Consider the following 57671-nt stretch of genomic DNA (forward strand, 5'->3'; position numbering starts at 1 on the left):
CCTTCTAATTCATATTTCAATCGCATTCCCAAAACGCCCATTTCTTTTCGTATCCAGGCTTCGTGTTGCGGTTTGGTAAAATCGTAAGCAGTAAGAATAGCATGTGCCACCATCTTTTTTCTAAGTCGGTAACCAATTCCCCAAACGTCTTCAATCTTAGTCCACTTTAGTGCTTTAATGCGCTTTTCTTCGGTGTCCATTACATAAACACCTTGCGTTCGTTCTTGGTATTTCTTCGCAATTTTATTAGCCACTTTCGATAGTGCTTTGGTAGGAGCAAACCCCACACAAACCGGAATTCCAACCCACTTTTGCACCCTTCGTTTCATTTGCAATCCATAATCGTGGAAATCATTGATTGGCATCCCATCAAAATTCAAGAAAGCCTCATCAATGCTATACACTTCTAGATTGGGGGTGTACCCTTCTAGAATTTTCATCACCCGATTGCTTAAATCGCCATACAAGGCATAATTAGAAGAAAAAACATGCACCTTTTTATCTCGCAACTCTTGACGCACTTGAAATTCAGGTGCTCCCATTGCAAAACCCAATGCTTTGGCTTCGTAACTTCTGGATATAATGCAGCCATCGTTATTAGATAAAATAACGATAGGCTCCCCGTTAAGATGGGGTTGAAAAACGCGTTCGCACGAAGCATAAAAATTGTTACAATCTACTAAAGCATACATTTTGTAAAATTACAGAATACGATTTTAGATAGGCAAATAACACTTGTTAATTTTGGAAACTGTTGATAAATAAAAAACCACCAAAATTACTTTTGATGGTTTCTGTTATTTTAAAAGAATATAACCTAATGAAGACTTTTGTGCGACCTTTGTGGCTTTTGTGTTACAATAATAAGTTCTTTCACAAAGAAACTCTAAGAAGCACGAAGTTTCACTAAGAAATAAACCTTTTAAAAAGGATTTGTTTAATTTTGACTTAATAAAAAACCACCAAAATTTCTTTTGATTGTTTCTGATATTTTAAAAGAATATAACCTATGAAGACTTTTGTGTAACCTTTGTGGCTTTTGTGTTACAATAATAAGTTCTTTCACAAAGAAACTCTAAGAAGCACGAAGTTTCACTAAGAAATAAACCTTTTAAAAAGGATTTGTTTAATTTTGACTTAATAAAAAACCACCAAAATTTCTTTTGATTGTTTCTGATATTTTAAAAGAATATAACCTATGAAGACTTTTGTGTAACCTTTGTGGCTTTTGTGTTACAATAATAAGTTCTTTCACAAAGAAATTGTAAGAAGCACTTAGTTTCACGAAGAAAAAACTACCATTATGCAAGAACTATAAAAAGGGAATAAATACTAAAAGTACTTTTTTATTATTTTTATTATTTCTGATTTTGTAATGGAACTTTCTTCCGATTTATCATAAATAAGCATTAAATTTATTTCAACCCCATCTTCTTTTTCGTCAATTAAATAGGTGATAATTCTAAAGCCACCACTTTTTCCGGAATTTTTATCAGAACTACCCAGCCTTATTTTATAGGTATTTTCAGTTATTAAAACGCCACTTTTAGGATTCTCTAAAAGTATTTTTTTTAACTCTAATAGTTCACTATTTAAAGACGGAAATTTTTTAGAAAATCGTTTATAACGAGTATCAAAAATAGGGAGTGTTACAATTCTATTTTCCATCTAATAAATCATCTAAAGTTTTACGCTTTGAGTTGCTTTTATTTGCAATAGTTAATTGTTTAAAAGACAAGTCTAAATCTTGTAAAACTTTTGAGGCAGTATTTTTTTTGGAAGATGTTTTGGGAGTACTAACTACATTAGGAATAATTTCAACAAATGAAAAAGTCTTTAGCATTTCTAAAACTGTTTTTGCTTGCTTGCTATTGTCTTTTAATTTTATAGTTATCATGATTTCCACTATTTTGAAACACAAATATACAAAAATCGTATTAAAAAGGAATTGTTTGATTTTGACTTAATAAAAAACCACCAAAATTACTTTTGATGGTTTCTGTTATTTTAAAAGAATATAACCTATGAAGACTTTTGTGTAACCTTTGTGGCTTTTGTGTTAAATAATAAGTTCTTTCACAAAGAAATAAATGCCTACAATTTACTGCAAAATAATTTTCTTGGTATTCAATAAATTATTAGAAGCATCATAAATTTTCACGAAGTACACCCCAGTGCCACTCCAAGTATTTAAAGGCACCACATATTGTTGCGTGTTCATAGCGCCACTAAAAACTTCTTGCCCAAGGGTATTTACAATTTTAATTTGATAACCCGTAACATTGGCTAAATTACCACAATCAATCGTGATGTGATCGTTAGCAGGATTAGGGTAAATGGTAACGGTGTTGTTATACGTTACAGGATTAAAACTTAAAATACCCGTATTAATAACAAGAGATTGGCAAGTAGAATCTGCTAAATAAAGGGAAGTGATTTCTTCTTGGGTTAGTGCGCGGTTCCAGATGCCGATGTCGTCAAGTTTTCCAAGCATATTGTAATTATCCGCAAAAACAGATGTTCCTTTTTGTTTTCCAAATAATATATTATCAGTATTAATTGGAATAATAGAAGAATAATTATAAATAATATCAAGATTACCATTTATATATATTTTAATAACACTACCATCGTAAGTTCCTACTATATTATTCCATGTATTATATGAAATAATAGAGTTAGAAAAAAAAATACTATAAGGAGGATTTACACTCAAAGGAGAACCCGTTACTTGAAAATAATATTTTTGATTTGCATGATTTAGTCCAAGTGCAATACCACCTGAATTTATATCTCTTCCTTTGGTAACATAATTAGTTGCTACACAAGAATTGCAATAAATTCCTGTTTGATTTATCCAAACTGAAAATGTAAATCCATTTGAAAAATTTTGTGTTGTATTATTTAAAACCGTTATTGGACTGTTTGAACCATCCCAGTTATAAGCAGAGTTTGAATTTAAAAATCTATCTGAAGACAATTGGGTTGTTCCAGATACATTTCCATTATTTCCATTACCACTTGTGTCAGTAGCATTTCCATTAAAAGGCCAATAGCCAACTAATCCATTAGTAGGCACATAAGAAGGTATTTGCGAAAAAATACTTGTAAAAACAAGTAACGTTAAAATTGTAGTAATTTTTTTCATTGTTGTAATTGTTAGATTAGTTTTAATATCGATGGTTTTGATTTACATAAATTAGAAGCGATAAGAATATTTGAAATTACAGAAATTCTTCTTTCTGCACTATCACCATCCTTTTTATCATAAAAGTTTTTTGCAACTACATATTCTATAGTATTACTTTCCAATCCTGATTCACCCATTTTATGTTTTTGCGCATTTCCTTTTGGTAAAGTCTGTTCTTCAGCAACAAATAATAATTGCAACACAAGTTCAAAGATATTAATGCAGAAAAAAGTATCGCCTGGCATAACTCTTTTTTCTGTATTTATTGCAACATTTTTTGAGTTCTTATAAATGGGATGAATAACAAAACTATCAAACTGCTTTCTTTTTCTTTGAAGCGGAATTCTAATTGAATTTTGACCTTTATTACTGTTGTGTTCTAGGAATTCTATAAGTTGTTTAGTGTACTTATTTAGTTGTATATTTTTCATAATTTTAAATCACCTTTTATTCTTGTAAATTTCTAAAACAATTAAAATACCTTACATTAAATCGTTGGAAACTATATTTTCCAATAATATAAAAACTATAAACACCTATAAAACAACTGTTTATTAAAACGCAAAAAACGCCCTAAAGGCGTTTCTAATATTATTAATTATCTTATGAATGAAATTCTTACTCTATTTTTAGTAGGTTTGGGAGTATTTTTAAATCTTTTATGCGTTTGTCCTCACTATTTTTCCGCTCTACAATCAATTCCTTTTCGTCTATTCCAGTGATTTTTGAAACTTTTGCAAGTAAACGCGATACGGTTTGTTCTCTTCTTTTTACGGTTGCCGAAATGGTTTCGGGTTGGTTACTATTTTCAAATAATTGGTTAAGATTGTTTAGGGATACAAATTGGTTATTTTGCTCTAATAGAAAAAGTAATAATCTTTTCTCCTGATCATCAAAAATAGTAATAGGTTTGCTCTTATATAAAAACAATTCTTTTTTTAGATTGTAAAGAATACCATGAAATGGTTTAAATTTAGAAGTTATCTTTTTATGAAAATATAATACAATAAATAAAACGACAATAACTATACACAATAGTGTATAAGTGATTTTATAATCGGCAGTCAAAGGGACTATAAAGCAATATGTTCCCAATGGTTTGCCCTTAGTTAAATTAATAGGGAAAACAGTAAAATATTGAGTTTTATTTAATTCATTTTGTATCACACAAATAATGTTATTTCCTTCAAAATAATTAGAAATAATTCTTGGACAAAAATTCAATTCTGATTTTTTTATATTGTTTTTGTTTAAAAAAATTTCATAATAAGCATCTGTCATGAAAAATAAATTATCTTGATTATTATTATTAACCAATTTATTTTCTGCACATTTCAAATTTGAGTCTCCACTTATTCGTCCTTTAAAAGTCCATTTCATAGTTGGTAAATGAAGTTTCCATACGGTACTATCTAATTGTTTTCCACATTGAGTTTTGTTTTCATCTTTTGTGTTTCCACCAAATACATATAAGTCCTTATTGATTAAATAACTAAAAGCACTTTCTCTAGTTTCCATTGGTACTTCACTAAAAGTTCTTACTTCTATCCATTCTCGGGTTTGAAAATCATATTTGGTTAAAATATTTTTAAAAGTAAAGAGCCCATAACCACCATAAAAGTAAATTTCCTTATTGTACACAAACCGTACTGCACGATACTGGTTTCTGTGTAAAAACGAGTTGTCAATTCGTACAATGGAGTCGTTTCTATATTCTAAAACCGGTCCACATCCTTCATGAACCAAGTAGGTTTTGGTATCAATATTAAAAAACTTATACTCTTGCAGTTTAGCAGGATATTCGGTGTGTTTAAATGCAATTCTTTTCATTGCATTGCCTTTGTAAACTAGCGAGTCGTTAATAATAAGTACGGGTTGTTTGGTTTTAGCTTCTCTAAACAATAGAAACTCTCCGTTAAATTCTAGTTTTTGTGCTTTAGTGGTAAAAGGTGTTAAGCAAAAAAAGAGTAGTGAAAGAAGTAGGTTACGCATAATAAATTAAGAATGTAGGTAAATAGGGTGCTCTAAAAATAGTAAGAATAAGTTAATTAGTTCTCAAATATCTAAATTAAACGCAACACATTATACAAAAAATACACGAAATTGTATTTTCTGCTATTATTTGGCATCCTTTATTTTTATTGTTTTTTCCTGCAAGGTCTTTTTTGACCTTGTAGGTTTGAAATTTTATTAAATCCTACCTACAAGGTTCTTGAAACCTTGCAGGATAATTCATCTAAAACAAAAAACCACCAAAATTACTTTTGATGGTTTCTGTTATTTTAAAAGAATATAACCTTTGAGGGCTTTTGTGTAACCTTTGTGGCTTTTGTGTTACAATAATAAGTTCTTTCACAAAGAAACTCTAAGAAGCACGAAGTTTCACAAAGAAAACTTTTATTATTTTAAATAAATTCTACTTGATTTAATTCTTTTCCAAACGCCTGTAATTTACTTTCAATTTTTTCAATAGTTCTTTTGGAAGGCTTTCTTCGGCCTGTAACATAATGACTTAATTGTCCTTGATTTACACCTGTTAAACGTTCCATTCCTGCTAAAGATAAAATAGCGCCATAGTAGGATAAAAAAGAAGCAACATCATATTGAAACTCAAATTCACAGTCAGTAAATTTCTTGTTGTTTTCTGAGTAATAGACTTTCATTTCTTCATAAGAATTTAAAAAATCCTCTTTGGCTTCTTGCACTGTTTTTCCATCTCCTATAATTCCAAAGGGAACAGAAGTAGAACCTATAAAGGCTCCATAACTCCCATCACTTCCTCTTTCAATAATTACTTTTACTTTCATTTTTTACTTTTTTAATCCAGAATCTCTTAATATACTTTGTAAAGTTCCAAATTTCACTTCTTCACTTTTGTGATGACTTGTTTGATATTCTTTATCCGTTATTGGGCTATACTATATAGGATGTTTTTTTCCATCTCTAATATACATGCATCCCATTTTTTTCAGTTTCCGTTCTAATTCTGAATATTTCATGCGTTATTCTTTTATTCTAAATTCCTATTTGTCAAAATAGAAATTACATCAAAAATCAATTCGACTAATACCACTCAAAGATATTGATATTAATATCAATTACAAATTAATTTTTATAAAAATTTATCATTTATTCTTTCACCCTAAAATTGGGGGAAGTTAAAATAATAGAAAAAACCACCAAAATTACTTTTGATGGTTTCTGTTATTTTAAAAGAATATAACTTATGAAGACTTTTGTGCGACTTTTGTGGCTTTTGTGTTAAATAATAAGTTCTTTCACAAAGAAACTCAAAGTAGCTCGAAGTTTCCATAAAGAAAACTTCTATTATTTCAACAAATTAGTAACTAAAGAAGGATACAATCCGATAAGTACATTCAATAAAATCGAAACTACACCAACAGCATAATATACAAATGGAGTTGCTTGTTTTTCTTCTGTTGGCTCTTTAGTGTACATAGCCAAAATCAATTTGAAGTAATATCCAACACTGATAATGGAATTGATAACTCCAGCAATAACCACTACTAGATATCCCGCTTGAATGGTTTGGGTAAACAACATGAATTTAGCAAAGAATCCAGAGAAAATAGGAATTCCCGCCATAGACAATAATGCTCCTGTTAAAATCGCTGCCATTAATGGGTTGGTTTTTCCTAAGCCATTGAAATTGACAATGTCTTCGTTGTCTTTGTTTTTGGTAACCGTTATGATTACTGCAAATGCTGCAATTCCTGCCAAGGCATAAGCTGTAGTATAATACAATAAGTTGGTTGACGAATTTGACACCGTCAATAATGACATCAACATAAATCCTGCATGCGAAATTCCAGAGAAGGCCAACATACGTTTTACATTATTTTGACGCAATGCCATAATATTTCCAATAGTCATAGAAGCAATAGAAATGATTACTATTATTAATTGGAACGCGGTTAAAATATCTTGATTGTCAAATGATAAATTCAAGTTCAAAACAGTTACTAATTTGTATAAAGTGGCAACAGCAACAACTTTAACTAAAGTACTCATGGTTGCAGTAACCAACGATGGTGAACCTTCGTAAACGTCTGGTGCCCAAAAGTGAAATGGAACGGCAGCAATTTTAAACAACATTCCAACCACTACTAAAACTACTCCAATAGGAAACCAAGAAGGTAGTTCAGCAGAAAGTGAAGCACTAGATATTTCTGTTATATCAAAACTTCCCATTGCTCCATAAATTAAGCAAATTCCAAATAAAATAAATCCTGAAGCAAAAGAACCCATTAGGAAATATTTCATACCGGCTTCGTTGCTTTTTATATCCAAACGGCTACTTCCAGCAAGAATATACAATGCGATAGAAAGTGTTTCAATTCCTAAAAAGAACATTGCTAGATTGCTAAAAGAAACCATTGCTACAGCTCCCGCCAAAAGAAAGATCTTGATAGCAATATAGTCGGAGATTTTAGTTGGATGGTCTTTATATACATCGTGCCCCATAGCAACAATGAATACGGTTAGCAAAATGAAAAGCGACACAAACGCGGAAGAAAATTTATCTACAACAATCATATTGCTGTATTTTCCATCCAATGCAGATCCGAAAGAATAAAGATTTAAAGTAGTTCCTAATACTGCTAATAATCCTAAAATTACTACCGGAACAATTGCTTTTCTTAAATTAAAGATTTCAGCTATAAGACAAAAAACGCCTAAACCTGATATTGCTATTAGTGTATTCATTTGGATTAGTTAAATCTATTAATTTGAGTTAGAATTTCTTGGATACTTGGGTTTACCAAATCTACAATTGGTTTTGGATACAATCCGTAGAACAATAAAAAGGCAATTAGTATAACAAAAACGATGGTTTCGTTAACAGTAACATCAGCAAAAACTTTGGTATTGGTTTCTCCAAGCATTACATTTTGGAACATTTTCAACATATAATAAGCTCCTAAAATAATGGTGGTTCCTCCAAGAACAGCAAACCAAATATTTACTTGAGATAAACTATACAAAACAGTAAATTCTCCAATGAAGTTAAAGGTTCCAGGCAAAGCAACGGAAGCCAAAACTAAAATCATAAACATCGATGTGAATTTTGGTGCTTGCGAACGAATTCCACCTAATTCGTCAATTTTATTGGTTTTAAATCTTCTGAAAATTATTTCGGCAGCAAAGAACAAACCAACGATTACAAATCCGTGGGCAATCATTTGCGAAACGGCTCCGCTGATACCATCGGCAGTTAAAGTATAACAACCAGCAGCAATTAATCCAACGTGAGCTAGTGAAGAATAGGCTAATAATTTTTTTAGATCTTTTTGACGCAATGCTACAATAGATCCATAGATAACACCCGCAATACTCAACCCAATTAAAGTTGGCATGTAGGTTTTAGCCGCTAATGGAGCAATAGGAATTTGCCAACGGATAACGCTGTACAATCCCATTTTTAGCATAATACCAGATAAAAGCATGGTGCCAACAGTTGGTGCTTTTTGGTACACTTTTGCTTGCCATGTATGGAAAGGGATAATCGGAATTTTAATAGCATACGCTAAAAAGAACGCGAAGAATATCCAGAATTGTTCGGTTGTAGATAAATTCAATTTCGTTAAGTCGGATAGCATGAAACTACCGGCTTTAGTATATAAATAAGCAAAAGCAATGAGCATGAATAAAGACCCAGCAAGTGTGTAAATAAAGAATTTCACTACTGCTTTTTTGCGTTCTTCGGTATCGCCATTACCCCAAACCAATGCAATAAAATAAATCGGAATTAAAGACAATTCCCAGAAAATGTAATATAATAAACCATCCGCTGCAAGGAAAGTTCCCGTCATTGCAAATGCCATAAACAATACCAAGGCATAGAAGTTTTTAGATTTATTAAAGTTATTTCCAAACGATGAGAAAATAATAATTGGAGTTAATGAAACGGTTAACAATACCATAGCTAGAGCCAAACCATCTGCTTTTAAAGCAAAAGACACATTTGGTTGTAAAATCCAAGGATTATTAAGACTGATATCTACACCACCAAGAAAGTGATTTACTAATACGGTTGTACAACCTAATGCCAATAAACTAAAGAACAAAGCCACTTTAGAAGCGATTTTATCTCCAGAAAGGAAGGTTGCTAAAGCACCAATTAAAAGGACAATTAATATAAGGGATACGTTCATTTTCTTTAAATTATTGTGCTAAAAATAAATAACTAACTATTGCTAATACTCCAATTACAAAAGCAAATAGGTATAAGCCAATACTTCCGGTTTGTAATTTTCTACCTTGATTACTTAGTCCGTTTGCTACGGTTCCAAATCCGTAAACTACATTTCCAAGAGCAGGCTCTAGAGTAGTTCTAAAGAAATTAGAAAGAGAGTTTATCGGTTTGATAATTACAGCAGTGTAAATTTCATCTACATAATATTTATTGTAAATAGTTTTAGAGACACCTACAATTTCAGAATCTTGTTTTGGTACAAATCCTTGTTTGATGTATTTAGCATACGCCCAAACAATACCAACGATTGCTCCTGCTAATGCAATTCCCATTAGCATATATTCTTGACTTCCAAGAGCGTGTTCTTCGTGTTTTCCTGCTAAAATTGGTTCTAAGAAATGGTTCAACCAATTGCTTCCAGGTAAGTTGATTAAACCACCAACGGTTGCTAATGCTGCTAAGATGATTAAAGGCAAAGTAATTAAACTCGGACTTTCGTGTAAATGGTGTTTTTGTTCTTCGGTTCCTCTAAAATCTCTAAAGAAAGTCAAATACATTAATCTAAACATATAGAAAGCCGTCATGATGGACGCAATAGAACCAATAATCCATAAAGTTTTATTGTGTTCAAAAGCTACCATTAAAATTTCATCTTTAGACCAGAAACCTGCGAAAGGAAAAATACCTGCAATAGCTAAAGTAGAGATTAACATTGTTGCAAATGTGATTGGCATGTATTTTCTTAAACCACCCATTTTGCGCATATCTTGTTCGCCATGCAAAGCGTGAATAACCGATCCAGAGCCTAAGAACAAACAAGCTTTAAAGAAAGCATGTGTGATTACGTGGAAAACGGCAACATTATAAGCACCCATTCCTAAGGCTAAAAACATTAATCCCAATTGGGAAACGGTAGAATAGGCCAAAACCTTTTTTATGTCATTTTGTAATAATCCGATAGAAGCGGCTACTAAAGCAGTAATGGCTCCAACAATTGCAATGATATTTTGAACTTCGGGAGTTAAATCAAATAAGAAGTTCATTCTAGTAATCATAAAGATACCAGCCGTTACCATGGTTGCAGCGTGAATTAATGCCGAAACAGGAGTTGGACCCGCCATTGCGTCTGGCAACCAAGTGTAAAGTGGTAATTGAGCCGATTTTCCAGTTGCTCCAATGAACAAACATAAAGCGGCAACACCTAATAATGCAGTGTTAGCAGTTCCAACAGAGATTGCTAGTTTCATTTCCACAAAATTCAAAGTGGTAAACATGTTTGCTAAAATAAATATCCCAATCAAGAAACCTAAATCTCCAATTCGGTTCATAATGAACGCTTTCTTAGCGGCATCATTGTACTCTTGGTTTTTATGCCAAAATCCGATAAGCAAGTAAGAACAAAGTCCAACGCCTTCCCATCCGATAAACATAACAAGTAAGTTACTTCCAACCACTAAAGTAATCATGAAGAAGATGAACAAATTTAAATACGCAAAAAACTTGTGCATATTTTCATCTTCGTGCATGTAGCTGATAGAATATAAGTGGATTAAAGAACCAATTCCGGTTACAAAAAGCAACCACAATAAAGACAATTGGTCTAATAAAATTCCGAAATCTACTTTCAGTTTTCCTATTTGAATCCAATCAAATAATCTAACTTCAATTGGTTTTCCAGTAGAATTTAATTGAAGGAAGAAATACACACTCATTCCAAAAGATACTGCAACAGCAATAGTTCCGATGGCACCAGAAATGCTTTTTCCTGCTTTCTTTCCGAAGAAAACATTAAATAAGAACCCAACGAATGGGGCTAGTAGTAAGAGTAAAACTAAATTATTCTCCATTAGGGATTATCCTTTTAAGTTTTTTAAATTTGAGATATCAACCGAACCAATATTTCGGAAAACCGAAACTAGTAATGCCAATCCAACGGCAACTTCGGCAGCAGCAACAGCCATCGAGAAGAATACAAAAACTTCTCCTTTAGGATCTTGCCAGTAGGTTGCAAATGCTACAAACAACAAGTTCACGGCATTCAACATAATTTCTATGGACATAAAAACGATGATGGCATTTCGTCTGTACAATACTCCGAAGATTCCGATACAAAATAGTAAAACGGAAAGGAAAATGTAATTTTCTATACCTATTTGATTTAAAATATTCTCCATATTATTTACCTGTTTTTTCTTTTTTAGACAATAAAACCGCACCAATCATAGCCACTAAAAGCAAAACCGAAGCAAATTCAAACGGAACCATAAAGCCATCTTTATCATCCAATAAAACGGTTCCTAATTTTTTAATCGAATGAAAATCTTCTCCAGTTGTAGGATATTCCCCTACAAATGGTTTCGTATACATGAAAATCAATACTAAAGCAGAACTCAAAAGAACGAAAACAGTTATTGCGCCAAACCTTGTAATTCTTGGTTTATGCACCTCGTCTTCGTTGTTCAAATTCATCAACATAATCGTAAATAGAAAGAGTACCATAATGGCTCCAGCATAGACAATTACATGAACTACTGCTAAAAATTGCGCATTAAATAACAAATAATGACCTGCAATGGTAAAGAAACATACTACAAGATAAATTGCACTATGAATAGGATTTCTACTGTAAATTGTCAAAAAAGCAGTTGACAAAGTTATTGCAGATAAAAAGTAAAATATAATAAGTACTGTAGACATAATTAATTTAGTTTTTTAGAATTTGCCAAAGCCATTTCCAACGGCATCACTAATTTATCTTTTCCAAAAATGAAATCTTCTCTATCGTAATTTGCTGGAACTAATTCTTTAGAAATTGTCAAATAAACCGCATCTTTCGGACATGCTTCTTCACACAATCCACAGAAAATACAACGCAACATATTGATTTCATAGATTTCAGCATATTTTTCTTCGCGGTACAAATGTTCTTCACCCGGTTGGCGTTCGGCAGCTTTCATCGTAATCGCTTCTGCAGGACAAGAAAGCGCGCACAACCCACAAGCAGTACAGTTTTCACGACCTTGCTCATCGCGTTTCAACATGTGTTGCCCGCGATACACCGGACTAAATTCCCGTATTTGTTCAGGATATTGAATCGTTGCTTTTTTTCTAAAAAAGTGTTTAATGGTAATCCATAAACCTTTTACAATGGCTATCAGGTACATTCTTTCCAAAAACGTCATTTCCTTATTGGAAACCTGTTTTTTCTTACCCGATAACGAAATACTTTGTATCTCCATTTTTATAGCTATTATTATTTTTTAGAAGCCATTCCTGCTATTTGTTGCAAGGTTTTTCGTTTCAAACCATTTTTGTAATTTTATAAAAAGAGCTTCCGTTGGTCGCTTTTTTATAAAAACAAAAATTGGTTTTCCACTTCAAAACGCTTTCCACTTCTATCAGGGCTAAGCTTATCTGTAATCTTTATTTTTTAAAACCTATTTTCGTTCGTTCTATTTTGTTCTCTTGTTTGTCAATCAATTCATCCAAATAACTAAAAACCAATTCAATGTTTTTATCTTGGTTTGTCAATTTTTTTTAATCATTTCAACTTCCAAAGCTAAATTGAGAGTTCCAGTCAAGAAATTTCTCATCTCTACAAATATCTCAACAATCTTAATACTCATTTGTGTCGCTCTTTCACTTTTCAACACATTTGATAATTGCAAAACTCCGTGTTCTGAAAAGCATAGGGTAATTTTCTTGTTCCTCCCCAACTTGATGTCGCAAATTGCGACTTCAAAATTTCAAATTCATCTTCATTTAATTGGAACATAAAATGTTCAGGAAATTTAGAAAAATTTCTTTTAACTTGTTCGTTTACTCTTTTTGTTTCAACTTCAAAAAGCTCTGCTAAATCTTTATCCAACATTACTTTTTGACTTCTAATTAGATATATCTTATTAGAAATAACCTCATTTGGAATAATTGTTAATTTTCTATCCATCTTTCTGATTATCAATGGTATCGCAATTTTCGATACCTTTAGTTATTGATTATATAAAAACGCATAAAGCACAATATTTCAAATATATACAAAGTATATTTCCTTATTTTTATCTAAAACCCAAAATAAGCAAAAATCTCTCCTCTTAAAAGGACAATTCCTGTAATCATAATATTGACAATGGAAAGCGGAATTAATATTTTCCAACCTAAATTCATCAATTGATCGTATCTAAATCTTGGAATAGTCCATCTGATCCACATAAAGAAGAAGATGAAAAAGCAAAGTTTTGCAAACAACGCTCCCATTCCTATTACATTTCCAAGATTTACGCCCCAGTTTTCTACTACCCAACTCATTCCTGGATAATTATATCCTCCAAAGAATAAAACGGAAATAATAGTTGCCGAAATAAACATATTAGCATATTCTGCAAATAAATAAAATCCCATTTTCATAGAAGAATACTCGGTGTGATAACCTCCAATTAATTCCGATTCACATTCTGCTAAATCGAAAGGAGTTCTATTTGTTTCTGCAAAAGCACAAATTAAAAAGATTAAAAATGATAACGGTTGGTAGAAAACATTCCAATGTAAACCGTGTTGTTGTAGTGAAATTTCTTTTAAGCTCAAGGTCCCTGTCATCATCAATAAAGCAATCATGGATAAACCCATGGCAACTTCATAAGAAACCATTTGCGATGCTGCACGAACTGCTCCCATCAAAGAGAACTTATTATTGGATGCCCATCCGCCAATCATGATTCCGTAAACCCCAATGGATACAACCCCAAAAATGTATAACAGCGAAACATCTAAATCGGTAGCTTGAAGATAAACGGTGCGTCCGAAAATTTCTAGTTTGTCTCCCCATGGAATAACGGCACTGGTCATTAAAGCCGTACTCATTGCAATTGCCGGACCAACAAAAAATAGAAATTTATTTTTAGTATTTGGTTCAAATTCTTCTTTTGCAAATAATTTCATTCCATCGGCAAGTGGTTGTAATAATCCACCCCAACCAGCACGATTTGGTCCAACTCTATCTTGAAGATAGGCTGCAACTTTTCGTTCTGCCCAAGTAGAATACATTGCCATTACCATGGTAAATGCAAAGATCACAAGGATAAATACACTTTTTTCTATAATAAATCCACTATCCATTTTTCTTTGTATCTATTAAATTGCCGTCAATTTTTTCGTTATAATCAATTTCAGACATACTGATTTTTTTACGATCGATATCTCTACCTTGTAGAATTCCCTTTTCGGTTTCGATAACAACTTTATCTAATTTTCCGAAATATTTATTTTGATTGATAACCGAATCTTTCTCGAATTTTCTTGGTCCTTCAATGATCCAATCGGCAACGTCTTTTTTGTCAAAACGACAAGTGTTGCAAATGAAATCTTCTACTTCATGGTACTCATCTTTTCTTGCAGTTACTCTTTGAATTTCGTCTCCAAACATCCAAAGGGTTGTTTTTCCGCAACATCCTGGAGTAGTACATTCTCTGTGTGCATTGAACGGTTTGTTGAACCAAACTCTCGATTTGAAACGGAAAGTTTTATCGGTTAACGCTCCAACTGGACAAACGTCAATCATGTTTCCTGAAAATTCATTGTCGATTGCAGCAGAAACACAAGTAGAAATTTGCGAATGATCACCACGATTTAAAACTCCGTGAACTCTACCATCGGTTAATTGATCTGCAACTTCCACACAACGTTGGCATACAATGCAACGGTTCATGTGTAATTGAATGTGTGGACCAATATTTTCTGGTTCGAAGGTTCTTTTTTCTTCTATGAAACGAGTTTCCGATTTTCCGTGTTCGAAACTTAGGTTTTGTAAATCACATTCTCCCGCTTGATCGCAAACTGGGCAATCTAAAGGGTGATTAATCAAAAGGAATTCGGTTACTGCTTTACGCGCTTCGGTTACTCTTTCAGAAGATTTGCTGGCAATTTCCATTCCGTCTTGACAACCTGTAATACAAGAGGCTACCAACTTTGGCATAGGTCTTGGATCGGCTTCACTTCCTTTTGTAACGTCCACTAAACAGCAACGGCATTTTCCGCCAGTTCCTTTTAGTTTAGAATAATAACACATGGCTGGCGGAACAGATTCTCCACCAATCATACGAGCCGCTTGCAGGATGGTTGTTCCAGCTTCTACTTCAATTTCTTGACCGTCTATGGTTACTTTCATTTACCAATATTTAACTCCTACGGAGTATTTTTGTTCTTTTATTTACTTTTTTATTCTTTCTTTTTTATTTAGCTAATCCGCTTGCAATGTTTGGCGAAGCTGGATTTACGCTTAATTTAAAATATTTTGGATGAACTATCAAATCCATATCTTCCATAGGTATTGCACCTAATAAACATTGATCACCTAAAACCATGGCACCCACAAAACAAATTCTGTTTTCAAATGCTACTTTTATTGGTCCAACATAAGGAACTAATGATGATGTTCCGTCTGCAAGTGTGACTTCTCTTTTTTGTAATTCAGTTAATTCCAATTGGTTTGCGACATGTTGTGGAATGCACAAATAGGTTGCTCCAGTATTTACTAAACTTGTTACTTCAATTGGCTTAATAGTATTTAAAACTGGATTAGATAGCGTGATAGTTGAATATACTAGTCCCATTTTTATTTTTATTAATGTTTACAAATATTCCTAAAATTTTTATCTTTTAGCCCCGATTGTAGTGGAAATCCTTTGCTTTTTTTCTTTAAAAAAGCAAAGATTGCAACGAAAAGCGGGAAAATGGATTGCAAAAATGCCCAAGCCATTCGCTTCAAATTATTTTTAAACTTCTTGCTTTGTTATTAAATGCTTTACTTTTTCGAAAGGCTCATTTACAAAGTGATCTCTATTTTTTATTTTTTCTGGAAAACGAATGTGATATTCAAATTCCTCTCTAAAATGGCGAATTGCCGCAGCAACTGGCCAGGAAGCCGCATCGCCTAATGGGCAGATGGTGTTTCCTTCAATTTTAGATTGGATGCTCCATAACAAATCGATATCTTCTTCGCGACCTTGACCGTTTTCGATTCTCCACAATACTTTTTCTAACCAGCCGGTTCCTTCACGACATGGAGTGCATTGACCGCAAGATTCGTGGTGGTAAAAACGAGAGAAATTCCAAGTGTTGCGAACAATACAGGCTCGATCGTCGTAAACTATGAATCCACCAGAACCTAACATGGAACCTGTTGCGAATCCACCATCGGAAAGGCTTTCGTAAGACATTAATCTATCTTCTCCAGCAGCGGTTTTGTAAATTAAATTGGCTGGTAAAATTGGCACCGAACTTCCTCCAGGAACTAAAGCCTTTAAGGGTCTGTCGGTTTGCATTCCACCACAATATTCGTCGGAATTCATGAATTCGTATACGGATAAACCTAATTCGATTTCGAATACGCCTTGGTTTTTGATATTTCCAGAAGCCGAAATTAATTTGGTTCCCGTAGAACGTCCAATTCCAATTCCTGCATAATCCGCTCCTGAATTGTTTACAATCCAAGGCACTGCAGCAATAGTTTCTACGTTATTTACTACGGTTGGATTTTGCCAAAGTCCTTTAACAGCAGGAAAGGGTGGTTTCAAACGAGGATTTCCACGTTTTCCTTCTAAGCTTTCTAACAATGCAGTTTCTTCTCCGCAGATGTATGCTCCAGCACCAATTTGAACATAAAGTTCTAAATCGTAGCCAGAACCTAATATATTTTTACCCAACCAACCTGCTGCTTTTGCTTCGGCGATAGCTCTTTCTAAAATTTTGTAAATCCACATGTATTCACCACGAATATAGATGTAGGATAAGTTGGCGCCCAAAGCGTAACTTGAGGTAATCATTCCTTCTATTAATAGGTGTGGAATGTACTCCATTAAGTAACGATCTTTAAAAGTACCTGGTTCGGATTCGTCCGCATTACAAACTAAATGACGTGGGTTTCCCGATTTTTTGTCGATAAAACTCCATTTCATTCCTGCTGGAAATCCTGCACCACCACGACCACGAAGTCCTGAAGTTTTCACTTCTTCAACTACTTCATCGGGCGTCATTTTTTTCAAGGCTTTTTCTACAGAGGCATAACCGCCTTCTTTGCGATATACTTCGTATGTTTTAATACCCGGAACATTGATTTTGTCTAATAATATTTTTCTTGACATACTATTTTAAATATTTGTCTAAATCTTTTACTATAATTTGAATCTCTTCTTTTAGAGGTATAATATCATCTTTTGCAATTTGATAGATGATGTCATAGTTTATTCTAAAATACTCGTGAACTATTAAATTTCTTGTTCCAATAATTTTTCTCCAAGGAGTTGCAATTTCTGGATGGTATAATATTTTTTCTGAAATATGATTAGAGGCTTCTCCAATAATTTCTAATAATCTTTCAGTTGCTAATTTTTTTTCTTTGTTTGATAAAAAATCTTCTAAACTAACATTGTTAAGAATCATTTCTATGTCTGCAATTGCTTCAATAATATGAATTATTCTTGCTTCATCTCCTAAATTATGCTTCATATATTAATTTTTTATCCTTATTAATATACTCTTCAATAAAAGGTGCTATATAATTTACAGAAACAAAATCAACTTCTTTATGTAATATTATCTTTATTTCTTCTTTCCAAAAAACATAGTTTAATCCAATATGTTTTGTATAATCCCAATCTATCAATAAATCAACATCGCTGTTTTCATCTGCCTCACCTCTTGCATAAGAACCAAATATATATACTTTTTTCACAGGTTTATCTGCAAAGAACGTTTTAATTTGATTTATTTGCGTAGTGGTCAATTTCATTTTTATTAATTTAACGGTTCAATTTTATTAAATGTTCCATTATCAGAATTTGATAAATTTTTCCAATTTTCTATTAATTCGTCTTGATGTAATGATGCCCATTCAATAACTAATGCCAATGCTTTTGAAGGGAATTTCCCGTTTAAAACTGCAAAATTATCTATAGAATCATTATTTGAAAATCATTATACTTTGCATGAAAATGCGGTGGATTATGATCTTGTAGATACATGTAAATTATTATTCCATAAAATCTACTAATCTCTGGCATATTCTTCAAAGGTTTTGTTTATGATTTTCAAATAAAATGCATTTGAATCCATATCCAAGATATCATTCCAAATAATTATATTATCTATAATTTTAAAGTTTTTAAAATTATTTTCATCATTCCAATATTCAAAAACTCCTTTTCCTTTCAAATTTGATAATTCAATTTCACCATTTATCCCATCATCAAATTTTAAGAATAATTTATAGTTTTCCAATGGCTTAGCCTCTATTATATTTGGAAAATTTTTATTCATTTTCTTACTTATCGTGTAAAGTGATTTTTCCGTCTTTACAATCTTCTACCAATTGATCAATTTTTTCTTTGGTTAAATGCTCTTGGTAGAAATCTCCCAATTGCATCATCGGAGCATAACCACAAGCCCCAAGGCATTCTACACCGCGAACTTCAAATTGTCCGTCTGCAGTAGGTTCGCCAACTTTTACACCTAATTTTGAACAAGTGTAATCCATTAAATCTTCTACTCCGTTTTGACAACAAGGGGAAGTTTGACAGAATTCAAACATGTATTTTCCGATTGGTCTTTGGTTATACATGGTGTAAAATGTTACCACTTCAAAAACTTCAATAGGTTGTATTTCAAGAATTTCAGCCACTTTTATCTGCAAATCGGTACTTAACCAATTGTCGTGCGCATCTTGAACTTCGTGCAAAACTGGCAATAAAGCCGATTTCTTTTTGCCTTCAGGATAATGACTGATTAATTCGTTGATGCGTGTCATCAAAGATTCGGTCATGTTTATTTCTTGTTGGATATGTGTTTTTTCCATTTCTAATTTAGATATTAAATTTTAGATAATAGATATTCAAATCTGCAATCTAAAATCTGCATTCTGCAATCTTATTTCTTATGCGTCTAATTCTCCTGCAATTACATTTAAACTGGATAGTATTACAATAGCATCAGATAACATTCCGCCTTTAATCATTTCAGTATAGGCTTGATAGTAAATAAAACAAGGTCTTCTAAAATGCAAACGATACGGTGTTCTGCTACCATCGGTTACTAAATAAAATCCTAATTCTCCATTTCCTCCTTCTACTGGATGGTAGATTTCAGCTACTGGAACTGGAACTTCACCCATCACAATTTTGAAGTGATAAATTAAGCTTTCCATATTGTGGTATACATCTTCTTTAGGAGGCAAATAATAATCAGGAACATCCGCATGAATTGGACCTTCTGGTAATTTTGCTAATGCTTGTTTGATGATACTTAAACTTTCCCAAACTTCAGCATTACGAACGCAAAAACGATCGTAAGTATCGCCTGATTTTCCTACTGGAATATCAAATTCAAAATCTTCATACGAGGAGTATGGTTGTGCTTTTCTAACATCATAATCAATTCCTGCAGCACGTAAATTAGGACCTGTTAAGCCGTATTGCATTGCGCTTTCGGCAGTGATTGGACCAACGTTAACCGTTCTGTCAATGAAAATTCTATTTCTTTCGAATAAATTTTCAAATTCTTTCCAAGCAACTGGAAAATCAGTTAAAAATGTATCTAATTTTTTGAAAGCAGCTTCGGACCAATCTCTTTCGAAACCGCCAATTCTACCCATATTGGTTGTTAAACGAGCACCACAAATTTCTTCGTAGATCTCGTAAATTTTTTCACGAAATTGGAATACATAAAGGAAACCAGTATAAGCTCCTGTATCTACTCCAAGAATTGAATTACAGATTAAGTGATCAGAAATACGCGCCAATTCCATTACAATTACTCTAAGATATTGCGCTCTTTTAGGAACTTCAATTTCTAATAGTTTTTCCACCGTCATCCACCACGCCATGTTATTGATTGGAGAAGAACAATAGTTCATTCTATCGGTCAAAACATTTACTTGGTAAAATGGGCGGTTTTCTGCAATTTTTTCAAAAGCACGGTGAATATAACCAATGGTTGGTTCTGCATCAAGGATACGTTCACCATCCATCAACAAGATATTTTGAAAAATACCGTGTGTTGCTGGGTGGGTTGGGCCAAGATTTAATATGGACAGTTCGCTTCCGTCTTCGTTGCGAGTTTGTTCAATAACTTTGGCATATCGATGCTCTGGTAATAATAATAAGTCTGACATTCTATAATGTTGAATTATTTATTTTGTTTTCTATTTCTATTTTAAGACTTGGAATATGATTTATAATGATACTCCAAATGTTTTCATCGGATATACTATCGTAAGCATGGATGATTTGGTTTCTTAATCCAATTATTCTGCGGGCATTAGTAATTTGAATTTCAGAATTTTCTTTTAAAACTCTACTTACGGCCTCCCCAATTATTTCTAAATTTCTTTCTATACCTCTTTTTAATAAGGCATTTTTACTATAATTTGAAAAAGTTTTTTTTCTTTTAACAAAAAGCTGTCAATTTCTTCAATAGCTAATTTTATATCAAATAATGACTTTAAAACTTTCTCATCCATAAATCAGCTGTTTTTCTCTATCGACAACTTTTCTGAATATTGGATTTTTTATTGCTTGATTTTCAACTAAATCAATAGGTCTATTAAGTAACAATTCTACTTTTTCCTTAAAATCCATGTAATTGTCAAAATAATCTTTTAAATCTATTGTCGAAAATTGAATCAACATATCAATATCGCTTTCATCATTAAATTTTTCAGTTAATATAGAACCAAACAAATACAATTGTTTTACATGGTGATCCATGCAAAGCTGATCTAGTTTTTGTTTATGTTTTTCTATCAACGTCATTTGTTATAACTTTTGTGCTGTTCTTCCAAAGAAACGATCGTCTTTGTCGGTTCTTCCACTATCTTCCATTGGAAATTCTTTTCGCATTGGGAAAGACACCATTTCATCCATATTTAAAATACGTTTCAATTGTGGATGCCCTTTAAATACAATTCCGTAAAAATCCCAAGTTTCTCTTTCCATCCAATTGGCGCAAAGAAATAAGTCAATGATTGTATTTACTTCTGGATTTTCACCAGATAAATACGTAGTGACTCTTACTCTTACATTTTCAATCCAATTATGTAAATGATAAACTACTGCAAATTGATGATTAGCATCATTTTCTGGGTAGTGGACACCGCATAAATCAGTAAGGAAATGAAAATTCAAATCTTCTTCTGTTTTTAAAGTTCGAATTACTTCGTGAATTGCTTCTGGAGTAGCTTCGAAGGAAAAAATATCGCGATTAATCCCAAAGTTCAACACTTTGTCGCCAAATTTATTTGTAATTTTTTCTTGGATGTAGGTTGTTTCTAAAGCCATTTTATAAGTTATAAGAAGCTAATAATTCCACATATTCTGGAGAACTTCTTCTGCGAACAGATTCGTTTCTTACTAATTCTTGTAATTGCATTACGCCATCCACAATTTGTTCTGGTCTTGGTGGACATCCTGGAACATAAACATCTACAGGTATTACTTTGTCAATTCCTTGTAAAACCGAGTACGTATCGAAAACACCACCTGAACTTGCACAAGCACCAACGGCAATTACCCAACGAGGTTCACTCATTTGTTCGTATACTTGGCGTAAAATAGGTGCCATTTTTTTGGAGATAGTTCCCATTACCATTAGCATATCCGCTTGACGAGGAGAAAAACTCACACGTTCAGAGCCAAAACGAGCTAAATCGTAATGCGAGGCCATCGTAGCCATGAATTCAATTCCACAACAAGAAGTAGCAAAAGGTAAAGGCCAAAGCGAATTTGCGCGCGCCATACCAACCACATCGTTTAGTTTGGTTGCAAAAAAACCTTCTCCTGTAACTCCTTCTGGCGGATCAACCATATTTATTTTAGAATCACTCATTTATAATTCGTAATTTACAATTCGTAATTTATTATTCCCACTCTAATGCTTTTTTCTTCAAAATGTAGAAGAAACCAATTAATAGAAGCAGCATAAAGATAACCATCTTAATCATCCCGTCTATACCTAATTCTCTAAAGTTTACCGCCCAAGGATATAGAAATATTACCTCTACATCAAAAAGTACAAAAAGTATAGCGACAAGGAAATATTTTACTGAAAATGGAATACGGGCATTTCCTACAGATTCAATACCACACTCAAAGTTTTTATCTTTATTTTTAGAATGTCTTTTTGGACCTAAAAAGCTTGATCCAATGATAGTTGCAACAACAAATCCTATAGCAAGGATTGCCTGCATTAGTATTGGTATATAATCGTGTTGTGTAGATTGCATAATCTCTAATTTAAAGTCTTTTTCTAAAATGATTGCAAATATACATTGCATTATTTAATTCGCAAAAAGCTAGGGTTAATCGTTTGTTATTTATTGGTCAAAAGCACTTATTTAAACTAATTCTAAATAATAAAAAGAGATGAAAAAAAACGCCCCGATATAATCGAGACGTTTTAAACATTTAGGTAACCAAAAAATAATATATATTAGTCTTCGATAACTTCTACTTGAGCAGCTACTTTACCTTTTCTTCCTTCTTCTTCTTCGTAAGAAACTTTGTCACCTTCATTAAGTGATTCAGCTTTAATACCTGTTGCGTGAACGAAAATGTCTTTTCCATTTTCATCATCTGTAATGAATCCGTAACCTTTAGACTCATTGAAAAATTTAACTGTACCTGTGCGCATTTTGTAATGTAAAAAAATTAATAATGCCCAAAGATATACTTATTTCTGACACAGCAAACAAAAACGCAATAAAATTTTAAATTATTTTTAACATCCTACATTTCTAAATAAATGATTTTCAGATAAATATTTGAATTATGTGTAAAATTCTTAATAAAAAAGCAACTATTTATGATTTTTTAAATAGCTGCTTTCTAATAAGTTGCGAATTCAACATTAATTACTTTAAATTAACATTTATGTGTAATTCCTTTAATTGTAGGTCGTCAATAACGGATGGTGCATCAATCATAACGTCTCTTCCAGAATTGTTTTTTGGGAATGCAATAAAGTCACGAATGGTTTCTTGACCGCCTAAAATTGCTACTAATCGATCCAATCCGAAAGCTAATCCTCCGTGTGGTGGTGCGCCAAATTGGAAGGCATCCATTAAAAATCCAAATTGGTTGCGGGCTTCTTCTTCGGTGAAACCTAAATATTTAAACATTAATTGTTGCGTAGCTTTATCGTGAATACGAATAGAACCACCACCAATTTCATTTCCGTTTAATACCATATCATAGGCATTCGCACGAACTTTTCCAGGATTGGTAGCTAACAATTCCATGTCTTCTGGTTTTGGTGAAGTAAATGGATGGTGCATGGCGTGCCATCTTCCAGATTCTTCGTCTAATTCTAACAATGGAAAATCTACTACCCATAATGGTGCAAATTCTGCAGGATTTCTTAATCCTAAACGAGTTGCTAGTTCCATACGGAGTGCAGAAAGTTGGGTTCTAGTTTTATCTGCAGGACCAGATAGCACAAAAATCATATCGCCAGCTTTAGCTCCGGTTATTTCCGCCCATTTTTTTAAATCGTCTTGGTCATAGAATTTATCTACGGAGGATTTATAGCTTCCGTCTTCTTCACATTTAACATATACCATTCCAGAAGCTCCAACTTGAGGGCGTTTTACCCAATCAATTAAAGCATCTATTTCTTTACGCGTAAAAGTTGCACAGCTTGGTGCTGCAATTGCAACTACTAGTTCTGCGCTATTAAATACAGGAAATTCTTTATGTTGTGCTACGGCATTCAATTCACCAAATTCCATTCCGAAACGGATGTCTGGTTTGTCATTTCCGTACGTTTTCATGGCGTGATCGTAGGTCATTCTTGGAAATTTTTCTACTTCAATACCTTTTATTTCTTTTAGCAAATGACGGGTTAGTCCTTCAAATACATTTAAAATATCTTCTTGTTCTACAAATGCCATTTCGCAATCGATTTGGGTGAACTCGGGTTGTCTATCGGCACGTAAATCTTCATCTCGGAAACATTTCACAATTTGAAAATATTTATCCATTCCACCAACCATCAACAATTGTTTGAAAGTTTGAGGCGATTGCGGAAGTGCATAAAATTGTCCTTCATTCATTCTACTTGGCACTACGAAATCTCGAGCACCTTCGGGAGTAGACTTAATTAAATACGGAGTTTCTACTTCGCAGAAATCTAAATTAGAAAGATAATTTCTAACGGCTTGTGCTACTTTATGACGAAAAAGCAAACTGTTTTTTACTGGATTTCTTCTAATGTCTAAGTAACGGTATTTCATTCGGATGTCTTCACCACCATCGGTTTCATCTTCAATAGTGAACGGAGGTGTTAATGACGCATTAAGAATAGTCATTTCGGTAACTAGAATTTCAATTTCTCCGGTTGCAATGTTATTGTTTTTGGCTTCTCGCTCAATAACGGTTCCTTTTACTTGTACTACAAATTCTCTTCCAAGGGTTTTGGCCAATTCGAAAACCGTTTTCTCAGAACGACTTTCGTCAAATAATAATTGCGTTATTCCATAACGGTCGCGCAAATCTACCCAATTCATGAATCCTTTATCTCTTGATTTTTGAACCCATCCGGCAAGGGTAACTTCAGTATTAATATGACTAGCGTTCAATTCGCCACAATTATGACTTCTATACATTGGAATTTAATTTAGAGTGCAAATTTAGGACTTAATATGAATATATGAAAGAATAAAAAACTTCCAAATTAACGATTAACTATTCGTGTCATTTATAATAAGAATTCTTCATAAGTAATAGGTGTAATTATTTCGGATTTTACATTAGCATAATTTCCTGAAAACGTTACGGGTATTTTATTTTTGGCTTTAACGTTCCATTTTATTTCGCATGCTAAAATTTGTTCCCCCTTTTTTTCAATATAATCTATTTCCTGTTGTTGTGTTGTTCTCCAAAAATAGGAGATTGCTTCATTTTGTTGAATGTTTAGATATTTAATACGTTCGCTAATGATGTAGTTTTCCCATAGACTACCAATATCGGTTCTTTGAGACAATGGGTTGAAATTTCCTGTAACCGCATTGATAATTCCGTTGTCATAAAAATAGATTTTTTTGCCTTTTTTTATTTCATTTCTGATGTTGCTGGATAAAGCCGGAAGTTTAAAAATCACAAATGCTTTTTCAAGAAGATCAATATATTTTTCAATTGTTTTATTATCTATTTGAATGAGTCTCGAGAGTTCATTGTAATTTACCTCGCTACCAACTTGAAGCGCAAGTGCTTTGACGATTTTTTGAAGTAAAACAGGTTTTGCTATTTGCTCTAACAAAAACAAATCTTTATATAAATAACTGTTGGCTATCAATTTTACATGCTCTTTAGCATCTATTGAATTTGTTATTATTTCGGGATAATTACCATATATAAGCCTTTGTTCTAAGGCTCTTTTTTCTTCTAACAAACCATTGTGTTCAACCATTTCGCTAAATGCAATTGGAAACAAAAATAGTTCGTATTTTCTTCCGGTTAATGGTTCATTTAGTTTGTTTGCCAATTCAAAACTAGAAGAACCCGTAGCTATTACTTGCACCGTTTTTATTTGGTCTACAATAATTTTAATAACAATACCAATATTTGTAATACGTTGCGCTTCATCAATAACCAGAATTTCGTTGTCACCAATGATATTCTTTAGTTTACTCGCGTTTGGGTTTTCAAATAAAACAAGCACATCCGATTCGTCTCCGTTAAGAAAAAGCGTTTTCTTATTTAAGTCGGCAATTAAATTTTCAACAAAAGTAGTTTTCCCTACTTGCCTTGGTCCAAAAACGAGTAGTGCTTTTCCTTTGAATAATCTTGCTTTGGCAAAGTTTGTTTGTTCTCTTCGAATCATACAAAGTTGATTTTATATCCTACAAAAGTAAATAAATTTCTATATATTCTAAAATAATTATGGTTTTATTAGATTTTAATCTAAAATTATTATAATTTTATTGGATTTAATTCCAAAATTATTATGTTTTTTTCGTAGTCTACAATTAGCCTTATTTTATGAAATAATAATTTTATTGTCAATGGATTGATAGTATGCTTTGCTAAGCTTTCAATAAACTCTAGTGCATAATAAAAAAAACTTCCAACGAAATAAATACTAAAAATTTTCTTAATAAAGAAATACTCCTAAATAAAATTAGTTACTTTTGGTTTTATAAAATTTTAAAATTGATAATATGAAGAAAATAGTGTTTGTTTTATTTGCTATAATTTTGGCAAATACCGGCCTTGCTCAAGATAAGGTCACTTTTCATGCTGATATTGCCAATAGAAATGGAGATGCAATTTTTATCAAAACTCCTGAAGGCAAAACTCTTAAAGAAATAAAAGTCAACGACAAGGGGATGTTTACTAGTTCTTTTTCTGTTGAATCGGGATTGTATCTTTTATTTGATGGTTCAGAATATACAATTGTATATTTAAAAAATGGATTCAATATTTCGCTTAAAATGGATGCTCAAAATTTTGACGAAAGTATTTTTTATACCGGAAAAGGAGAAAAAGAAAATAATTATTTAGCCCAAAAATCACTTGTGAATGAAAAATACGAGGCTAAAATGAGTGAGGCTAAAGACGAAAAATCTTTTGCAGGCTTAATTGAAAGTTTCAAAAAGGAATTTAAAGATAAGTTAGATTCAGGAGGATTTGATACTGATTTTGTTAAAGAAGCCAATAAATTGGTAGAGAGTGAAAGCAAAAACATGCAAGCACAGTTTGACGTAGTTATGAAAATGGCAAAAATTAATGGTTCGGTTGCTCCAACTTTTAATTATGAAAATTTTGCAGGAGGAAAAACTAAACTAGAAGATTTAAGAGGGAAGTATGTTTATATAGATGTGTGGGCTACTTGGTGCGGACCTTGTAGAGGAGAAATTCCTTCATTAGCAAGAATAGAGGAAAAATATAAAGGTAAAAATATTGCTTTTGTAAGTATTTCTGTGGATGAAGATAAAGATCATGATAAATGGAAAAAATTTGTAACAGATAAACAATTAGGAGGCATTCAATTATTTGCAGATAAAAACTGGAATTCCGAATTTATTACCTCTTTTGGAATTAATTCTATTCCGAGATTTATCTTAATTGATCCTAAAGGAATTGTAATTAATGCGGATGCTCCAAGACCATCTGACCCTCAATTGCAAGAAAAATTGGATAGTTTATTGAAGTAATTTCAATCTATTTTAAATATAAAAAAGGTCGTTTCATTAATTTGAAACGACCTTTTTAGTTTAACCAATATTTAGATTATTCTTCCGTACTAAGTCTTGCTTGTCTTCTGTCGCGTAACCAATATTTGGTTCTTTTTACCAGGTAGAACATTACCGGAACCATAACCAGAGTTAATACCGTAGCATAGGTTAATCCGAAGATGATGGTCCAGGCTAAAGGTCCCCAAAACATTACATTGTCACCACCCATAAACAAGTGCGGATTCAAGTCGGTAATTAAGGAGAAGAAGTCAAAGTTCAACCCAATCGCTAACGGAATTAATCCTAAAACGGCAGTTAAGGCAGTTAATAAAACCGGACGTAAACGCGATTTTCCAGACTCAATAATTACTTCTTTTATTTCTTCTAAAGATAAATCGTCATGGCTTTCTAAATGTTTATCGGCAACTTTCTTGTCTAATAATAATACAAAGAAATCCATTAATACAATTCCGTTTTTCACTACAATTCCCGCCAAGGATATAATTCCCATCATGGTCATTAAGATCACGAAATCCATATTGGCAATTACGTATCCATAAAATACACCACTAAAACTTAGTATTACCGTAAATAAAATCACCATAGTTTTTGAAACAGAATTAAATTGCAAAACAATAATAACCGTAATTCCAGCCAAGGCTAAAAACAAGGCATACATCAAGAAACTTTGGTTTTTTCCTTGTTCTTCTTGAACTCCAGAGAAGGAATAAGTAGTTCCTTTTGCTAATTCGTATCCTTTTAATTCGGTTTGAATTTGTTTGGTAAGCGCATCGCCATTATAACCAGTTAAAACATTAGAATAAATAGTCATTATTCGTTTCTGATTTTTTCTTTTGATTTGATTATAAGTTGTCGTTTTTTCGGTTTGAGAAATAGCAGAAATAGGCACTTGCACTATTTGTCCGTTGTTCTGATTTCTGAAAGTTAACGATTGGTTGAACAAGATGTTTTCGTTCTTACGTTGGTCGTCTTGCATACGCATCGTAATTTTATAATCGTCATCTCCTTCTTTATAAGTTGAAATTTCTTGACCATAAACCGAACGACGCAAGTTGAAACCCAATTGTCCTGTAGAAACTCCCAAACTTCCGGCGTTAACACGATCGACTTTTACTTCTAGTTCCGGACTTTCTTTATTGACATCTACATTCAATCGTTCGATTCCAGCAATATTTTTAGAATCGATAAACGTGATCATTTTTGCTGCTTCTTTAAGCATCACATCATAATCGGTTCCTGTTAATTGGATACTAATTGGATATCCAGCAGGTGGACCGTTGGCATCTTTTTCTACCGTAACTTTTGCGCCTGCAATACCTTTTACTTTGCTTCGAATTTCTTCTAGAACATCTGTTGTGTTGATGCCTCTTCGGAATTTAAACTCCGAGAAATTCACGGTTACTTTACCTTTATAAGGAGTTTCCGAAGCCGATCCTGCATCTAAATTTGGATTACCAGCACCTTTTCCAACTTGGGAAACAATCGATTCTGCCAAGAAGTTTTTATTGGTTTTAGGATCTTCAATATATTTGCTAAGAATAGAAATTACTTGTTTTTCTACAAAAAGAGTGGCTTTATCGGTTTTTTGAATGTCGGTTCCTTGCGGATATTCAATATAGGTTATTACCTGCCTTGGGATGTTTTCTGGGAAGAACAATACTTTTCTTGGAAAAATTCCCAATAAAACAAAAGAGAAAATTAACATTCCAATGATGGCTCCAAGAGCAATCCAAGATGCTTTACCAGTTAGAATTTTACCTAAAAACACTTTGTATTTTTCTTCCATTCTTGGAAAAAAACTATGTTGAAAATCTTGTGTCCATTGGTATATTTTGATTTTATACAACCACATTAATCCCAATGAAATTATCGCTAAATGTCCGATGGCTTTTGCAAAAGTCGAATCGTAGATATTTCCAAGTAAAACAAAAATAAAACCAATTACAGTAAAAATTATGGAATATTTTTTTGCCGATTTTTTAGTCACATTTTTATCTTCAATATCCATTGAACCACCCGTCATGGCTGCATTCACAACCATCGCCACAAATAACGAAGCCGATAAAGTAATAGTTAATGTAATAGGGAAGTATTTCATGAATTTACCCATAGTTCCGGGCCAAAGTGCAAATGGCAAAAATGCCATAAGGGTTGTAGCCGTTGAAGAAATTACCGGCCAAGCGATTTCACCAATACCAATTTTGGAGGCTTGAACGCGGTTCAGTCCTTTTTTCATGTTGGCAAAAACGTTGTCGACCACTACAATTCCGTCGTCAACCAGCATTCCTAATCCCATAACTAAGCCAAACAAAACCATTGTGTTTAAAGTCAATCCCAATGCCGAAAGAATGGTAAATGCCATCAACATCGATAACGGAATTGCAGCTCCAACAAACAAGGAATTTCGTAATCCCATGGTAAACATCAAAACAATCATTACCAGCACAATTCCGAAGATAATGTGGTTGGAAAGTTCACTCACCTGATGTTCTACACGTGACGATTGGTCGTTAGTAAGTTCTATTTTTAAGTCGGAAGGTAAATAGGTGATTTTTGCTTTTTCCAGTTTTTCTTTTACCTGTTCAATCGCCGAAATCATGTTTTGGCTAGCACGTTTTTTTACGTTAAGCATTACTACTTCAGTTCCTTTTTCACGTGCATAAGTTGTTTTTTCTTTTTCTTTAAAACTTACAACTGCTATGTCTTTTAAGTAAACGGTTCCGCCATACGATTTCACGATGATGTTCTCCAGTTCTTTAGGGTCTTGAATTTCCCCAACAATTCTAATGTTGTTTCGGGATCCTTGGGATACTAAATTTCCGCCGGAAAGCGTCATGTTTTCGTATTTAACTGCATTTTGAATTTCATCAAAAGTGACTTGGGCTGCGGTCATTTTGAAAATATCCACTGCAATTTCTACCTCTTTGTCATCCACCCCTAGAATGTCCACTTTTTTCACTTCGGGAACTTCCTCAATATCATCTTGAAGCAATTCACCATATTTTTTAAGTTGTTGCGTGGTATAATTCCCCTCTAGGTTGATGTTCAAAATTGGCACTTCTTCCGAAATATTCAATTCAAAAACATTTGGTTCTACCTTGCTTCCATTATCTAAATTAGGCCAATTGGTATCGGCTTTTACCACATCTACCTTGTCTTTAATTTTGGTTTTGGCCGCATCAATGGTTACTTTATCAGAAAATTCTACCACAATCATTCCATAATCTTGAAACGAACTTGAAGTAATTTTTTCTACACCAGAAATGTTTTTAAACTCTTTTTCTAAAGGTTTAATGACTAATTTCTCTACATCTTCGGCAGAGTTTCCAGGAAACACAGATGAGATATATACTTTATTTTCAATAATTTCCGGAAAATCTTCTCGGGGCATGGTAACATAGGCAATAATTCCCGTTACAACTATCAATAAGGTTAAGATATACACCGTAACCCGATTGTCAACCGCCCAACTCGATATGCTAAATTCTTTGTTTTTGTGACTCATATTTTTAGTTTATAAGTTTATAAGTTTAAAAGTTTAGGATGCTGTTTAGTTTTAACTAAACTACTAAACTTTTAAACTACTAAACTTTTTTTAGAAATTCAATTTCATTCCTTCGGAGATTGTATTTACACCTTCGGTAACGATAACATCTTTTGCAGTTAAACCACTAACAATTTCGGTTACATTATCGGATGATTTTCCAGTGCTTACAATCACTTTTTTAGCAATACCTGTTTTGCCATTTATTTCGGTTGCAATAAATACAAATTTGTCTCCTTTACCATCTTCTTGTACCACATTAGTAGGTACTACAATAGCATTTTTACTAACGTAATCGGTGATTTTAAGTTTAGCAACTTGATTTGGACGCAATAAATTTTCTGGATTCGGAACGCTTACTTCTATACCAAAACTTCTATTGCTTGGGTTTACAAAACTTGCCACCTGACGCACTTTTCCTTTGTAGGTTTTTCCTAGAGAAGTTAAGAAAACCTCTACTTCGGTACCCACTTTAAGTTTCCCAATATAGGTTTCTGGCACAGTGGTAGAAACGTACATATTATTTAAATTCACAATTCGCAGCAATCCTTGAGCGCTTGGTGCAACAACTTGTCCTTTTTCAACAAAAACATCATCAATAGTTCCACTAAATGGTGCTTTTATTACTGTTTTATTTAATTGTGCTTTGATTTGAGCAACACCTCTTTGAGCAGAAATCATTTGTGTTTGTGCTTGTAAATACTGAATTTCAGAACCAATTTTTTGATTCCAAAGATTTTTCTGGCGTTCGAAAGTGGTTTTTGCTAGAGCATATTGGTTTTCTAAACTTGCTACTTGCTGGCTCAAACCTGCATCATCTACACGACCTAAAACTTGTCCTTTCGAAACTTGTTGACCTGCTTTTACGTTTAATGCTACTAAAGTTCCCTGAAATTCTGGTTGTACTAAAATATTTTCTTTTGTATTTACACTTCCTTGTACTTCAAGATAATGCGTAAAAGTAGTATCGTTTACTTCTAAAACCGAAACTAATGCTTCGTCTTTTTTAACATCCAATGTTGCTAAAGCATCATCAATTTTTGCTAAATCGGCCTGAATTAATGCTTTTTTTGCTTGAAGGGCGGTAACGTTTTTGGAAGCAATTATGCTATCAATATTTGTGTTGTCTTCTTTCTTTCCGCAAGAAAAGATTAGTATTGAGAATGTGGAAATTAGGATTATTTTTTTCATTTTTATAAAGAGTTTTACTATATTATTTGTTTCCGATTACTTTTTCTAATGCTGCTTTTTTACTGATTACATCCACCATAGTCTGTAAATAACTTTGTTGGGAAGTGTATAATTGACGCTGGGCTTCCGTAAAATCAAAACTACTTGAAAGTCCTTCTTTGAATTTGATTTGTTGTTTTTTCTCGATACGTTCTGCTAATTTTAAATTTTCTTTTGAACTGTTGTATTGTTCAATGCTGTATTCATAATTGCTTTTGGCATTTTGATAACCGAGTTTTAGTTTTTGTTCGGCATCGGTTAAATCGGTTTTTGCTTTTTCTAATGCTATTTTTGCTTGTTGCGTTCTAGCACTTCGAGCAAAACTGCTAAATAAAGGCACGTTTAAACTTATCCCAAGATTGGAATAATTAAAATACCGTTGGCTAGAATTGAAAAATGAAAAGGTATTTCCAAAAGAATTATATCCAAAATTCACTCCTGCGGCTAAGGTTGGCAAGGCTTTACTTTTTTGTAATTTCATTTCTAAATTACGTTGATCTACAAAATTTTGAGAAATTAGGTAATTGATATTTCCTTTTGGATCAAATTCCGCAGATTTTAAAGCCAAATCCAAATTGTTTTGTGCTAATAGTTCTAGTTTATCGGATAAAGTAAGCGCAGCATCAATGTCGATTCCTAAATTTACTTTTAGCATTTTCATACTAATTTCTTTTAATCGGGTAACATAATTCAAGTTACTATTTACAGAAGATAAGGTGATTTTTAACTGCTCGACATTTTCTTCTTCAATAAGACCATTTTTATAGGTTTGATCGGTATCAAAAAGGGTTTTCTCTAATATTACTTTATTTTTTTGCAAAATTTGAACACTTTCGTCTGCTAATAAAACATTACCATAAGCATTGATTATCATTTCTTTAACTTCTGAATCTGTTTTTACTTTGTAGTTTTCATAAAATTGAAGATACGTTTTAGAAGCCTGAAGCGCTACTATATACGATCCATCAAAAATTAATTGTGTTAAGGATAAACTACCGCCACCATTGTGCTTGGTTCCAAAAGTAACTTCAGCGAATTCTCCCGCAGGACCACCAAAAATTTGCGCTGGCAATAGTGATGTTTGCAATTTAAAGTTGTCTTGATAGTTTACTGCTCCATTTATTTGAGGCAAACCCATAGCAGTGGTTTCCCATTTTTTCTTTTTCGCAATTTCAATGTCTCTTCCAGCATTTATTTCACTTCTGTTGTTAGTCAAAGCATGTGAAATTGCTTGTTCTAAACTAAAATTATAAATTTGCTTTGCCTCTTGCGATTGAGCAGCAAGTGCAAAAACGAATAAGGGGATAATAAAAAGTTTTTTCATTAGTGGTTGTAATTTTGTAATTGTTTTTCAAGTTCAAGTATTCCTTTGGTCGTTGCCATCGCTCTAGTGTGGTATTCTAATATTTCTAATTCTATTTTTTGCCCTTCTTTTTCAGAGCTAATTTGTTCTTTGATGCTAAAGATTAAAGTGTAATAAAATTTAATATAATTTTCTACACCAATCTCTTTTCGATACAAACCCTCTTCGATTCCTTTGTCAATATTTTGCTTAAAAAGAGTGTTGCACTCTTCCATTTCTCGGGATATTACTTTTGTATAGATTTCAGGATAATGTTTTTTCATTTGATAAATTGGTGATGTGTCTGCCGATTTAAACATTTCTTTAAACATCTTTCGTATTTCGAAATTTTCTTCAATTGCATTGTGTTTCTTGTCGATAATCTTGGCAATAATAGTGTGAATTTCGGCATGAACCATTGCAGTGCTTTCCTCAATTAATATTTCTTTATTGCAAAAGTACTTGTAAATTGTTTTTTTAGAAATGCACATTTCTCCAGCAATATCATCCATAGTGACACTTTTAAAACCAAGTTTTAAGAATAAATCACTCGCTTTGGACATTATTTTATCTTTCATGTTCTGTTATTTCGAGTGCAAAGATACCTTGGAAACTTTAAATACTAAAATAGTTTCCAAAGTATTTTGATAAATTTAACATTTAAGAAGTTGTAGGTTATAGGTTATAGGTTGTGAAAGTTTTAATTAGTATTTTTGCGATAATAAAACTCACAACATAAAAACTTACAACGCACAACTATAAAAAATGCACGCAATTTCCCATTATCAAGAACTTATTACCGATTATTTTTCAGAATTACATTTGACTAAAGATCCTAAAAATCTTTACGAACCAATTGAATATATTTTATCTCTTGGTGGAAAAAGAATGCGTCCGATTTTGACCTTAATGGCAGCCGAAGTTTTTGATATAGATTGCAAAAAGGCATTAGCAGCAGCAACGGCTATTGAGGTATTTCATAATTTTTCTTTGGTTCATGATGATATTATGGACGATGCACCTTTGCGAAGAGGCAACGAAACCGTGCACGAAAAATGGAACATCAATACCGGAATTCTATCTGGAGATGCCATGCTGATTTTGGCCTACCAACATTTTGAAGAATACGAACCAAAAATCTTTAGAGAATTAGCCAAATTGTTTAGTAAAACAGCGCTGGAAGTTTGTGAAGGACAGCAATACGATGTTGATTTTGAAACTAGAGACGATGTTACGATTCCCGAATATCTAAAAATGATTGAATATAAAACGGCAGTTTTAGTCGCAGCTGCTATGAAAATGGGAGCTATTGTTGCTGAAACTACCACAGAAAACGCGGATTTGATTTATAATTTTGGATTAAATTTAGGTCTGGCATTTCAATTGCAAGACGATTATTTGGATGCTTTTGGCGACCCGGAAACTTTCGGTAAGCAAGTAGGTGGGGATATTATTGAAAACAAAAAAACCTATTTGTACTTAAAGGCGATTGCTTTTTCGGATGAAAACCAAAAAAACCAATTGATGCATCTTTTCTCTATTCATCCTCCGGATAATGTAGATAAAATTACTTCCGTAAAAGAGATTTTCAATGCTTCAGGTGCTTCAAGTGCCACACAACAAGCCATCCAAGATTTTACCTTGAAGGCATTTGAAACTTTAGAAAAAATGAATATATCTTCGGACAAAAAAAGCATGTTGCGGGCTTTTGGCGAAAATTTAATGAATAGAAATGTATAATAGAAAATCCAATTTTTTAAATCCCAAATTCCAATGGGACTCTTTTTTAAAGTTTGGAATTTGGAATTTTAATTTTGGAATTTAACATGTATGTAGCTCCAATTTCCACAGATAATTTACTTTCGGAAGCCGAAAAAGAAAACTTGTATGTTAAACTGATTGAACAGTTAAACAAGGATTTTAACTTTGCAAATGAACCTATAGATTTGCCTATTGATCTCCTCCCAGAAGAGTTGAAAGCCCAACTTCATGAAAAAATCTACCGATTGATTCAGTATAAATTTGCCGAATATTTAAGTTTGCTTTACATTGTTGATGTTCCAGAAGATCAAGTAAAAAAACTGGATGGTTCGGATATCATGGAATTATCCCAACAAGTGGCTTTCTTGGTTTTAAAACGGGAATGGATGAAAGTTTGGTTTAGGAGTAGGTACTAAAAATAAACTCTAATAAACGGCATCAAAGCATCACTATATACGTTTTTGTCTTTATTAAACAAAAGGTTGTACCGCATACCAACAGTAACATTATCCGTTCGATAACCTCCACCGATAAACAATCCGGTATTCCAAAAATTATCTTTTAAGGTGCCTTTTGTTGGATTTCTAAAGGTATTGTTTACCCGCACTTGCTCTACTTCTAATGAAATTTGTAATTCCTCTACAGGATTGAAGAGAGTAATGACATTTAAGCCATAAATAGCGGAACTATAAAAATCCTTTTGCGAAACAATACTTCCTTGCAATCCGGCACCAATAGAAACATAGTGATTGAGGTTGTAAATTGCACTCGGGGCAACCGTTACATCGGTAAATCCAGAGCCAACACTTACGCCAAAACCTCCCCCAAATTGTACGTGTTTCCAAAAATCATTTTTAGGAGCAGCAGAAGCAGCTGTTTGTCCATAAATACCAATACTAGTTCCGATAAAAAATAAAATTGTTAACGTTTTTGTTAAAATTTTTACAGAATTCTTTTCCATAGGGATGTATATATTTATTTAGCGATATAAAAGTAGTAAAAACATAGAAAGATTGTTATAAATATTTTACTTTTGCATAAATTTTTTCAACTACACGATTACTTATATAAAAAAATATGGATAGGTTTTCTTTCTTAAACGCAGCACACACCGAGTTTTTCGCACAATTATACGATCAATATATTGAAAATCCAGACAGCGTAGAGCCAAGCTGGAGAGCATTTTTTCAAGGTTTCGATTTTGGAATGGAAACCTATAACGAAGAGACTTCTGGGACACAAATTGCCAATTATGTAGCAACCTCTACCGATAATGGCCAAGTGTCTGAAAAGTTACAAAAAGAATTTAATGTTCTTAAACTTATTGATGGCTATAGAACTAGAGGTCATTTATTTACTGAGACCAATCCTGTGCGCGATAGAAGAACTTACGAGCCAAATTTGGATTTGGTTAATTTCAACCTTTCGGACGCCGATTTGAATACGGTTTTTGATGCCGCTAAAGTTTTAGGACACCAACCTTCTACCTTAAAAGACATACTTTCTCATCTTAAAAAAGTGTATTGCCAACACATTGGTATTGAATACATGTATATGAGAAAACCGGAAGTGATTCAGTGGATTCAAAATAAATTGAATGTCAACGATAACCTTCCTAGTTTTGATGCCAATCAAAAAAAGCACATTCTTGGAAAATTAAACGAAGCAGTTTCGTTTGAAAACTTTCTTCACACTAAATACGTAGGTCAAAAAAGGTTCTCTCTTGAGGGAGGGGAAAGTATAATTCCAGCACTTGATGCTTTAATTGAAGCTGCTGCTGAAAAAGGTGTAGAACATTTCGTAATGGGAATGGCGCACCGAGGTAGATTGAATATTTTAGCTAATATATTTGGTAAAAATACCCAAGATATTTTTTCAGAATTTGACGGAAAAGATTACGATCAAGAATATTTTGACGGTGATGTAAAATACCATTTAGGATTAACCTCCGAAAGAACTACTGAGTCAGGTAAAAAAATCAATCTAAACTTAGCTCCAAATCCTTCGCATTTAGAAACTGTTGGAGCCGTAATTGAAGGAATTACGCGTGCTAAACAAGACCGTCTTTTTCCAAATGATTTCTCTAAAGTATTGCCAATTGCCGTTCACGGAGATGCCGCAGTTGCTGGACAAGGAATTGTATACGAAATTGTTCAAATGGCACAATTAGACGGATACAAAACCGGTGGAACCATTCATATCGTAATCAACAACCAAGTTGGCTTTACTACCAATTACCAAGACGCTCGTTCGTCTGTTTATTGCACGGATGTGGCTAAAGTGACTTTGTCTCCAGTTCTTCACGTCAATGCAGATGATGCCGAAGCCGTGGTTCATGCCATGTTGTTTGCATTAGATTTCCGAATGGAATTTGGTCGTGATGTGTTTATTGATTTATTAGGTTACAGAAAATACGGTCATAACGAAGGTGACGAACCACGTTTTACACAACCTGTTTTATATAAAATAATTGCTAAGCATCAAAATCCTAGAGATATTTATGCCGAAAAATTGATTAAAGACGGAATTGTAGATGCTGCCTATTTAACCAAAATAGAAAACGATTACAAAGAACGTTTGGATGAAAATTTACAAGCTTCTCGTAAGAAAGATTTAACCATTATCAAGCCATTTATGCAAGATGAATGGAATGGTTTCGAACAAGTTTCTGACGATGTTATGCTTCAAAAGTTTGACACAAAATTTGATAAAAAACAATTAACCGAAATAGCAACGCAAATTTCTTCTTTGCCTTCGGACAAAAAATTCATAAATAAAATTTCTAAAATTGTTAACGACAGAAAAACCATGTACGATAATAATGTTATCGATTGGGGGACTGCCGAAACCTTGGCTTATGGATCCTTATTACATGAAGGATATAATGTGCGTGTTTCCGGACAAGATGTTGAAAGAGGAACTTTTTCACACCGCCATGCCGTAGTAAAAGTTGAAGATAGCGAAGAAGAAGTAATTCTTTTAGATACATTAAAAAACAGCAAAGGAAAATTCCAAATTTACAATTCCTTATTATCCGAATACGGAGTTTTAGGATTTGATTATGGATACGCCCTAGCATCCCCAAAAACATTAACTATTTGGGAAGCACAATTTGGAGATTTTTCTAACGGATGTCAAATCATGTTGGACCAATACATCTCTTGTGGTGAAGACAAATGGAACAACCAAAACGGAATTGTTCTTTTATTGCCTCACGGATACGAAGGACAAGGCGCAGAGCATTCATCTGCTAGAATGGAGCGTTATTTACAACTTTGTGCGCGTCATAATATGTACGTTGCCGATTGTACCACGCCAGCCAATTTCTACCACTTGTTGCGTAGACAAATGAAAACCAAGTTCCGTAAGCCATTGGTAGTATTTACACCAAAAAGTTTATTGCGTCATCCGCTTTGTGTGTCAACACAAGAAGATTTATACAACGGGGAATTTCAAGAAACTATTGACGACAATTCAGTAGACAAGAAAAAAGTAAAAACTGTAGTTTTCTGTACTGGAAAATTCTATTATGATATTCTTGCAGAAAGAGGAAATTTAGAAAGAAATGATGTAGCTTTGGTTCGGATTGAGCAATTGTTTCCATTGCCAGTAGAGCAGTTGAAAGCTATTATTGCTAGTTATCCAAATGCCGATGATTACGTTTGGGCACAAGAAGAGCCTAAAAACATGGGAGCTTATAGTTTTATGTTGATGAATTTCGATTTAGTAAAATGGAGATTAGCATCGCTTAAAGCTTATGCAGCACCAGCAGCAGGAAGCAGCACTCGAGATAGAAGACGTCATGCCGATGCTATTAGAATGGTTTTTGATAAAAATTTATTTAGATAATTTTTTTAAGGAGCTAATCCTGCTATTCGCTTCAATCTTTTAATTTTTTTTACTGTTTTTGTAAGCTAAAAAAGGAGCTTCTTGGGTCGCTCTTTTTTATCAACAAAAACTAGCAAAAAAAATCAAAAGGATTTTCGCTTCTATCAGGGCTAAAAATGTAAATTTGTAAGATGAGTTTCGTAACAATTAACAAATCGAAAAACGCAATAAATATTGCTTTTGAAAATTCTAAAATTATTTTATTTTTAGAAGATGGAAGAGAATTAGCAATCCCATTAGAATGGTTTCCAAGATTAAGAAAGGCTACTCAGGAACAATTAAATAAATGGCGATTAATTGGCAAAGGAGAAGGAATTCATTGGGAAGAAATTGATGAAGATATTTCAGTAGAAAATTTATTAGAATAGAAACAATGCTCAACAAACAAGACATATTTCAAACAATACTAAACAACAAAGACGCTATTAAAGGCTTTGGTGTTAATGAAATTGGTTTGTTTGGGTCGTATGTTAGAAATGAGCAAACAAGTGAAAGTGATATTGATTTCTTAGTGGATTATAACAAGGGAGAAATGGATTTTTTTAAATTTATTCATTTTTGCGATATGATGGAAAGACTATTCAAAGACTTAAAAGTGGATGTAGTTACCAAAAATGGACTTTCGGAATTTATTGGACCCTATATTTTAAAAGAAGTAGAATATGTCAAAATCTGATATTGAATATTTAAGACATATTAAAAAAGAATGTGATTTTTTAATGGATACTTCTATTAATCTATTAGAGGATGATTTTTATGAAAATGAAATATTAAAAAGAGCCTTTACAAGATGCCTTGAAATAATTGGGGAAGCATCCAAAAGAGTAGATGCTGAATATAGAGATAAATATCCTTTTATTCCTTGGAAAGAAATGGCGGGAATGCGAGATAAAATTATTCATTATTATGAAGGAGTGGATTATTCTGTAGTTTGGTTTACTATTACAGATAGAATTCCAGAATTGCATTTTCAAATTGAACAAATAATAAACGAACACGACAATAAATAATATAAAATTCATCATTTAAAATAAATACAATGATTTTAGAAATGAAAGTCCCTTCACCGGGAGAATCGATTAAAGAAGTTGAAATTGCAACTTGGTTAGTAAAAGATGGCGATTATGTTGAAAAAGACCAAGCTATTGCTGAGGTAGATTCGGATAAAGCTACACTTGAATTACCTGCAGAAGCTAGCGGAATTATTACGCTAAAAGCGGAAGAAGGTGATGCTGTAGCTGTTGGTGCTGTAGTTTGCTTAATTGATACCAGCGCTGCAAAACCAGCAGGGGATGTTCCAGCAAAAGAAGAAGCAAAACCAGTTGTTGCAGAAGCTCCGAAAGCAGAAGCTCCAAAGGCGGCTCCTGTTGCAGAAAAAACCTATGCTACTCAAGCGCCATCACCGGCTGCTAGAAAAATATTAGACGAGAAAAACATCCAACCAGCAGCAGTTGTTGGCACAGGAAAAGGCGGAAGAATTACCAAAGATGATGCTGTAAATGCAACACCTTCTATGGGAACTCCAACAGGTGGAACTCGTGGTTCTGAAAGAACAAAACTATCAATGTTGCGTCGTAAAGTTGCCGAAAGATTGGTTGCTGCTAAAAACGAAACGGCCATGTTAACTACTTTCAATGAAGTAAACATGACGCCAATCAACTTGATTCGTAATGAATACAAAGATGCTTTCAAAGCAAAACATGGCGGATTAGGATTGGGCTATATGTCGTTTTTCACAAAAGCAGTTACTAGAGCTTTGGCTTTGTTTCCTGATGTGAATTCGATGATAGATGGTGATTTTAAAACGGCTTATGATTTCTGTGATATCTCAATTGCAGTTTCTGGACCAAAAGGATTGATGGTTCCTGTTGTTCGTAACGCAGAGAATTTATCCTTCCGTGGTGTTGAAGCCGAAATTAAAAGATTGGCAATAAAATCTCGTGATGGTCAAATCACAGTAGATGATATGACAGGTGGAACCTTCACTATTACTAATGGTGGTGTTTTCGGAAGTATGTTATCTACTCCAATTATCAATCCTCCTCAATCTGGAATTTTAGGAATGCACAATATTATTGAGCGTCCAATTGCGGTAAATGGTAAAGTAGAAATTCACCCAATGATGTATGTGGCTCTTTCTTATGATCACCGAATTATTGATGGTCGTGAATCGGTTGGATTCTTAGTTGCGGTTAAAGAAGCATTGGAAAATCCTTTAGAATTATTGATGCTTGGTGATGCTAAAAAAGCATTAGAATTGTAAATATAACTTTGTCTTTCAGACTAAGCAAGAATCTAAATCCCGTTCAGTTTTTCTGAGTGGGATTTTTTATTTAAATTTTCTTCAAATAAAAACAGTGGTTGAAGTAATCAATAATTGCTTTGCCTTCGATAAGAATATCAGCACCAATAATCCCTTGAACGGGTTTGGCTTTGTGTTGTACAAGCGCTTCATTAACATGCGATAAATCGAAAATCACTAAATGAAATTCGGTATTTTTCCACTTGCCAATTTGTAACAGATTGTCTTTTGCCAATTGGGTAAACATTCCAGTTGCGCCTGCCCCAGATGCTTTAGTTTTTGATTTTCCAGCAGTAAGTTGGAATAACTCAATACCCTCAAAACCTACACAACTATTACTTGCGCCCGTATCCAAGATAAAGTTTCCTTTAATACCATTGACACTTGCTTTTATTAGCAAATGTTGCGTTTTAGTAACTTTGAAGTTTATTTTTTGGTAGCCTTCCTTTTTTAATAGAATTGGTAGTGTTTCCATACATCAAAAGTAAATTAAAATTCGAAAATAAAGTTTGTAACTTTGTAACTTTAAAAAAATAAAATGATTTTTACCGATACCCATACCCATTTATATTCTTCCCAATTTCAAGACGACCGAAACGAAATGATGCAGCGTGCCAAAGAAGCAGGCGTGACGAGGCTTTTTGTTCCGTCTATTGATTCAACCTATACACAAAAAATGTATGATTTGGAAGCGCAATATCCTGAAAATATATTTTTAATGATGGGTTTGCATCCGTGTTATGTAAAAGAAAATTATTTAGAAGAATTGGCTCATGTGGAAACCGAATTGGCTAGAAGAAAATTTTTTGCCGTTGGCGAAATCGGGATGGATTTGTTTTGGGATAAATCATTTTTGAAAGAACAACAACATGCTTTTCAGCACCAAATTCAATTGGCTAAAAAATACCAATTAGGAATAAATATCCATTGTAGAGATGCTTTTGAAGAAACATTTGAAGTATTAGAAAGCGAAAAAGCAACCGATTTATTTGGAATTTTTCATTGTTTTACTGGCGATTTAGAACAGGCAGAACGAGCAATTTCATTAGGAATGAAACTCGGAATAGGAGGGGTAACCACCTTTAAAAACGGAAAAATAGACCAATTTTTAAACGAAATAGAATTACAGCATATTGTTTTGGAAACTGATTCGCCTTATTTGGCTCCATTACCACATCGCGGGAAGCGAAATGAGAGTAGCTACATTACATTAGTTGCTCAAAAATTATCCGAAATTTATAATCTTCCAATTGAAGAAATAGCAAGGATAACAACGGAGAATTCCAAAGCAATTTTTGGGATATAATTAAATTGAACTTTTTTGTATATTTGTTTTATAAATTGATATATCATGGATTTAGCAACAAGAAAAAATAATTTCATACAAGAGTTAACCATGGTTGACGAAACTATTATGTTGCATCTTGAAAAAGTTTTGAAAGAAATTAAAAAAGAGCACGATTGGTATGGAAAATTAGATTCCGATGAAAAAAAGGAAATTGAAATTGGAATCCAGCAAGCAAATGAAAATGACTTTGTTAGTAACGATGAAGTTATGAGCAAATTCTCAAAATGGCACTAGTAATTCAATGGACGCCACAAGCCAATAAAGGACTTCAAAAAGTTATAGATTATCTGGAGCAAAAATGGACTCCAAAAGAAATTTTGCAACTTGAGAAAAAGATTAATCAAGTTTTGAAACAAATAATTATCCATCCTGAATTGTTTCCAAAATCTGACACGGAAACATCACTTTACAAAGCAATTATTGATAAAAATAATTATCTTGTTTACAGAATAAATCTCAAAAAATCTACTATTGAGATTATCAATTTTAGGGGAACTAAACAAAAACCAAAGTATTAGTTTTCTATTCAAATATTTAAAATAGAAAGAGTAACAACTGATAACTCTAGTAGCATTTCGGGATTTAATAGACTATTAATTTAATAAGTCCTTTTTTTTTTGTTATTTTGTTGCTTTAATAACAATCCATAACTAGAGATGCAGAAATTTGACGCAATTCGACCGTTTTATGATGCCGAAGTTAATACCGCAATTAAAGGGTTAGTAAACCACCCAATGATGAAGGCTATCATGAGTTTTACATTTCCAGATGTAGACGATGAGGTATGGAAAAATCAATTATTAAAAACACATTCCATTCGTGATTTTCAATGTAATTTTATTTACCATTCGGTTCAAAAAGTATTAGAAAATTCCTCCGAAGGATTGACCACTTCAGGTTTTGAAAAACTGGAAAAACATACTCCTTATCTTTTTATTTCCAATCATAGAGACATCATTTTAGATACCTCATTGCTCAATGTTTGTTTGTTTGATCACGGCTTAGTGATGACGGCATCTGCAATAGGCGATAACTTAGTGAAGAAAGATTTCCTTTTAAATTTATCGAAATTGAATCGAAATTTTTTAGTGCAAAGAGGTTTGTCGCCAAGAGAATTGTTACAAAGTTCTAAATTAATGTCGGATTATATAGGGCAACTTATTTTAAGAGAAAACCGCTCGGTATGGATTGCACAACGCGAAGGAAGAACTAAAGATGGCAACGACGCTACCCATCCGGGAGTATTGAAAATGCTAGGAATGGGATCTGATGAAGAAAATTTGATGGATTATTTTAAGAAATTAAAAATCGTTCCAGTTTCTATTTCCTATGAATACGATCCTACAGATGCTTTAAAAATGCCACAGTTAATGGCAGAAGCTAAAGCAGAAAAATATGTAAAGGAAAAAAACGAAGATTTCATTACGCTTTTAAGCGGAATTATCGGACAAAAGAAACATATTCATATTCATGTTGGTGCTATTTTAGATAAAGAATTGGACGCTATTGCTCTTGAAAATGATAATACCAATAAACAAGTGCAAGCGGTTGCTCAAGCTATAGATGATTCTATTTTAGAATCCTATAAATTGTGGCCAACCAATTATATTGCTTACGATATTTTATATAACACCGATCAATTTAAAGAACATTATTCTGAAAACGAAAAATCCTTATTCGAACGAAGATTAGAAATGAAAATTGATTGTTCTAATGGCGTTATGATGGAAGGTTTCTTAAATATGTATGCCAATCCGGTGGTAAATAAGCTTAAATATAATAATGCAATCTAAACCCAATATCCTATTAATTTATACCGGTGGAACCATTGGTATGATGAAAGATTTTAAAACGGGTGCTTTAAAAGCATTTAACTTTAGTAAGTTATTGCAAAAAATCCCAGAACTGCAGCAGTTAGATTGTACAATAGAAACTTTTTCGTTTGAAAAACCAATAGATTCTTCCAATATGAATCCCGATAAATGGGTTCAAATAGCCACAATTATCGAAGAGAGTTATGCTCAATTTAATGGTTTTGTGGTGCTTCATGGATCGGATACCATGTCGTATTCGGCATCGGCAGTAAGTTTTATGTTAGAAAATTTAGGAAAACCTGTTGTTTTCACGGGTTCGCAATTGCCTATTGGTGATTTGCGTACCGATGCCAAAGAAAATTTAATTACTGCCATTCAAATTGCTTCCTTGCAATTTAAAGGGAAACCAGTCGTACAAGAAGTGTGTTTGTATTTCGAATACAAATTATATCGTGGTAACCGAACTACTAAAATTAATGCCGAACATTTTAATGCATTTACTTCGCCAAACTATCCAGCATTAGCAGAATCGGGAGTGCATTTAAATGTAAATTCTAGCGCTCTTTTTGCTAAAACAAATAAAAAACTAGTCGTTCATAAGCAACTGGATGATAATGTTGTGATTCTAAAAATGTTTCCAGGAATTAATGAATCGGTAATGGCATCTATTATTGCTATTCCAAATTTAAAAGGAATTATTTTAGAAACATACGGTTCTGGAAATGCGCCTACCGAAGATTGGTTCATCCAACTTTTGAAAAAAGCAATCAAAAGCGGTTTGCATATTATAAATGTTACCCAATGTCCTGGAGGTAGCGTTAGTATGGGGCAATATGAAACGAGTACCTTATTAAAAAAAATCGGAATTATTTCTGGAAAAGATATAACCACCGAAGCGGCTATTACTAAGTTAATGTATCTGTTAGGTCAAAATGTTGCGCCAAATAATTTCAAAACTATATTTGAAACTTCCCTTCGAGGCGAAATGGTGTAAACTAAGTTTTGATAATTGCAAAATTTTGTTGTTCTTTGCACCATAATTCTTAGAGAGGTGGCCGAGTGGCTGAAGGCGCACGCTTGGAAAGCGTGTATATGGGTGACTGTATCGAGGGTTCGAATCCCTTCCTCTCTGCTAATTTCTTCTTAACGTTTATATCCTATGCGTTTTAATCTTATCCTTTTGTTTTTCTTATCCATTTTTGGTGCTTTTGCACAAGAAAAAACGGCGCCAACTAAGCCCGTAGATTCCTTGTATAGAGAAGATCAATTTTATATTAATTTTACTTACAATCAGTTACAAAATTTTAAGGGTTTAAGTCAGACTAAATTTTCTCCAGGAATTTGTTTGGGATTTTTAAGAGATATGCCTATTAACAAAAGCAGAACTGTTGCTATTGCTACTGGTTTAGGATATTCTTTAAATATTTACGACAATAATTTACAGCTAACAACCAATACGAGTAATGCTTCTTCAGCTTATAATTATACCTTGCTTTCTACTACTGATTACAGTAAAAATCGATTCATGTTGCATTATATAGATTTGCCCTTGGAAACAAGATGGCGCACTTCAACGCCGGATAGCCATCAGTTTTGGAGGATTTATTCTGGATTTAAATTTAGTTATTTAATTTCCGATAGAAATAAATATGTTACAGATGGTGTGGCTACGATTAATAAATCCAATCCAGATTTTAACAAATTGGTTTATGGATGTTATTTGGCAGCAGGCTTTAATACTTGGAATTTATATGCTTATTATGGTTTAAAATCTATTTTTAAATCGGGAGAAATTAATGGTGAAAAAATAAATACCACCAGTTTTAATATAGGATTGCAGTTCTACATCCTATAACCAAAAATACAACAAAAATAGTTGAGGTAGCATTCCTGTAAGGTATCCAATAACTAATTCTTTAGAGCTATGTGCCTTCATTACCAATCTGGAACTAGCTATTATTCCAGTAAGAAAAAATAAAGAAGCAATAGTGAAAATGCTGTTTGTTTCGTAATGCACGCTTAAACCAATCACAAAAAAACACAAGGCACTTATTGCAATCATGTGAATGCTGGCTTTTATTTTGGCAAACAATAGCACAAAGGCAACAACGGTACTTACGATTGCCCCTAGAAAAAAGTAAAACAATTCGGGAAATCGTTCTAAAGTAACACTTTTGCTGATCAAAATAACAGTTAAAACAATTTGCATTAACAATGGTGTTTTCCGTTGGGAAATATCCGAAAGCATTACAGTATCTACTTTTCCAAAAGTTCGAAGCAAATAAAAAAAAGACATCGGCAAGAAAAAAGTGATTATAATTACTTGCAGCAGCAATAATAAATACTGCTCTTTAGAATAATAATTAGCACTATAAAGAATGTAAAAAAGTGTGCCAACTATTGGGATAAAAATAGGGTGGAACAGATAAGAAAAAAAAGGAAGTAATTTTTTCAAGATAATTGGTTTATAAGCAAATGTAATAAAATGAATGTTCAAAAATAGCAATTCCAAATGGAAATAAAACAAATTCATGAGATCCTCTTTGTCTGATTTTTAAGTTTATGTCTATTGCCTAGCCAAAACACTAATTCTTTAATTTTGTTTAAAAGAAACTCCATAAAAGTTTCCTTTTTCGGTGGATACTTTTACCTTTGTAGGTCAGAATATAAATAGACCACCATGAATAATTCTAGTAAACGCAGAGAAGCACTTTTATACCACGCCAAACCTACTCCAGGAAAAATCCAAGTTGTTCCAACCAAAAAATATGCCACCCAACGTGATTTGTCTTTAGCATATTCCCCAGGAGTGGCAGAGCCGTGTTTAGAAATTGCTAAAGACGTGAACAACGTTTATAAATATACCTCCAAAGGGAATTTAGTTGCGGTAATCACTAATGGAACTGCTGTTTTAGGTCTTGGAGATATTGGTCCCGAAGCTTCCAAACCGGTTATGGAAGGAAAAGCTTTGTTATTTAAAATATTTGCGGACATTGATGTTTTTGATATAGAAGTTGGTACAAAAGATATAGAAGAATTTATTGCTACGGTTAAAAATATTGCTCCAACTTTTGGAGGAATTAATCTAGAAGATATTAAAGCGCCAGAATCTTTTGAAATTGAAAGACGATTGGTAGAAGAATTGAATATTCCGGTGATGCATGATGATCAGCATGGAACTGCAATTATTTCCTCGGCAGCATTGTTGAATGCTTTAGAATTAGCAGAAAAAGAAATTAGTGAAATAAAATTAGTTATTTCTGGAGCTGGTTCAGCTGCTTTAGCTTGTGCGAATCTCTATGTTTTACTTGGTGTAAAAGTTGAAAATATAGTAATGTTTGACGTTAAAGGAGTTGTTAGTAGTGATAGAGACGATTTGTCCGATTTGCAAAGACGATACAGCAATGGCGTAACAGGAACGACCCTGCACCAAGCATTAATAAATGCGGATGTGTTTTTAGGACTTTCTGCAGGAAATATTCTTACTTCCGAAATGTTGTTAGGTATGGCCAAAGACCCTATCGTTTTTGCTATGGCCAATCCCACTCCAGAGATAGATTATGATGTAGCAATGGCCACTCGGGAAGATATTATTATGGCTACTGGAAGATCCGACCATCCTAATCAAGTGAATAATGTATTGGGTTTCCCATATATTTTTCGTGGTGCATTGGATGTTAGAGCTACCAAAATTAACGAGGCTATGAAAATGGCAGCGGTTCGTGCCTTGGCAGCTTTGGCTAAAGAACATGTGCCCGAACAAGTGAATATTGCTTATGGTGAAACCAAGTTGAATTTTGGTAGAGAATACATTATTCCAAAACCATTTGACCCAAGATTGATTACCATGGTGGCTCCTGCGGTTGCAAAAGCAGCTATGGAAAGTGGTGTAGCGTTAAATCCAATTACCGATTGGGTAAAATATGAAGAGGAACTTTTAGAACGAATGGGTTCGGATAATAAAATGGTTCGTTTGCTAACTAACCGTGCTAAAACCGATCCAAAACGAATTGTTTTTGCAGAGGCAGATCAATTAGATGTTTTGAAAGCAGCACAAATTGTATATGAAGAAGGTATTGGACATCCTATATTATTGGGAAGAAAAGAAGATATTTTAGAATTAAAAGAAGAAATTGGTTTTGATGCCGATGTGCCAATTTTCGATCCAAAAACGGATGAAGAAGATAATCGTAGATTGCGCTATGCTGATATATTTTGGAAAGAACGCAACCGTAGAGGTATCTCGTTATTAGATGCTCAAAAATGGATGCGCGAACGAAATTATTTTGCTGCCATGATGGTCAACCAAGGAGATGCCGATGCAATGGTGTCAGGCTATTCTAGAAGTTATCCAACAGTAGTTAAACCGTTAATGCAATTAATTGGTAAAGCACCTGGAATTTCCTTAATCGCTACAACCAACATGATGATGACCAATCGTGGACCGATGTTTTTATCAGATACTGCAATTAATCCAAATCCATCTGCCGATGACTTGGCAAAAATTGCATTAATGACCGAAAAAACGGTACGTATGTTTGGTATGGAGCCCGTAATTGCTATGGTTTCCTTTTCAAATTTTGGATCTTCATCCGTTGAAAGTGCCAATAAAGTTAGAGAAGCGGTTGCTTATTTACATAAATACTATCCTGATTTAATTGTGGATGGAGAAATTCAAGCCGATTTTGCCTTAAATCCAGAGATGCTTAAAGCAAAATTTCCTTTTTCTAAATTAGCAGGAAAAAAAGTAAACACTTTAATTTTTCCTAATTTGGAAGCTGCTAATATAACTTACAAATTATTAAAAGAATTATATAAAGTGGATTCGGTTGGACCAATTATGTTGGGTATGGACAAACCAGTGCATATTTTTCAATTGGGAGCAAGTGTAGAAGAAATGGTAAATATGGCTGCAGTTGCAGTTGTAGATGCTCAAGAAAAAAGTAAAAGATTAAAAAACACATAGGTTTCTTAATAACAAAAATAACTACTATAAAAAGTTTTTTGTTATATTTGAAATTACATTAAATAAATTATGATAGCACACATCCAAGGAAAATTAGTGGAGAAAACACCAACAGAAGTTGTAATAGACTGTAATGGTGTTGGTTACCATGTTAATATTTCGCTTCATACCTATTCGCTGCTTCCTAAAACTGATTTCGTAAAATTGTTTACTCATTTGATTATCAAGGAAGATTCGCATTCGTTGTATGGATTTGTTGAAAAATCAGAGAAAGAAATATTCAAAATGTTATTGACCGTTTCCGGAATTGGAGCCGGAATAGCACGAACGATGCTTTCTTCTTTAGAACCAAAACAAATTATTCAGGCGCTTGCTAGTGGTGATGTTGGAACAATCCAGTCTATTAAAGGCATTGGAAGCAAAACTGCCCAAAGAGCTATCCTAGATTTGAAGGAGAAAGTGTTAAAAATTTATGATTTGGATGAAGTTTCTATGTTTCAAAACAATACAAATCGAGATGAAGCGTTATCTGCTTTGGAGGTTTTAGGTTTTGTTAGAAAAACCTCCGAAAAAATAGTAGATAAGGTAATTAGTCAAAATCCGGAAGCTACTGTAGAAACTATTATTAAGCAAGCATTAAAAAACTTATAATTTTTGAAAACAAAGCAACAAAAATATATCTTCATTGCCCAAAAAATAGCCTTCGTAATTGCGGTGCTATTTATTAATCAATACTCTTTTTCTCAAGTAAGAGTTAATGATACCACCTACAATAAGGGGCACATGGTCATTGAAAATCCTAAAAGTATTGTCGAGGCCTATACTTACGATCCCGCAACCGATCGTTATATTTTAAATACAACTTTTGCAGGTGTAGACATCAATTACCCAATTATTCTTACCCCAAAGGAATATGAAAAGTTGGTACTTAAAGAGTCGATGCACGATTATTTCAAACAAAAAGCGGACGCAGTTTCGGGTCAAAAAGCTAGTAGTATAGCAGCTAAAAAGGATTTATTACCTAAATATTATATAAATTCAAGTTTCTTTGAAGCTATTTTTGGAAGCAATACTATTGACGTAAAACCTACTGGATCTGTAGAAATTGACTTAGGATTTAGACATACCAAGCAAGATAATCCTTCCTTTTCCCCTAGAAATAGATCAACAACCACGTTTGATTTTAACCAAAGAATAAGTATGAGTTTAATGGGAAAAGTTGGTACTAGATTAAACGTTAATGCCAATTACGATACCCAGTCGACATTTGCATTTCAAAATTTAATCAAATTATCCTTTGACCCTTCGGCTTCTGGGGGAGAAGATTCCATCATTAAAAAAATAGAAGTTGGTAATGTGAGCATGCCACTTAATAGCACTTTAATTCGAGGAGCCCAAAGTTTGTTCGGAGTTAAAGCCCAATTGCAATTTGGAGGAACCTCAGTTAATGCGGTATTTGCTGAACAAAAATCACAAACCAAAACCGTAACCGCTCAAGGTGGGGGTACTATTCAAAATTTCGAACTTTTTGCACAAGAATACGATGCCGACAGACACTTTTTCTTATCGCAATATTTCAAGAATCGTTATGACAAAGCACTTTTAAACTATCCATTAATTGATAGTAGAGTGCAAATTACCCGTATTGAAGTTTGGATAACTAACAGACAAAACCGAGTTAGTACTACCAATAACAATTTAAGAAACATCATCGCCCTTCAAGATTTAGGGGAAGCTCGTTTAACCGACACTTCAACTTCGACCGCTATTTCAGACAGTCAAGTAGTAGCAATTGATCCTGCAGATATTCATCCGTTTGAATCAAATGATTTCTTTTTGAAACCAATTGACACTCCGCCAAACAATAATAATAACCGTTACGATCCAGCATTAATAATTCCGTCAAGCCCACCAAATCCTAATTATCCGGGTTTGTTGAAGCCCGAGATTAGAGAAATTGTAACTTCCAATCAAGGGTTTAATAATTCGGTTCAGGTTAATGAAGGTACTGATTATACCAAGTTAGAAAATGCTCGAAAATTATTGCCTAACGAATTTATTTTTCATCCACAATTGGGATATGTTTCCTTGCAACAGCGTTTGGCAAATGATGAGGTACTTGCTGTAGCATACCAATATACCATTGGAGATAAAGTATACCAAGTAGGGGAATTTGGAACGGATGGGGTAGAAGCTACACAAGTGGATCCAAGCGGAATTCCATCTTCACAATCGTTGATTTTAAAAATGCTTAAGAGTAGTTTAACCAACGTTCAAAAGCCTATTTGGGGATTGATGATGAAAAATATTTATCAAATTCCGAGTGGTTTTCAAATGCAAAAAGAAGAATTCAAATTCAATATTTTATATACCGATCCTTCTCCGTTAAATTACATTACATCTGCAAACTCAACTTCTCCATTACCAACAGGAATTATGGAGACACCGCTGTTAAAAGTTTTTGGTTTGGATAGATTGAATTACAGTAACGACCCTCAAAATGGTGGAGATGGTTTCTTTGATTTTATTCCAGGACTAACCGTAGACCAACAAAATGGCCGAATAATATTCACTTCGGTAGAACCTTTTGGAAGATATTTGTTTAACAAATTAAGATCGGGAAGTTTAAGTGAAAATTATGATGATACAACTACCCTAGGCGCCTATAATGATAACCAATTGAAATACGTTTATACTACATTATATAAATCTACACAAGCAGCAGCATTACAAAACAGTTCGAAAAATAAATTTCAATTAAAAGGGAAATTTAAATCGTCTGGTGGAGATGGAATTCCTATTGGGGCTTTCAACGTACCAAAGGGTTCGGTGGTAGTTACTGCAGGAGGAAGAAAATTAGTAGAAGGAGTTGACTATACTGTGAATTATCAAGCTGGTAGAGTACAAATTTTAGATCCAGCTTTATCTGCTTCTAATACACCAATACAAGTTTCGGTAGAAAATAATTCTACTTTTGGAAGACAAACTAGACGTTTTTATGGAATTAATGTAGAACATAAATTTTCGGATAAATTTTTAATTGGGGCCACGATGTTAAAAATGTCCGAGCGTCCATTTACCCAAAAAACCAATTATGGACAAGAATCGGTAAACAATACTATTTACGGATTGAATACTAGTTACTCTACTGAAGTTCCTTTTTTAACTCGTTTGGTAAATAAACTTCCTAACCTTGATACCGATGTTCCTTCAAACGTTTCCTTCAGAGGAGAAGTTGCTTACTTAAAACCAGACTCTCCAAAAGCAGATAAATTTAATGGGGAATCTACGGTTTACGTAGAGGATTTTGAAGGCTCACAAACCAATATTGATTTGAGATCTCCTTATTCATGGTTTTTATCTTCAACGCCAATAAGACCAACTCTTGTAATTCCTGATTATTTAGATTTTGGAGGAAATTTGTCAACATTAGATTATGGTTTTAAACGAGCAAAAATAGCTTGGTATACCATTGATCCAATTTTTTATGCTCAAAGACCTTCTGGAATTTCGGATGACGATTTATCTTTAAACAGTACTAGAAGGATTTTTAGTCAAGAGTTATATCCAGCAACTACAATTGCAGCTGGACAATCTCAAGTAGTAAATACTTTAGATTTAACTTATTTTCCTAGTGAGCGTGGGCCATTTAATTTTAATACTGCGACAGCGTCCGATAATACTTTGCCCAATCCAGAAAATAATTTTGGAGGTATTTTCAGAGCATTAAATACTACTAATTTTGAACAATCCAATATAGAATATATTCAGTTTTGGATGTTGGATCCCTATACCGATACTCGAGTATCTCCAGCGCCTATTAATCCTGGAAATACTGGTCGAATCTATTTTAACTTAGGTGAAATTTCGGAAGATGTGCTTCAAGATGGGAGAAAATTTTATGAAAATGGAGTAGGAAATAATCAAATTCTAGCGCCGACAACTATTTGGGGAGACACCCCTGCATCGCAGTCGTTAATTTATGCTTTTGATTCAAACGAAGGCAATAGAACTTCTCAAGACGTTGGGTATAATGGATTGAATAATACTCAAGAAGCTGCTAAGTTTCCAGCATTTGCATCCTTTTCTGATCCTGCAGAAGACGACTATAAATATTTTTTGAATACAAACGGGGATATTTTTGATCGATATAAATACTATAATGGAACAGAAGGCAATTCGCCAATAAATGTTACGGATACTAACAGAGGTTCTACAACGGTGCCAGATGTGGAGGATATTAACCGAGATAATACCATGAACACCATTAATGCGTATTATGAATATAGTATTAAGGTGAGTCCAACCGATTTATCTCAAGTTGGAACCAATTATATTACAAACATTTTGCCAACCACAGTATCACTTCCAAATGGCGAAACGACTACTGCACGTTGGATTCAATTTAAAATCCCAATAAATCAACCAACCAATACTGTTGGTAGTATTTCCGATTTTCGCTCTATTCGTTTTATGAGAATGTTCATGACGAAATTTGCTAGTCAAATGACCATTCGTTTTGGTTCGTTAGATTTAGTTCGTGGAGATTGGAGAAAATACGATTATAGTTTACAAATGAATCCTTTAGAGCCGCCAAAAGATTCAGATAATACGGATGATGATACTGATTATGATTCAGCAGCAGTAAATGTTCAAGAAAATGGTACTAGAGAGCCTATCCATTATGTAGTTCCTCCAGGTGTAGAGTTGGAACAATTGTATAACAATAATACTTTAATACCACAAAACGAACAATCACTTTCTATCAAAATAGGAAGCACAAATGATTCTGGTTTAGAACCAGGGGATTCTCGTGCTGTATTTAAAAACATCAGTGTAGATATGCGTCAGTATAAAAAACTGAAAATGTTTGTGCATGCAGAAGCAATAGCATCCAATTCAAATTCTATAGAAGATGATGAATTAATGGGTATTGTCCGTTTCGGAAATGACTTTACCGATAACTTTTACCAAGTAGAAAAACCTTTAAAGAAAACCCAATTTGGTGATAATACCCAAAGTGGAGTTTGGCCAGAGGCAAATGATATGGATATTTCTTTAGAACTTATTACAAGAATGAAAATTCTAGCAATGAGTCATGTCTATCTATCTGGAGAGATTTATTATCCAGATGATGATGTTAATGTGCCAGATGGAGATGGAGATGCTAATTTACGTTTAGGAATCCGAGGTAATCCTAATTTTGGGATGGTGCGAACCTTAATGTTAGGGGTGAAAAATCAAACCAATAAACTGAATACTCCACAACATCCATTAAACCCTAGACGTATAAAAGGGGAAGTTTGGTATAATGAACTTCGTTTAGCCGGAATGGATAATAAAGGAGGTTTGGCAGCTGTTGCAAGTTTGGATGCTAATTTTGCTGATTTTGCTAATGTTTCTGCAACGGGAAAAATGAGCACTATTGGTTTTGGTACTTTAGAACAAGGGCCAAATGAAAGAAGCAGAGAAGATGTGCTACAATACAACATTGTGACCAATATGAGTTTAGGTAAATTACTTCCAAAAAAATGGGGGGTTAACTTACCTTTTAATTATGGAATTGGTGAAGAATTCATCACTCCTAAATACGATCCATTTAATCAAGATATTGAACTAAAACAATTGATTAATGAAACTGCTGATGCTGCTGAAAAAAGAAACCTTAAAAGCAGAGCAATGGATTATACCAAAAGAAAAAGTATTAACTTTATAGGTGTTAAAAAAACAAGAGGTGAAAAGGCGGTGCCACATTTTTATGACCCAGAAAATGTAACACTTTCGTATTCTTATAATCAAGTTGATCGCCATAGTTTTGAATTAGAAAATTATACAGATCAACGAGTTAGTACAACTGCCGATTATACCTTTGCTTTCCAAGCAAAACCTATTGAACCTTTTAAAGCAGTTAAAGTTTTCAAAAAGAGTAGTTATTGGAAAATTTTAAGTGATTTTAATTTCAATTATAAGCCTACAAGCGTATCTTTTAGTTCTAATATTACTAGACAGTTTAATCGCCAACAATTTAGATTAGTAGATGTTGAAGGTATTGGCTTGGATGCTTTGTACCAAAGAAATTTCTTATTCAATTACCAATATGGTTTTAATTACAATCTTACAAAAGCATTAAAAATTAATTTTAATGCAACTTCTAACAACATTGTTAGAAATTATATGAATGAAAACAATGAACCGGATAATTCCTATACCATTTGGACAGATTATTGGAATATCGGTTTGCCAAACTTACACAACCAGCAGGTAACTGTTAATTATGATTTACCTATTAATAAAATTCCATTTTTGAGTTTTGTTAAATCTACTTATACTTATGCAGGAACTTATAGTTGGCAGCGTTCTTCATTGGCAATGTCTTCTGTATTAGATACCGATTCGGGTGTAACTTATAATTTAGGAAATACGATTCAAAATTCAGGGTCTCATAAACTGAATACAGCCTTTAATATGGATGCCTTTTATAAATATATAGGTTTATCCAAACAAAAAGCCGCAGCAAAAGCCGCGCCAGTGGGGCCGCCAAAACCTGGAGAAAAAGTAACTAATGTTAAAGCAACTCCGGCTAAAAATTCTAATGTATTTTTAGATGGATTGATAGGTGTTGTAACAAGTATTAAAAATATACAGGTGAACTATACCGAAAATCAAGGAACAGCTTTGCCAGGATTCGTGCCAGGAATTGGCTTCTTTGGTTCTGCTAAGCCATCCCTAGGATTTGCTTTTGGAGGTCAAGATGATATTCGTTTTGAAGCTGCTAAAAATGGTTGGTTAACCAATTATCCTAATTTTAATCAAAATTACACTCACGTATTAACTAGAGCATTAGACTTTACAGCCAATATGGATTTGTTTCCAGATTTTAAAATTGATTTTACTGCTAATAGATCGTATGCCAATAATTATTCGGAGCAATACGATGTAACGGATGGAGTTTACAATTCGAGATCGCCATATAATACAGGTAACTTTGCCATATCTACGGTGATGTTAAAATCTTCTTTTAAACAAAGTGATGAGTTTTTCTCACTTCCGTTTGAAGAATTTAGAAACAACCGTATCACTATTGCTAATCGTTTAGCAACGGATTATTATGGCACTCCTAATTTCCCAGTTTCATCAGATGGTTTTCCAACTGGATTTGGTAAAAATAGTCCTGAAGTACTTTTGCCATCTTTTCTAGCAGCTTATACTGGCTTTGATATTCCTGCTTTAAAAGTAATTGGGGTAAGTTTAGCACAAAGCCCTGAAGATAGAGCTGGAAAAATTTCACTTAGCGCTTTTAAAAATATACCAATCCCAAATTGGAATATAAAATATAATGGATTGATGCGTTATAATTTCTTCAAAGAAAAGTTTAAACGATTTTCTATACAACATGCCTACAAAGCATCTTACACGGTTAACTCGTTTCGTTCAAATTTAGATTATACACAACACGCCAACGAACTTAATCCGCTCAACGGAAATTTCTACAGCCAAACCATTATAGGTAATGTGAATTTAGTGGAACAATTCAATCCGTTAATTCGAATGGATTTTGAAACTAAAAGTTCTTTTAAAATTCTTGCCGAATTGAAAAAAGACCGTGCTTTGTCATTAAGTTTTGATAATAATTTGCTTACCGAAGTAAAAGGAATTGAATATGTTATTGGAACCGGGTATCGATTTAAAGATGTAATTTTTTCTAGTAAATTAGCAGACACTCCTTCTGGAGTTATTAAAAGTGATATTAACTTGAAGATTGATTTTTCTTATAGAAACAACAAAACAATAGTACGTTATTTAGATTATAACAATAATCAATTAGGAGGTG

At 33.3% G+C, this 57671-nt stretch carries 57 protein-coding genes and 1 tRNA gene (1 of these 58 running past the window's edge); 18 read left to right on the forward strand and 40 right to left on the reverse strand.

What is annotated here, in order from left to right; all coding sequences use genetic code 11:
* The 33 genes from ACIQ2J_RS10565 to ACIQ2J_RS10725 form a co-directional block, all read right to left on the reverse strand.
* The coding region (locus ACIQ2J_RS10565; RefSeq protein WP_396169492.1) for a Y-family DNA polymerase at window positions 1–692 on the reverse strand (692 nt) is incomplete at its 3' end.
* 640 nt (window positions 693–1332) lie between these two features.
* On the reverse strand, window positions 1333–1668 hold the full coding sequence (locus ACIQ2J_RS10570; protein ID WP_396169493.1) for a hypothetical protein: 336 nt from the start codon (window positions 1666–1668) through the stop codon (window positions 1333–1335).
* A complete protein-coding gene (locus ACIQ2J_RS10575; protein ID WP_396169495.1) occupies window positions 1658–1897 on the reverse strand; it encodes a hypothetical protein in 240 nt (79 codons plus the stop codon). The genes ACIQ2J_RS10570 and ACIQ2J_RS10575 overlap by 11 nt, the downstream gene beginning before the upstream one ends.
* 204 nt (window positions 1898–2101) lie before the next feature.
* Window positions 2102–3148: a LamG-like jellyroll fold domain-containing protein gene (locus ACIQ2J_RS10580; protein ID WP_396169497.1), complete on the reverse strand. Its 1047-nt coding sequence runs from the start codon at window positions 3146–3148 to the stop codon at window positions 2102–2104.
* A gap of 11 nt (window positions 3149–3159) precedes the next feature.
* Window positions 3160–3621 carry a hypothetical protein gene (locus ACIQ2J_RS10585; protein WP_396169499.1) on the reverse strand — a complete coding sequence of 154 codons (462 nt, stop codon included), beginning with the start codon at window positions 3619–3621 and terminating at the stop codon, window positions 3160–3162.
* A gap of 187 nt (window positions 3622–3808) precedes the next feature.
* Window positions 3809–5182 (reverse strand): hypothetical protein, encoded by a 1374-nt coding sequence (locus ACIQ2J_RS10590; RefSeq protein WP_396169502.1) that lies wholly within the window; start codon window positions 5180–5182, stop codon window positions 3809–3811.
* A 413-nt stretch (window positions 5183–5595) separates the two neighbouring features.
* Complete coding sequence (locus ACIQ2J_RS10595) at window positions 5596–5997, reverse strand: helix-turn-helix domain-containing protein (RefSeq protein ID WP_396169504.1); 402 nt, start codon at window positions 5995–5997, stop codon at window positions 5596–5598.
* Between the two features lie 520 nt (window positions 5998–6517).
* Window positions 6518–7918, reverse strand: coding sequence for an NADH-quinone oxidoreductase subunit N (locus ACIQ2J_RS10600; protein ID WP_396169506.1), 1401 nt, complete (start codon window positions 7916–7918; stop codon window positions 6518–6520).
* Between the two features lie 5 nt (window positions 7919–7923).
* Window positions 7924–9366, reverse strand: a complete 1443-nt coding sequence (locus ACIQ2J_RS10605) for a NuoM family protein (RefSeq protein WP_396169508.1) — start codon at window positions 9364–9366, stop codon at window positions 7924–7926.
* A 10-nt stretch (window positions 9367–9376) separates the two neighbouring features.
* Window positions 9377–11254, reverse strand: a complete 1878-nt coding sequence (gene nuoL / locus ACIQ2J_RS10610) for an NADH-quinone oxidoreductase subunit L (protein WP_396169510.1) — start codon at window positions 11252–11254, stop codon at window positions 9377–9379.
* A 6-nt stretch (window positions 11255–11260) separates the two neighbouring features.
* Complete coding sequence (nuoK, locus tag ACIQ2J_RS10615; protein ID WP_396169512.1) at window positions 11261–11581, reverse strand: NADH-quinone oxidoreductase subunit NuoK; 321 nt, start codon at window positions 11579–11581, stop codon at window positions 11261–11263.
* Between the two features lies 1 nt (window position 11582).
* Entirely contained in the window at window positions 11583–12104 is a 522-nt protein-coding gene (locus ACIQ2J_RS10620) for an NADH-quinone oxidoreductase subunit J (protein ID WP_396169514.1), read from the reverse strand.
* Window positions 12105–12106: 2 nt separating this feature from the next.
* Window positions 12107–12646, reverse strand: coding sequence for a NuoI/complex I 23 kDa subunit family protein (locus tag ACIQ2J_RS10625; protein WP_396169516.1), 540 nt, complete (start codon window positions 12644–12646; stop codon window positions 12107–12109).
* A gap of 407 nt (window positions 12647–13053) precedes the next feature.
* Entirely contained in the window at window positions 13054–13353 is a 300-nt protein-coding gene (locus ACIQ2J_RS10630; protein WP_396169518.1) for an ORF6N domain-containing protein, read from the reverse strand.
* 113 nt (window positions 13354–13466) lie between these two features.
* Complete coding sequence (nuoH, locus tag ACIQ2J_RS10635; protein ID WP_396169521.1) at window positions 13467–14519, reverse strand: NADH-quinone oxidoreductase subunit NuoH; 1053 nt, start codon at window positions 14517–14519, stop codon at window positions 13467–13469.
* Window positions 14512–15567 (reverse strand): 2Fe-2S iron-sulfur cluster-binding protein, encoded by a 1056-nt coding sequence (locus tag ACIQ2J_RS10640; protein ID WP_396169524.1) that lies wholly within the window; start codon window positions 15565–15567, stop codon window positions 14512–14514. Before ACIQ2J_RS10640 ends, nuoH begins: the two co-directional genes overlap by 8 nt.
* Before the next feature lie 64 nt (window positions 15568–15631).
* A complete protein-coding gene (locus ACIQ2J_RS10645; protein WP_396169526.1) occupies window positions 15632–16012 on the reverse strand; it encodes a clan AA aspartic protease in 381 nt (126 codons plus the stop codon).
* Window positions 16013–16174: 162 nt separating this feature from the next.
* The gene (nuoF, locus tag ACIQ2J_RS10650) at window positions 16175–17542 is read right to left on the reverse strand and encodes an NADH-quinone oxidoreductase subunit NuoF (protein WP_396169528.1); all 1368 of its coding nucleotides are present in this window, start codon (window positions 17540–17542) and stop codon (window positions 16175–16177) included.
* A 1-nt stretch (window position 17543) separates the two neighbouring features.
* Entirely contained in the window at window positions 17544–17906 is a 363-nt protein-coding gene (locus tag ACIQ2J_RS10655; RefSeq protein WP_396169530.1) for a DUF86 domain-containing protein, read from the reverse strand.
* Window positions 17896–18189: a nucleotidyltransferase family protein gene (locus tag ACIQ2J_RS10660; RefSeq protein ID WP_396169532.1), complete on the reverse strand. Its 294-nt coding sequence runs from the start codon at window positions 18187–18189 to the stop codon at window positions 17896–17898. The genes ACIQ2J_RS10655 and ACIQ2J_RS10660 overlap by 11 nt, the downstream gene beginning before the upstream one ends.
* Before the next feature lie 5 nt (window positions 18190–18194).
* The gene (locus ACIQ2J_RS10665; protein WP_396169534.1) at window positions 18195–18308 is read right to left on the reverse strand and encodes a hypothetical protein; all 114 of its coding nucleotides are present in this window, start codon (window positions 18306–18308) and stop codon (window positions 18195–18197) included.
* A gap of 41 nt (window positions 18309–18349) precedes the next feature.
* Window positions 18350–18460, reverse strand: coding sequence for a DUF4160 domain-containing protein (locus tag ACIQ2J_RS10670; RefSeq protein ID WP_396169537.1), 111 nt, complete (start codon window positions 18458–18460; stop codon window positions 18350–18352).
* Window positions 18447–18716 carry a DUF2442 domain-containing protein gene (locus ACIQ2J_RS10675; RefSeq protein WP_396169539.1) on the reverse strand — a complete coding sequence of 90 codons (270 nt, stop codon included), beginning with the start codon at window positions 18714–18716 and terminating at the stop codon, window positions 18447–18449. Before ACIQ2J_RS10675 ends, ACIQ2J_RS10670 begins: the two co-directional genes overlap by 14 nt.
* 4 nt (window positions 18717–18720) lie before the next feature.
* A complete protein-coding gene (locus tag ACIQ2J_RS10680) occupies window positions 18721–19251 on the reverse strand; it encodes a complex I 24 kDa subunit family protein (RefSeq protein ID WP_396169541.1) in 531 nt (176 codons plus the stop codon).
* 78 nt (window positions 19252–19329) lie between these two features.
* Entirely contained in the window at window positions 19330–20565 is a 1236-nt protein-coding gene (gene nuoD, locus ACIQ2J_RS10685) for an NADH dehydrogenase (quinone) subunit D (RefSeq protein ID WP_396169543.1), read from the reverse strand.
* Between the two features lies 1 nt (window position 20566).
* On the reverse strand, window positions 20567–20788 hold the full coding sequence (locus ACIQ2J_RS10690) for a DUF86 domain-containing protein (RefSeq protein ID WP_396169623.1): 222 nt from the start codon (window positions 20786–20788) through the stop codon (window positions 20567–20569).
* Between the two features lie 117 nt (window positions 20789–20905).
* Window positions 20906–21205 (reverse strand): nucleotidyltransferase family protein, encoded by a 300-nt coding sequence (locus ACIQ2J_RS10695; protein ID WP_396169545.1) that lies wholly within the window; start codon window positions 21203–21205, stop codon window positions 20906–20908.
* 3 nt (window positions 21206–21208) lie between these two features.
* Window positions 21209–21730 carry an NADH-quinone oxidoreductase subunit C gene (locus ACIQ2J_RS10700; RefSeq protein ID WP_396169548.1) on the reverse strand — a complete coding sequence of 174 codons (522 nt, stop codon included), beginning with the start codon at window positions 21728–21730 and terminating at the stop codon, window positions 21209–21211.
* A 1-nt stretch (window position 21731) separates the two neighbouring features.
* A complete protein-coding gene (locus ACIQ2J_RS10705) occupies window positions 21732–22277 on the reverse strand; it encodes an NADH-quinone oxidoreductase subunit B (RefSeq protein WP_396169550.1) in 546 nt (181 codons plus the stop codon).
* Between the two features lie 31 nt (window positions 22278–22308).
* Window positions 22309–22674, reverse strand: coding sequence for an NADH-quinone oxidoreductase subunit A (locus ACIQ2J_RS10710; RefSeq protein WP_396169552.1), 366 nt, complete (start codon window positions 22672–22674; stop codon window positions 22309–22311).
* Window positions 22675–22880: 206 nt separating this feature from the next.
* Complete coding sequence (locus ACIQ2J_RS10715; protein ID WP_396169554.1) at window positions 22881–23081, reverse strand: cold-shock protein; 201 nt, start codon at window positions 23079–23081, stop codon at window positions 22881–22883.
* 220 nt (window positions 23082–23301) lie between these two features.
* Complete coding sequence (gene aspS / locus ACIQ2J_RS10720) at window positions 23302–25053, reverse strand: aspartate--tRNA ligase (protein WP_396169557.1); 1752 nt, start codon at window positions 25051–25053, stop codon at window positions 23302–23304.
* Between the two features lie 92 nt (window positions 25054–25145).
* Window positions 25146–26270 carry an ATP-binding protein gene (locus ACIQ2J_RS10725; protein ID WP_396169559.1) on the reverse strand — a complete coding sequence of 375 codons (1125 nt, stop codon included), beginning with the start codon at window positions 26268–26270 and terminating at the stop codon, window positions 25146–25148.
* A gap of 337 nt (window positions 26271–26607) precedes the next feature.
* On the opposite strand from ACIQ2J_RS10725, the gene ACIQ2J_RS10730 reads away from it, so the two are divergent.
* A complete protein-coding gene (locus ACIQ2J_RS10730) occupies window positions 26608–27603 on the forward strand; it encodes a TlpA family protein disulfide reductase (RefSeq protein WP_396169561.1) in 996 nt (331 codons plus the stop codon).
* A 76-nt stretch (window positions 27604–27679) separates the two neighbouring features.
* Here ACIQ2J_RS10730 and ACIQ2J_RS10735 read toward each other — a convergent pair whose 3' ends face one another.
* The 4 genes from ACIQ2J_RS10735 to ACIQ2J_RS10750 all read right to left on the reverse strand — a co-directional run bounded on the left by ACIQ2J_RS10735 (window position 27680) and on the right by ACIQ2J_RS10750 (window position 34339).
* Complete coding sequence (locus tag ACIQ2J_RS10735; protein ID WP_396169564.1) at window positions 27680–31150, reverse strand: efflux RND transporter permease subunit; 3471 nt, start codon at window positions 31148–31150, stop codon at window positions 27680–27682.
* A 90-nt stretch (window positions 31151–31240) separates the two neighbouring features.
* Complete coding sequence (locus ACIQ2J_RS10740; protein ID WP_396169566.1) at window positions 31241–32380, reverse strand: efflux RND transporter periplasmic adaptor subunit; 1140 nt, start codon at window positions 32378–32380, stop codon at window positions 31241–31243.
* Between the two features lie 22 nt (window positions 32381–32402).
* Complete coding sequence (locus ACIQ2J_RS10745) at window positions 32403–33743, reverse strand: TolC family protein (RefSeq protein WP_396169568.1); 1341 nt, start codon at window positions 33741–33743, stop codon at window positions 32403–32405.
* Complete coding sequence (locus ACIQ2J_RS10750) at window positions 33743–34339, reverse strand: TetR/AcrR family transcriptional regulator (protein ID WP_396169570.1); 597 nt, start codon at window positions 34337–34339, stop codon at window positions 33743–33745. The genes ACIQ2J_RS10745 and ACIQ2J_RS10750 overlap by 1 nt, the downstream gene beginning before the upstream one ends.
* Window positions 34340–34526: 187 nt before the next feature.
* Between ACIQ2J_RS10750 and ACIQ2J_RS10755 the strand changes: the two genes are divergently transcribed.
* Window positions 34527–35501, forward strand: coding sequence for a polyprenyl synthetase family protein (locus ACIQ2J_RS10755; RefSeq protein WP_396169572.1), 975 nt, complete (start codon window positions 34527–34529; stop codon window positions 35499–35501).
* A gap of 86 nt (window positions 35502–35587) precedes the next feature.
* Window positions 35588–35938 (forward strand): hypothetical protein, encoded by a 351-nt coding sequence (locus ACIQ2J_RS10760; RefSeq protein WP_396169625.1) that lies wholly within the window; start codon window positions 35588–35590, stop codon window positions 35936–35938.
* On the opposite strand, the gene ACIQ2J_RS10765 is transcribed toward ACIQ2J_RS10760, so the two are convergent.
* Window positions 35935–36483 (reverse strand): hypothetical protein, encoded by a 549-nt coding sequence (locus tag ACIQ2J_RS10765; protein WP_396169574.1) that lies wholly within the window; start codon window positions 36481–36483, stop codon window positions 35935–35937. The two genes, ACIQ2J_RS10760 and ACIQ2J_RS10765, sit on opposite strands and share 4 nt — an antisense overlap.
* A gap of 116 nt (window positions 36484–36599) precedes the next feature.
* On the opposite strand from ACIQ2J_RS10765, the gene ACIQ2J_RS10770 reads away from it, so the two are divergent.
* From ACIQ2J_RS10770 to odhB, 5 genes are all read left to right on the forward strand, one after another.
* Complete coding sequence (locus ACIQ2J_RS10770) at window positions 36600–39371, forward strand: 2-oxoglutarate dehydrogenase E1 component (protein WP_396169576.1); 2772 nt, start codon at window positions 36600–36602, stop codon at window positions 39369–39371.
* 170 nt (window positions 39372–39541) lie between these two features.
* Window positions 39542–39778, forward strand: a complete 237-nt coding sequence (locus ACIQ2J_RS10775) for a DUF2442 domain-containing protein (protein ID WP_396169578.1) — start codon at window positions 39542–39544, stop codon at window positions 39776–39778.
* 5 nt (window positions 39779–39783) lie between these two features.
* Window positions 39784–40086, forward strand: a complete 303-nt coding sequence (locus ACIQ2J_RS10780; RefSeq protein WP_396169580.1) for a nucleotidyltransferase family protein — start codon at window positions 39784–39786, stop codon at window positions 40084–40086.
* Entirely contained in the window at window positions 40073–40420 is a 348-nt protein-coding gene (locus ACIQ2J_RS10785) for a DUF86 domain-containing protein (RefSeq protein ID WP_396169582.1), read from the forward strand. The genes ACIQ2J_RS10780 and ACIQ2J_RS10785 overlap by 14 nt, the downstream gene beginning before the upstream one ends.
* A gap of 29 nt (window positions 40421–40449) precedes the next feature.
* Window positions 40450–41673: a 2-oxoglutarate dehydrogenase complex dihydrolipoyllysine-residue succinyltransferase gene (gene odhB / locus ACIQ2J_RS10790; RefSeq protein WP_396169584.1), complete on the forward strand. Its 1224-nt coding sequence runs from the start codon at window positions 40450–40452 to the stop codon at window positions 41671–41673.
* A gap of 70 nt (window positions 41674–41743) precedes the next feature.
* Here odhB and ACIQ2J_RS10795 read toward each other — a convergent pair whose 3' ends face one another.
* Window positions 41744–42187, reverse strand: a complete 444-nt coding sequence (locus tag ACIQ2J_RS10795; RefSeq protein ID WP_396169587.1) for a retropepsin-like aspartic protease — start codon at window positions 42185–42187, stop codon at window positions 41744–41746.
* 63 nt (window positions 42188–42250) lie between these two features.
* Here ACIQ2J_RS10795 and ACIQ2J_RS10800 point away from each other — a divergent pair, with 63 nt between their 5' ends.
* The 7 genes from ACIQ2J_RS10800 to ACIQ2J_RS10830 all read left to right on the forward strand — a co-directional run bounded on the left by ACIQ2J_RS10800 (window position 42251) and on the right by ACIQ2J_RS10830 (window position 46729).
* Entirely contained in the window at window positions 42251–43018 is a 768-nt protein-coding gene (locus tag ACIQ2J_RS10800) for a TatD family hydrolase (protein ID WP_396169589.1), read from the forward strand.
* Between the two features lie 45 nt (window positions 43019–43063).
* The gene (locus ACIQ2J_RS10805; protein ID WP_396169591.1) at window positions 43064–43294 is read left to right on the forward strand and encodes a hypothetical protein; all 231 of its coding nucleotides are present in this window, start codon (window positions 43064–43066) and stop codon (window positions 43292–43294) included.
* Window positions 43285–43578, forward strand: coding sequence for a type II toxin-antitoxin system RelE/ParE family toxin (locus tag ACIQ2J_RS10810; RefSeq protein WP_396169593.1), 294 nt, complete (start codon window positions 43285–43287; stop codon window positions 43576–43578). The genes ACIQ2J_RS10805 and ACIQ2J_RS10810 overlap by 10 nt, the downstream gene beginning before the upstream one ends.
* A gap of 138 nt (window positions 43579–43716) precedes the next feature.
* Window positions 43717–44853, forward strand: coding sequence for a 1-acyl-sn-glycerol-3-phosphate acyltransferase (locus ACIQ2J_RS10815; protein ID WP_396169596.1), 1137 nt, complete (start codon window positions 43717–43719; stop codon window positions 44851–44853).
* On the forward strand, window positions 44843–45868 hold the full coding sequence (locus tag ACIQ2J_RS10820) for an asparaginase (protein WP_396169598.1): 1026 nt from the start codon (window positions 44843–44845) through the stop codon (window positions 45866–45868). Before ACIQ2J_RS10815 ends, ACIQ2J_RS10820 begins: the two co-directional genes overlap by 11 nt.
* A 51-nt stretch (window positions 45869–45919) precedes the next feature.
* A tRNA-Ser gene (locus ACIQ2J_RS10825) sits at window positions 45920–46006 on the forward strand.
* Window positions 46007–46033: 27 nt separating this feature from the next.
* Window positions 46034–46729, forward strand: coding sequence for a porin family protein (locus ACIQ2J_RS10830; protein ID WP_396169600.1), 696 nt, complete (start codon window positions 46034–46036; stop codon window positions 46727–46729).
* Here the strand turns inward: ACIQ2J_RS10830 and ACIQ2J_RS10835 are convergent.
* Window positions 46724–47329 carry a hypothetical protein gene (locus ACIQ2J_RS10835; RefSeq protein ID WP_396169602.1) on the reverse strand — a complete coding sequence of 202 codons (606 nt, stop codon included), beginning with the start codon at window positions 47327–47329 and terminating at the stop codon, window positions 46724–46726. The two genes, ACIQ2J_RS10830 and ACIQ2J_RS10835, sit on opposite strands and share 6 nt — an antisense overlap.
* 225 nt (window positions 47330–47554) lie before the next feature.
* On the opposite strand from ACIQ2J_RS10835, the gene ACIQ2J_RS10840 reads away from it, so the two are divergent.
* The 3 genes from ACIQ2J_RS10840 to sprA all read left to right on the forward strand — a co-directional run.
* The gene (locus ACIQ2J_RS10840) at window positions 47555–49840 is read left to right on the forward strand and encodes an NADP-dependent malic enzyme (protein ID WP_396169604.1); all 2286 of its coding nucleotides are present in this window, start codon (window positions 47555–47557) and stop codon (window positions 49838–49840) included.
* Between the two features lie 69 nt (window positions 49841–49909).
* Window positions 49910–50491, forward strand: coding sequence for a Holliday junction branch migration protein RuvA (gene ruvA / locus ACIQ2J_RS10845; RefSeq protein WP_396169606.1), 582 nt, complete (start codon window positions 49910–49912; stop codon window positions 50489–50491).
* 3 nt (window positions 50492–50494) lie between these two features.
* Window positions 50495–57671, forward strand: the 5' portion of a protein-coding gene (gene sprA / locus ACIQ2J_RS10850) for a cell surface protein SprA (protein WP_396169608.1). The gene runs 167 nt beyond the window's last position; the window shows 7177 of its 7344 coding nt (coding positions 1–7177); it begins with the start codon at window positions 50495–50497; its stop codon lies beyond the right edge, outside the window.

Source organism: Flavobacterium sp. (assembly GCF_044357305.1).
Lineage (GTDB): Bacteria > Bacteroidota > Bacteroidia > Flavobacteriales > Flavobacteriaceae > Flavobacterium.

Bases quoted from the DNA above. Each gene is read 5' to 3' on its own strand.
- ACIQ2J_RS10570 (WP_396169493.1), bottom strand. From the start codon at position 1,668: ATGGAAAATAGAATTGTAACACTCCCTATTTTTGATACTCGTTATAAA.
- ACIQ2J_RS10575 (WP_396169495.1), bottom strand. From the start codon at position 1,897: ATGATAACTATAAAATTAAAAGACAATAGCAAGCAAGCAAAAACAGTT.
- ACIQ2J_RS10580 (WP_396169497.1), bottom strand. From the start codon at position 3,148: ATGAAAAAAATTACTACAATTTTAACGTTACTTGTTTTTACAAGTATT.
- ACIQ2J_RS10585 (WP_396169499.1), bottom strand. From the start codon at position 3,621: ATGAAAAATATACAACTAAATAAGTACACTAAACAACTTATAGAATTC.
- ACIQ2J_RS10590 (WP_396169502.1), bottom strand. From the start codon at position 5,182: ATGCGTAACCTACTTCTTTCACTACTCTTTTTTTGCTTAACACCTTTT.
- ACIQ2J_RS10595 (WP_396169504.1), bottom strand. From the start codon at position 5,997: ATGAAAGTAAAAGTAATTATTGAAAGAGGAAGTGATGGGAGTTATGGA.
- ACIQ2J_RS10600 (WP_396169506.1), bottom strand. From the start codon at position 7,918: ATGAATACACTAATAGCAATATCAGGTTTAGGCGTTTTTTGTCTTATA.
- ACIQ2J_RS10605 (WP_396169508.1), bottom strand. From the start codon at position 9,366: ATGAACGTATCCCTTATATTAATTGTCCTTTTAATTGGTGCTTTAGCA.
- nuoL (WP_396169510.1), bottom strand. From the start codon at position 11,254: ATGGAGAATAATTTAGTTTTACTCTTACTACTAGCCCCATTCGTTGGG.
- nuoK (WP_396169512.1), bottom strand. From the start codon at position 11,581: ATGGAGAATATTTTAAATCAAATAGGTATAGAAAATTACATTTTCCTT.
- ACIQ2J_RS10620 (WP_396169514.1), bottom strand. From the start codon at position 12,104: ATGTCTACAGTACTTATTATATTTTACTTTTTATCTGCAATAACTTTG.
- ACIQ2J_RS10625 (WP_396169516.1), bottom strand. From the start codon at position 12,646: ATGGAGATACAAAGTATTTCGTTATCGGGTAAGAAAAAACAGGTTTCC.
- ACIQ2J_RS10630 (WP_396169518.1), bottom strand. From the start codon at position 13,353: ATGGATAGAAAATTAACAATTATTCCAAATGAGGTTATTTCTAATAAG.
- nuoH (WP_396169521.1), bottom strand. From the start codon at position 14,519: ATGGATAGTGGATTTATTATAGAAAAAAGTGTATTTATCCTTGTGATC.
- ACIQ2J_RS10640 (WP_396169524.1), bottom strand. From the start codon at position 15,567: ATGAAAGTAACCATAGACGGTCAAGAAATTGAAGTAGAAGCTGGAACA.
- ACIQ2J_RS10645 (WP_396169526.1), bottom strand. From the start codon at position 16,012: ATGGGACTAGTATATTCAACTATCACGCTATCTAATCCAGTTTTAAAT.
- nuoF (WP_396169528.1), bottom strand. From the start codon at position 17,542: ATGTCAAGAAAAATATTATTAGACAAAATCAATGTTCCGGGTATTAAA.
- ACIQ2J_RS10655 (WP_396169530.1), bottom strand. From the start codon at position 17,906: ATGAAGCATAATTTAGGAGATGAAGCAAGAATAATTCATATTATTGAA.
- ACIQ2J_RS10660 (WP_396169532.1), bottom strand. From the start codon at position 18,189: ATGAAATTGACCACTACGCAAATAAATCAAATTAAAACGTTCTTTGCA.
- ACIQ2J_RS10670 (WP_396169537.1), bottom strand. From the start codon at position 18,460: ATGCCAGAGATTAGTAGATTTTATGGAATAATAATTTACATGTATCTA.
- ACIQ2J_RS10675 (WP_396169539.1), bottom strand. From the start codon at position 18,716: ATGAATAAAAATTTTCCAAATATAATAGAGGCTAAGCCATTGGAAAAC.
- ACIQ2J_RS10680 (WP_396169541.1), bottom strand. From the start codon at position 19,251: ATGGAAAAAACACATATCCAACAAGAAATAAACATGACCGAATCTTTG.
- nuoD (WP_396169543.1), bottom strand. From the start codon at position 20,565: ATGTCAGACTTATTATTATTACCAGAGCATCGATATGCCAAAGTTATT.
- ACIQ2J_RS10695 (WP_396169545.1), bottom strand. From the start codon at position 21,205: ATGACGTTGATAGAAAAACATAAACAAAAACTAGATCAGCTTTGCATG.
- ACIQ2J_RS10700 (WP_396169548.1), bottom strand. From the start codon at position 21,730: ATGGCTTTAGAAACAACCTACATCCAAGAAAAAATTACAAATAAATTT.
- ACIQ2J_RS10705 (WP_396169550.1), bottom strand. From the start codon at position 22,277: ATGAGTGATTCTAAAATAAATATGGTTGATCCGCCAGAAGGAGTTACA.
- ACIQ2J_RS10710 (WP_396169552.1), bottom strand. From the start codon at position 22,674: ATGCAATCTACACAACACGATTATATACCAATACTAATGCAGGCAATC.
- ACIQ2J_RS10715 (WP_396169554.1), bottom strand. From the start codon at position 23,081: ATGCGCACAGGTACAGTTAAATTTTTCAATGAGTCTAAAGGTTACGGA.
- aspS (WP_396169557.1), bottom strand. From the start codon at position 25,053: ATGTATAGAAGTCATAATTGTGGCGAATTGAACGCTAGTCATATTAAT.
- ACIQ2J_RS10725 (WP_396169559.1), bottom strand. From the start codon at position 26,270: ATGATTCGAAGAGAACAAACAAACTTTGCCAAAGCAAGATTATTCAAA.
- ACIQ2J_RS10730 (WP_396169561.1), top strand. From the start codon at position 26,608: ATGAAGAAAATAGTGTTTGTTTTATTTGCTATAATTTTGGCAAATACC.
- ACIQ2J_RS10735 (WP_396169564.1), bottom strand. From the start codon at position 31,150: ATGAGTCACAAAAACAAAGAATTTAGCATATCGAGTTGGGCGGTTGAC.
- ACIQ2J_RS10740 (WP_396169566.1), bottom strand. From the start codon at position 32,380: ATGAAAAAAATAATCCTAATTTCCACATTCTCAATACTAATCTTTTCT.
- ACIQ2J_RS10745 (WP_396169568.1), bottom strand. From the start codon at position 33,743: ATGAAAAAACTTTTTATTATCCCCTTATTCGTTTTTGCACTTGCTGCT.
- ACIQ2J_RS10750 (WP_396169570.1), bottom strand. From the start codon at position 34,339: ATGAAAGATAAAATAATGTCCAAAGCGAGTGATTTATTCTTAAAACTT.
- ACIQ2J_RS10755 (WP_396169572.1), top strand. From the start codon at position 34,527: ATGCACGCAATTTCCCATTATCAAGAACTTATTACCGATTATTTTTCA.
- ACIQ2J_RS10760 (WP_396169625.1), top strand. From the start codon at position 35,588: ATGTATGTAGCTCCAATTTCCACAGATAATTTACTTTCGGAAGCCGAA.
- ACIQ2J_RS10765 (WP_396169574.1), bottom strand. From the start codon at position 36,483: ATGGAAAAGAATTCTGTAAAAATTTTAACAAAAACGTTAACAATTTTA.
- ACIQ2J_RS10770 (WP_396169576.1), top strand. From the start codon at position 36,600: ATGGATAGGTTTTCTTTCTTAAACGCAGCACACACCGAGTTTTTCGCA.
- ACIQ2J_RS10775 (WP_396169578.1), top strand. From the start codon at position 39,542: ATGAGTTTCGTAACAATTAACAAATCGAAAAACGCAATAAATATTGCT.
- ACIQ2J_RS10780 (WP_396169580.1), top strand. From the start codon at position 39,784: ATGCTCAACAAACAAGACATATTTCAAACAATACTAAACAACAAAGAC.
- ACIQ2J_RS10785 (WP_396169582.1), top strand. From the start codon at position 40,073: ATGTCAAAATCTGATATTGAATATTTAAGACATATTAAAAAAGAATGT.
- odhB (WP_396169584.1), top strand. From the start codon at position 40,450: ATGATTTTAGAAATGAAAGTCCCTTCACCGGGAGAATCGATTAAAGAA.
- ACIQ2J_RS10795 (WP_396169587.1), bottom strand. From the start codon at position 42,187: ATGGAAACACTACCAATTCTATTAAAAAAGGAAGGCTACCAAAAAATA.
- ACIQ2J_RS10800 (WP_396169589.1), top strand. From the start codon at position 42,251: ATGATTTTTACCGATACCCATACCCATTTATATTCTTCCCAATTTCAA.
- ACIQ2J_RS10805 (WP_396169591.1), top strand. From the start codon at position 43,064: ATGGATTTAGCAACAAGAAAAAATAATTTCATACAAGAGTTAACCATG.
- ACIQ2J_RS10810 (WP_396169593.1), top strand. From the start codon at position 43,285: ATGGCACTAGTAATTCAATGGACGCCACAAGCCAATAAAGGACTTCAA.
- ACIQ2J_RS10815 (WP_396169596.1), top strand. From the start codon at position 43,717: ATGCAGAAATTTGACGCAATTCGACCGTTTTATGATGCCGAAGTTAAT.
- ACIQ2J_RS10820 (WP_396169598.1), top strand. From the start codon at position 44,843: ATGCAATCTAAACCCAATATCCTATTAATTTATACCGGTGGAACCATT.
- ACIQ2J_RS10830 (WP_396169600.1), top strand. From the start codon at position 46,034: ATGCGTTTTAATCTTATCCTTTTGTTTTTCTTATCCATTTTTGGTGCT.
- ACIQ2J_RS10840 (WP_396169604.1), top strand. From the start codon at position 47,555: ATGAATAATTCTAGTAAACGCAGAGAAGCACTTTTATACCACGCCAAA.
- ruvA (WP_396169606.1), top strand. From the start codon at position 49,910: ATGATAGCACACATCCAAGGAAAATTAGTGGAGAAAACACCAACAGAA.